This window comes from Corallococcus terminator (genome assembly GCF_049194865.1).
Taxonomy (GTDB): Bacteria; Myxococcota; Myxococcia; order Myxococcales; family Myxococcaceae; genus Myxococcus; species Myxococcus terminator_A.
The window spans coordinates 1-56,434 of sequence record NZ_JBLZWL010000137.1 but is presented as its reverse complement, the minus strand read 5'-3'; the positions used below and the strand labels follow the sequence as shown (position 1 = coordinate 56,434).

Below are 56,434 nucleotides of genomic sequence, written 5' to 3'. Positions count from 1 at the left end.
TCCACGTCGCGCGACTTCTCGGCGCCTCCGGGCAGCGCGAGCGAGACCTTGATGGGCTTGGGCGCGCCCTTCTCCTCGCGCGCGGACGACTTGTACTTGTCGAAGCGGTAGGCCCCCAGCTCCAGGCCCTCCACCACCGCGCGCACCGCGTCCACGGGCGACTGCGTGGTGGGCAGCGCGACGATGAGCGACGTCACCTTGAGCCGCTGGGCCGTCTTCGCCGCGCGCCCCGACGCCAGCCGCAGGACTTCCGGGTGGAAGCGCGCGCGGCTGCCCAGGCCCAGGAGCAGCACGCGGCCCGCCGTCGTGCGGCCCAGGGTGTTCATCACCAGGGTCTGGTCGGCCTTCGCCTTGAAGCCCTCCTGGGTGGCGGCGCCGCGCAGGTGGCCTTCCAGCGACTTGTCCGCCGAAGCCAGACTGGCCGGGGCGCCCTCACCCAGCTCGCCCTCGAAGAGCGGAATGACGAGCAGGTCGCCATTCGCGAGCGTGGCGTCGCCGGAGACGAAGGAGAAATTCATGGGCCGATGAGCTCCTGAACGGGAGTGGGGATGCAGGGGAGGGCGCGGACTGTAACGCCCACCTTGTTGCACGCAAAGCGCTCGATTTCATTCGAGCGTTGCATTGCGGCAGGGGCCTGGGTAGCAGTCAGGCAATGCCCACCTTGCTGATGCATCTGACCGCCATCGAACGGTTGGCCGCCAACCCCGGAGAGCTGCCGGCGGAGTGGGTGCGCGCGCTCTCCGAGGACCTTCCCTATGCGCGCTTCGGGGTGGCGCTGCCGGACCTGCCGCTGTGCGAGGGAGTCCGTGGAGGCCTCGCCGCGTTCCTGCCCGAGCGGGAGCTTCCCCTGTTCTCGCGGCTGTATCACGAGCGCGCACCGGTGGGCTTCGGGCTGAAGATGGCGGAGCTGGTGGCCACCGGCGCGCTGGTGGGCACCGAGCCCGGACTGGCCCTGCTGGCCGGCTACTTCACGCACCTGTGCCTGGACCGACGGCTCCATCCCGTGGTGGACGACCTGGTGGTGCGTCACCGCCGTCGCGGCGAGCGGGCCCTGGCGGCCCACCGCGATATCGAATGGGCCCAGACGCTCTTCTACCTGCGCGAACTGCACGGCGTGGACCTGCTGGGCACGCCCCGGCTGCGTGAGAAGTGTCAGGTGGTGAAGAGTCCCGGCTTCCCGTGGCGCGGCATTGGCCGGGGCATCTACGAGCTGGTGCGGCTGTCCTCCCAGGAGCGCGTGGGGCAGTCGCCGACCAAGGCGGAGGTGGATGGCTGGGTGCGCGGCCTCTATGTCTCCGGGTTGTTCCTTTCCAGCCCCATGGGGCGCACGCGCGCGCTGCCCGCTTTCGCGCATCTGTCCTTCCAGGAGCTGTATCGCAACGACACGTTCGACTTCGCGCGGGAGGTCGAAGGTGCGCTGGAGTCGGCACGTGGAGTCCTTCGGAGGTTGCACGGCTACATGGCGAGGGGCACCTTCACACCTCGTACGCGCGCCCGCTTCCTGGAGGCCTTCCCCGAGGGAAACCTGGGCGTACGCGCCGCATAGCGCGCCGCGCATCGCCCCCGGGTGCCGGGTGGTTTCGCATGCCGAGCAACCGTCCTGGCGAGCTTGTTCCCTACAGGGGAATGGCTCTGGGCGTGGCGTTGGCACGCTCCTATCCTCGGGACTGAATGACGGTACTACTCCTCATGGTGGTGGGCGGGCTCGCGGGGGCGCTGGGCGCGATGCTGGGCATCGGAGGTGGCATCGTGCTGGTGCCCGCGCTGGTGCTCGGCTTCGGGCTGCCGCTCGAGGAGGCGGTGCCGGCCAGCTTGATGTGCGTGGTCGCCAACTCGTGCGCCGCCGCGGCCGGGTATGTGGACAACCACCTGAGTGACATCCGGCTGGGGCTGACGCTGGAGCTGGCCACGGTGCTCGGCGCCATCGCTGGAGGACTGGTGGCGGCGCTCATTGCACCGGCGATGGTGGCGGTGGTGTTCGGCCTGTTCACCCTCTATGTCGCGCTGCAGATGATTCTCTTGCGCTCGCCCCAGAGGGAGCCGGCCACGCTGGATGACTACCAGCCGACGAACTACCCGCTGGGCATCTCCGGCTCGTTCGTGGCGGGCGGGCTCTCCGCGCTGCTGGGCGTGGGGGGCGGGCCGCTGAAGGTGCCGCTGATGAGCTTCGGCATGCGGGTGCCCTTCAAGGTGGCCAGCGCCACCAGCAACCTGATGATTGGCGTGACGGGCGCGGCGAGCGTGGCGGCCTACGCGCTGCGCGGACACCTGAAGCTGGCCCTGGTGTCTCCGCTGGTGGTGGGCGTGCTGGCTGGCGCGTATGTGGGCAGCCGGCTGATGCCGAAGGTGCCCACGTCCGTGCTCAAGAAGCTCTTCGCGGTGGTGCTGCTGTCGGTGGCGGGGCAGATGTTGTGGAAGGGAGGGGCGGGACTGTGGCCGAGCGTGTGGGAGTGAGTGAAGGGGACCCGGACGGTGCTGAACCGCCGCGAGGCTCCGCGGCGATGATGATGACGGACCCGGCGGTGATGGGTCAGAACGCGGCGGTGGCGACCCCGGCACAAGCCGAGGCGCCGGAGCTGGAGGCGGAGCCCGTCACCGATGGCTTCGTCGAGGCACCGTCCCAACGCGTCACGCGCGTCCGGGACAGGACGCTCGCGGGAGACCGGTGGATTGCCCGGGTGTTGCGCGTGGGCGCGGTGATGAGCGGCGGCATGTTCTTGCTGTCGCTGGGCCTGGAGGCGCTGCCAGGCACCGAGACGACGCACGTGGCCATCGACCAGCTGCGCAAGGCGGCGGCGTCCCTGCTGCTGGTGACGCCGGTGGCGCGGCTGGGCGTGGCGGGCACGCTGCTGGGTCTGCGCGGTGAGTGGCGCTACGCCTTCATCGCCGCGGGAGTGCTGGGGCTCCTGGCCCTGGCGGTGGGCGCCGGCATCCAAGCGTGATGCGGCGCCCAGGGCAGGGCGGTGGGCGGGCGCCTCAGGCGCCGCGCGCGGCGAAGTGGGCGAGGATGTTGCGCACCTTGGCGACCTCGTCCGCGCGGCCCTGCTCCTCGTAGAGCGGAATCACCGCCTCCAGATGGCCGCGAGCCGCCGGGAGGTCCTGCGAGTAGTAGCAGGACAGGCCCAAATCCCACCGGGCGCGGGCCTCGTACACGTGGTCGTGCAGCTCCTGGTACAGCTCCACCGCGCGCAAGAGGTGGGTGCGCGCGCCCTCGTGATTGCCGAGCAGTCCCTCGGACTCACCCAGCAGCAGGTGGCCCAGCGCGAGCGCCTCCGCGTCTTCGCCCTGCTCCAGCATGGGAATGGCTTCGAGGAAGCGCTTGCGAGCCGGCTCGTACTCGGCCTTCTCCATGCGGATGTCGCCGATGTCGAGCAGCAGCCGCGCGGTGCGCTCGGTGTTGCGCGTCTGGCGGTAGAGGATGAGGGCCTCCTGGTACTTCTCCTCGGCGGCCTCCGGCTGACCCAGCGCGCGCAGGGACTCGCCGATGCAGGCGCGGGACAGGGCCTCGCCCTCGCGGTCCTTCGTCTCGTTGAAGAGCTTCGCGGCCTGGGCGATGAGCTCCACCGCGCCCCGGTGGTCCTCGAAGTTCGCCTTCACCACGCCCAGTCCGAAGCAGGCCTGGGCCTGGCCCGGCTTGTAGCCGGCCTCCTTGAACATCGCGAAGGCCTCCTCGTAGCACTGGCGGCTGGCGGCATGGTCTTCCAGCATGCCGTGCAGCTCCGCCAGGCTCACCAGTCCCTGGCCCACCTGGGTGGGAGCGCCGGTGATGCGCAGGGTGGCCAGCTCGTTCTTCTGCTTCTGGAGCGCCTCGAGGAAGTGGGCGCGTTCGGTGTCGTCGGGCGGGTGGGGGCTCACGCGTCGCCACCCTTGCGGCGCCGGGCCGTCTTGTCCAACGAATCGTGCTTCTCGCTCCGGTCAGCGGCATTGACGTCCGGAGTGACAGTCGCTCCCGCGGGGGCCGGGGCGTGGTGCCGGTCCTTCTCCACCTTGTCGGCCTGCTCGTAGCCGAGCAGCGGGGAGAAGAAGCAGTCCTTCTTCGTGTACTCGTCGAAGGCGAAGGCGAAGCGATAGCTGGCCGCCGCGCGCTGGTTGCAGTCGGTGCGCTCGCAGAAGCGGCAGGAGATGCCGGAGGGGATGGCATCCTTGCGCAAGTCATTGGTGGGCAGGCCGTAGGCCAGGTACTTGGCGTTCTCCGCGTGGGTGCCCAGGCCAATGGAGTACGCGGTGCCCTTGACGATGGAGCCTTCCGTCGGCTGCAGCTGCACCTTGGCGAAGCAGAAGTACGTCGTGCCGTCCGGCATGATGGAGTACTGCCGGGTGAGCTGCGACGGGTTGAGGAAGGCCAGGTGCACGGCCCACTTGCCACAGCTGCCGCCGCCGCTGGCGAAGCGGATGCCGGTGCCGCTGTAGCGCTTGGAGATGTTGCCGGCGATGTCCGAGCGCAGGAAGTGGAAGGGGATGCCCGGGCGCTTCGGGTCCGACAGGTTGCACAGCCGGTGGGCCACCGTCTCGTAGGTGGAACCGAAGATGCTCGACAGGAGCTCCACGTCGTAGCGCGTGCGCTGCACTTCCTTGAAGAAGTCCCCGTACGGCAGCATCAGCGCGCCGGCGAAGTAGTTGGCCAGGTTCACCTTGATGAGCCGCGACGTCTCCCCGTGCCGGGTGCGCCCCGCGCCGAGGATGCGCTCCACCAGCTTCTCCTTGTCCAACATCAGGAGGCCGATGGACGCGGCGATCTGGAACTTCAGCGGCTGCTCGGTGAGGTCCGGGGACAGGGTGAGCGTCTGCTCCACCGGGTCCAACCGCCGCACCACGGACGAGCCGCTGGGCGAGGGGTCGATGTGCACGCGGTAGCCGAAGCGCTTCTCCAGGAGCTGCACCAACTGCCCGCTGGTGAGCTGGCGCTCCTGACTGATGTCCCGCCGCAGCTCCTCGGCCTGCTCTTCAATCTCCGGGAAATAGTTGCGGTGCGTCTCCAGGAAGTCGCTCACCTCGTCGAAGGGTGAGTAGTCGAAGCGCACGCCCGGCACGGTGCCGTTGCCCGCGCCGCCGCCCTGCGTCCGCGTGCGCTCCTCCACGTTGAGCTGCGCGAGCACGTTCTCCAGCTGCGTGCGCGTGTTCTTGTAGAGGTTGAAGAGCGCGGCCACGGTGCCGGCGAGCTTCGGCTCCGCGGACAGCGCCTGGAACGACTCCGGGTCGATGTCCAGGCTCTTGAGCAGCGGCTCGTCCAGCAGCTTCGCGAGCGCTTCGTCCACGCGCCCCTCGCCCAGCGTGGACATGAACTGCTCGGGGTCCTGATCGAAATACCGCAGCGCCTTCCAGAGCAGCGGGAAGGGCATCACCCGCTTGCCCTTCTCGATGAGGTTCAAATACGCGGGGGAGACCCCCAGGTCCTTCGCCGCGTCCGCCTGCTTGATGTTGCGGGAGAGTCGCAGGCCCCGGAGCTTCAAGCCCACGTTGGCGTTCAGTGCGTTGTCGTTCATGGCTGAGTCGGGTCCCGTCGGAGCGCGCCAGGCCTCTTGCGCCCTCGCCCCTCTGAACCACTCTGCAAATCGATTTACCGATTTGCAATCAACGTTTTTCTTGGGGCTGCTCCCTGTGTGGCGGGCGACGGAACGGTCGTCCTTCACCTGTCGACTGGCTCACGAGTACGTGCAACCACATGTAATCGCTGCACTTTGTCCGCGTGCGGATGTGCGTTTCATGCGGTCCTCGACGCACGTTGTCAAAAGTTTACCGCCGCAGCGCGCCAAGCCGGTTTCGCGTGTTGGTAAACCAGGATTCGCGGTTTACAGCCCGGATTCCGCACCGGGGCTCAGATGCTCAGCCGGTGGAAGATGAGGGAGACGTTGGTGCCGCCGAAGCCGAAGGAGTTGCTCATCACCGCGTCGACGCGGGCCTCGCGCGCGACGTTGGGGATGCAGTCCAGGGTGATGAGCGGGTCCTGCTGTTGGAGGTTGATGGTGGGCGGCAGCACGCCTCGGGTGAGGGCGAGCACGCTGATGACGGCCTCGGCGGCGCCAGCCGCGCCGTTCATGTGGCCCGTCATGGACTTGGTGGAGGAGACGGCCACGGTGCGGGCGGCGTCGCCGAACACGCGGGTGATGCCCTGCGTCTCCATCAGGTCTCCGACGTCCGTGGAGGTGCCGTGGGCGTTCACGTAGCCGATGTCCGACGGTGAGAGGCCCGCGTCCTTGAAGGCGGCGCGCATGCTGCGCTGGGCGCCCTCGCTCTCCGGGGCGGGCGTGGTGATGTGGTGCGCGTCGGAGCTGGCGCCGTAGCCGGTCAGCTCCGCGAGGATGCGCGCGCCTCGGGCCTTCGCGTGCTCCAGCTCCTCGAGGATGAGCATGCCCGCGCCCTCGGCGAGCACGAAGCCGTCCCGGTCCTTGTCGAAGGGGCGGCTGGCGGCCTGGGGTGCGTCGTTGCGCAGGGACAGGGCGCGCATGGCCGCGAAGCCGCCGACGCCGAGCAGGGAGATGGGCGCCTCGGAGCCTCCCGCCACCGCCACGTCGAACTCTCCGCGCTGGATGCCGCGCAGCGCCTCGCCGATGGCGTGCGCGCTGGTGGAGCACGCGGAGTTGGGGGCCCAGGACGGGCCCTTGAGGCCGTGGCGCAGGCTCACGTAGCCGGGCGCCATGTTGATGATCATCTGAAGGATGAAGAAGGGGCTGATGCGGTCCGGGCCCTTCTCCAGCGTGCGACGGTGCGTCTCCTCCAGGCTGGAGATGCCGCCGATGCCGGAGCCGATGATGGTGGCGATGCGCTCGGCGTTCTCCGGGGTGACCTTCAGGCCCGAGTCCTCCAACGCCATGTCCGCCGCCACCACGGCGAAGTGGGCGAAGCGGTCCATGCGCCGGGACTCACGCCGCTCGATGTAGTCGTCGACCTTGAAGTCCTTCACCTCGCCAGCGATTTGACAGTCGAGCGCGCTCGCGTCGAAGAGGGTGATGGGCCCCACGCCGCTCTGGCCTCGCACCAGCGCCTCCCAGCTCTTCTCCACGCCAGTGCCCACCGGGCTGATGAGCCCCATTCCCGTCACCACGACACGCCGCTTCTGCATCCGCCGCTCCCTTGGATGACACGCCAGGAAGACGAACAGCCCGGCCGCTCGTTCGCCTTCCTTTTCGTGGCGTGCGCTGCATGGCCCTTTGTATTATGACCATCATCCCATCTGGCAAGCCTGATTTGAGGGAGGAGAAGGGGCCCATGAGCGACGGGAAGGCCGAGACGCGTACGAGGACGGTGACGTGGGGAGACTTCCGGGAGGGCGTGGCGGCGGCGAAGTCGCTGTCGGGGCTGGAGTACCTGCGCGCCATCGTCCGGGGCGAGGTGCCTGGGGCGCCCATCGCGGCGCTGATGGGCTTCGCGCCGGTGGAGGTGTCGGAGGGGCGCGCGGTGTTCGAGGTGGAGCCAGCGGAGTACCACTACAACCCGATTGGCACGGTGCACGGGGGCCTGGCGGCCACGCTTCTGGACTCGGCGCTCGGGTGCGCGGTGCACAGCACGCTGCCGGTGGGCGCGGGCTACACCACGCTGGAGCTGCACGTGAACATGGTGCGCGCCATCTCCCAGGACACCGGACGGCTGAGGTGCACGGGCGAGGTCATCCACGTGGGAGGCCGCGTGGCGACGGCGCAGGCGCGCCTGACGGACGCGGACGGCAAGCTGTACGCGCACGGCACCACGACGTGCATGGTGTTCAGGCCTCCTGGCCCCGGTGGCAAGGAGTAGAGGGCGCGACGATGCGGTACGCACCCGAGCACAAGCAGGCCACCCGCGAGCGAATCCTCTCCGCGGCGCAGACGCTCTTCCGCAAGGAGGGCTTCGCGGGCGCGAGCGTGGAGCGCGTCATGCGGGCCGCGGGGCTGACGGTGGGCGGCTTCTATGCCCACTTCGCCTCCAAGGAGACGCTGCTCGCGGAGTCCGTGCGCTCGTTCTTCCAGCACCAGCAGGAGCGCTGGTTCGGCGGACTCGAGGCGCTGCGCGGCGCGGAGTTCCTCGACCCCTTCGTGCGGCGCTACCTCAACCACCACATCCGCGACAGCATGGAGACGGGCTGCGTCATGCCGTCGGTGTTGTCGGACCTGACGCGCGGGACACCCGAGGCCCGCGAGGCGCTCGCGAACGGACTGGAGACCCTGGCGGAGGAGCTGCGGGCCCATGTCCCGGGCGAAGGCGGTGTCACGGGACGACAGCGGGCGCTGGCCACGGTGGCGCTGCTCTTCGGCGCGATGACGCTCGCGCGGGTGACGAAGCACCTGCCACTCTCGGACGAAATCCTGGAGGCCGCGCGCGCCTTCCTGCTCGCGGGCGGCGCGCTGCCTCCGAAAAAGCGACACTGAGGCAACAGCGAGGTCGAGCGTGGTGCTCGCCTCCGCGACACCTGGGCTCCTGACCCGGTTGCTGGAGGTGGCGATGTCCTTCGCGCGCGGCCGTTGGGTGCTGGGGTTGCTCGCCCTGCTGGGCCTGTCCTGTCTGGGGGCGCCTCGCCCGCGTGCCGCGAAGGACCCGGCGGCGCTGCGCTACAACATCACCTATGTGCGCGAGCCCACGCACGCGCTCGACGTGGAGGTGGTGCTGGTGCGGGGCACTCCGCGCGCGTTCCGCTTCACCCAACCGGGCGGCGTGGACACCGTGAGCGCGTTTCGAGAGGACGGTGAGCGGCTCGAGCTGCGCGTGAGGGAGGGCCTGGTCCTGCTCCCCTCGAACATCCGCTTCCTGCGCTACCGCTATGAGCTGGATGCGCGCCACGGCTCGCGCGGCCCCAATCTGTTCGCGGGTGGGGGCGAAGGCGATGCGCGCCACGTCGCCGGCCGCGCGTACCTCATCCGTCCCAATCAAGCGCCGCCCGACCTGCGCGTGGAGTTGGTCGTCGAGGGAACGGACGCGCTGCTGCCGTGGCAACCCGATGACACCGGCCTGTATCGGATTCGTGCGGAGGACCTGGTGGACTCGGGCTTCCATGGCTTCGGTGGGCGCCGCTGCCAGGTGGTGTTGCCGGACGCGGTGCTGGACGTGGCGGTGCTCGGCGAGTTCACCACGGTCGACGACACCCAGGTCTGTGGCTGGATGAAACAGGCGGCGGAAGAGGTGCGCACCGTGCGCCGCGCGTTCCCCTATCCGCGAGCCACCGTGCGCGTCATCCCCGTGCCCGGCCACCAAGGCCCGAGCCTCTTCGGCATGGTGCTCTGGAGCTCACCGCCCAGCATCTCCGTGCTCGTGGGCCAGGAGGCGAGCGTGGAATCCTTCGAGCGGGACTGGGTGGTGCTGCACGAGCTGCTCCACCTGACGCATCCCGCGTTCCTGCCGCGCGTGCCGTGGTTGTCGGAGGGCCTCGCCACCTACTTCACGGAGCTGGCCCGCGCGCGCTCGGGCAGGCAGAGCGCTCAGCGTGCCTGGGAGGAGCTGGTGGATGGCTTCGCGCGTGGGCGTCGCGCGGCGGGAGCCCGCACGATGGAAGAGGTCACCACCGATGGAGACTTCGCGCTCGGGACATATTGGACGGGCGCGCTCTTCGCGCTGCATCTCGATGTGGAAATCCGCCGTGTCACTGGAAACAAGCGGCAGCTGGAAGATGTGTTGGAGTTGCTCGCGGAGCGCGGGAACACCTCCACGTTCGGTGCATTTGGCGCGGCGGTGGACGCTGTCGCGGGGCGGCCGCTGTTCGACGGCTTGCTTGCGCGGCACCTGGGGCGCACGGCTTTTGTGGAGCAGGAAGGTCTGCTAGAAGCGCTGGGTGTGTCGGCGGGAGCGGAGGGCATTGAGTTGGTGCCTGCCCAGGACAGCTCGTTGCGCGAGTCGATGGAGAGAGTGCGTCTCCACGAGGCCTCGCGATGAATGGCGAGGCGGTCTGTAACCAGCGGGCAGGCAATCACGTACTGGATGCATCCGCGAACTGTCGACATCCGTAAATGGAGTCCGCGGTTCCCCCTCAACGCAGCACCGAAAGGAAGCAACACCATGAACGCTAAGGCTCTTGCGGCGATCGTCGGCACCCTGTCCCTGGCCTCCCTCGCCACCGGCTGTGCCTCCACCAAGTCGGCGGAGGCCACGCCGGCCGCCGCGGAGAAGGGCGCCGAGGGTTCGTGTGGCGCCGCGAAGACCGACGCCAAGGGCGCCGAGGCCGGCTGCGGCGCGCAGAAGCAGGAAGGCACTCCCGCGGCGACGCCGGAGAAGGGCGCCGAGCACGGTTGTGGCGCTGGCGGTTGCAACGGCCAGAAGAAGTAGTCCTCGGCGCACCTGGAGCCGGTGACGACGCCGGCCCTCGCGCCGACCTCCGGGCGGTGGGAAGAGCACCTCCCGCCGCCCGGTTCATTTGTCTTCCGGGAGGTGGCTGGCCGTGGTGGCGACGTATGCGCGAAGACACGGACTGAAGCCCCTGGGCGTGGGCATCGGCCTGCGCAGGAGCTTCTACGAGGAGCTGCCCCGCACCCAGCGGACGCTCGACTGGGTGGAGATCATCCCGGAGAACTTCCTCTCGCTCGGAGGCCGTCCCCAGCGCGCGCTGGACGCGTGCACGGAGCGCTGGCCCGTGTTGCCGCACGGCGTGGGGCTCGACATCGGCGGGCCGGACGAGTTGGACACCGACTACGTCACCGGGCTCGCGGCGCTGGTGAAGCGCGTGGACGCGCCGTTCTTCTCGGACCACCTGTGCTACTCGCGGCTGGGCGGCGTGTACCTGCATGACCTGCTGCCGCTGCCCTTCACAGAGGCCGTCGTCGAGCACGTGGTGCCTCGCGTGCGCGAAGTCGTGGCGCGCGTGGGCCGGCCGTTCCTGCTGGAGAACCCGAGCTACTACGCGAACATGCCCGGCGGCACACTGTCCGAGGCCGACTTCCTGCGCCACGTGGTGGAGGAGGCCGACTGTGGGCTGCTGCTGGACGTGAACAACGTCTACGTCAACGCGCGCAACCACGGCTACGACGCCCGCGCCTTCGTGGACTCGCTGCCGCTGGAGCGCGTGGTTCAAATCCACCTCGCGGGCCACACCACCTACCCGGACGTCATCATCGACACGCATGGCGACCGCGTCTGTGACGACGTGTGGTCGCTGTACCGCTACGTGCTGGAGCGCACCGGGCCGGTGTCGACGCTCATCGAGTGGGACCAGGACATCCCATCGATGGAGGCCGTGCTGGACGAGGCGGACCTGGCGCGCGCGGCGCTGCGGGAAGGGGCGGGGCGATGAAGCCTTCGCTGAAGCACTTCTTCGACAGCATGGGCGCCTACCTCGCGCGGCCGGGCGGCGAGTCGCTGGAGCGGCTCTATACGGCGCATCCGGAGTGGCGCGCGCCTGGCTCGCGCATATCCATCTACGGCGACTTCGTGCGAGGCCACGTGCGCGCCGCGCTGGAGAAGCTCTTCCCGCTGCTGCGAGGCGCGGTGGGCGCGGAGGCGTGGCTCTCGTTGGTGGAGGGCTACACGCTGACTCGGCCCGCGCGGCACCACGAGGTGAACCACATGGGCGAGGGCTTCCCGGCCTTCGTCGCGGACACGCTGGCGTCGCTGGGGCTTCCCGCGTACGCGCCCGCGCTGGCGCGCTTCGAGTGGTCCGACTTCGCGGTGTTCGCCTCGCAAGCGCAGGCGCCCGAGCGCGTGGAGCACCTGACGCCGAATCCCACGCTGGTGGTGCTGGAGCAGCCGTTCCGCATCTGCGCCTACGTGCGAGCCCGTGGCGCGGCGACGGAGCCCGAGCCCGGGGACGAGCTGGCGCTGCTCTGGCGTCACCCGGGGCTCCTGGTGACGTACTACCAGGAGGCCACGCCGCACGCGCTGCTGGTGCTGAAGATGGCGGTGGAGGGGCTGTCCGCGTCGGACGTGGCGGCGGCCACGGGACTGCCCGAGGCCGACATCCTGGACGCGGTGACCCGGCTGTCTCGCGACGGCCTGGTGCTGTCACCTTCCGCGTGACTCAGGCGCGGGGCTCCCGACGCCTCAGTGGCGGACGGAGCACACCTGACCGACGGCGGAGTCCTCGCAGCGCGACACGCCCGGGCACTCCACGTCCTGGGTGCAGGACACCGTGCACTGGCCCTCCAGGCACAACCCGCCCGACAGGCCGAGCTTCTGGCAGCGCGTGTCGTCCGCGCACTCCGCGCCGAGCTGGAGCAGGGCGCGGCAGCCCTGGAAGCGCGCCGGGTCCGGCAGGCAGCTCCCGCGCTGGCAGGTGAAGCCCGCCTCGCACCGGTTCGCCGCCCTGTCCTCCTCGTCCTCGTTCATGGCCTCGGTGCACTGCTTCACGCAGGCGGCGCCGCCCTCGGCCAGGAGCTGGCACGCGGCGCCCTCCGCGCAGCCCCCGTTGACATCACACGCACCGCAGCGCGGGCCGGCGGCGCCACAACGGAAGCCCTTGCAGATCATCCCCGCGCCGCACTGCCCATCCAGCAGGCACTCGACGCAGCTGCCGCCCGGGCCGCACACCAGGCCGTCCGCGCAGCCCGTCAGGCCGCAGCGGTTGAGCATCTCCTCGTTGGGCTCCAACTCGAGGCGGAGTTCCTTCTTCTCCCCCGAGCCCACGCACGCCTCGGCCCGGACCTCCGGAAAGCCCACCCCGGCGATGCTCAGCGCGTAGCAGCCGTCCGGCAAGGGCCCCACGCGCAGCCTCCCCGCGCCATCCAGGTTCTGCCGCTCGAAGGGCGTGTCCAGCACCGACACCTGCACGCCGGCCACCCGCTCGCCATGCGCGGCCTTCACCCTCATCTCGAAGAAGCCCGCGTCCCGGGCCGTCACGCGCTGGACCTTCACCGACTGGCCGCCGGAGACCTTCACGGACACCCGCGTCGCCTTCTCCGACGTGGCGACCACGAACAGCTCCGCGGGCCCCGTGGGCACGCCCTCCAGCTTGAACCGCCCCTCCGAGTCCACCGCCGAGCGCACGTCATGCGCTCCGACGAGGGACACCAGGGCGACCTCCGGGTCGAACTCCGTGAGCTGCCCTTCGATGGTCCCCACTCGCAGCGGCGCGTTCTCCAGGTTTCCGCACGCCCCCGCTCCCAGCAGCAGGACGACGCCCAACGCGATGTGTTGTCTCGAACCCATCAGAATCGATACCCCACACCGGCCCAGCCGCCGGTGAATCCCACGGCCTGTCCCTCACCATCCACCACCACGTACGTCAGCATGAGCTGCGCCTGGGTCATCAATTCCAGACGTTCACCCACCCTCACCACCAGTCCTCCCACCACGCCAGGGCTGACGGTGAAGAAGCGCTGCCCACCCGCGAAGGTGTCCACCTCGAAGGACCGCCCCAGATAGAGGGCGGCCACACGGGGACCCGCGAACAGCGTCAATCGTTCCCAACGCCACAGGTAAGGCAGGGCCATGCCCGCCGAAAACGTGGTGTAGCGGAAGGGGACCTCGTCGTCGGGTTGGAGCTGGAGCGCGCGCCGGCCCGTGCTGAAGCTCAAATCGAACAGCAGCCCGAAGTCGCGCAGCGGCCTGTCCTCCAGCCGCAGCGACACGGCGACCTCCGGTGCCAGCGGCAGCAGCTCCGCGCGGCTGCGCGCGTCCGCGAAGGTGAACATCCCCCCGAGCAGCGACAGCGAGCGACGGGGGAAGGCCTCCGACAGGAGCTGCTCCAGCGGCAGTCGCTGCCCGGCGCTGACCTCCACGTCACGGCGCATCAGCACCGCGCCGCCCTTGGTCAGCTCCACCGTGCGCTTGCCGGGCACCACCGCCGCGCCTCCTGGCAGCTCCGTGCGCGCCTCTCCGTCCACCTTCAGCGTGAAGCCATCCAGCCGGGGGTTGTAGGAGAACAGCTCCGGCCGGCCCGTCCGGGTGATGTTGCCCGACAGCACCACCGGGTCGGCGCCCACTTCCAGGATTTCCGCCGACGGGCGCTGACGGCCCTCGGTGAAGGCGAACGTGCGCCTGCGCGCGTAGTCGTGGGCCTCCGTCGCGGTGACGGCGCCGTCCGTGTTGCGGTCCGCGCCGCCGCCCAGTCCCTCGACGAGGAAGTGCGTGTAGATGTCGTTGCGCAGCCCTTCGTCCTCGCGCGCCGTCTCGCCCCAATCGCAGGCGGCGAACACCATGGACGCTCGCGAGGACTCCTCCAGGGGCCGCGCGTAGAAGCCTGACTTGACGCCCGACAGCTCCTTCGCCAGCTCCGTGGGCAGGAGCGACTTGCCATTGCCGCTGTGGCAGGAGGCGAGCACCAGCAGCCGTCGGCGACTGGAGAGCGCGTCGAACTCCGCCTTCAGCATGTCCATGGACAGCGCCGTCTGGGCGATGGCGCGGTAGGACGCGTCCCGTGTCACCAGGAAGCGGCGCAGCTCACCCGTGGCGTCCCGGGCCAGCGTGCCGTGCGCGGAGAAGTAGACGACGACGACGTCATCCGGCCGGTGGGCCTGCTTTCGCAGCTCTCGCAGCGCCGCGAGGATGGCCGCGCGCGTCGTGTCCTCGGGGCGGGTGAGCACGCGCACCTGGTCGAATCGCCCGCGCGCCGGGTCCAACATCGCCGCCGCCAGGTCCGTGGCGTCCTTGGCGGGGTAGCGCAGGCCGCGCCAGTGCGGGTCGTCGAACTCGGAGATGCCCACCAGCAGCGCCATGCGCCGGGGCGTGTACGCGCTCGACAGCGCCTCCTCGTCGAGCCGCAGCGGTACCAGTCCGCCCTTCTCCGCCCCCAGGGACGAAGGAGTCGCGCAGGCCGTCAGCGCCACCAGCAGGATGGGAAGAAGGTGCCTCACAGTTACCCGATTAGCGGGGATTCTGGCCGTTTCGGACGCGGACGTCGAACCTCGTCACCGCCAACGTGCCTTGTTCCCAGCGCTCACCTTCACCCACCAGCACGCGCTTCACCTGGTCGACCGAGGGCTCCAGGCCCGTGGGTGAGGCGGCCAGCCACAGCGTCAGCGGGCCGGACTCGCCCTCCAGGCTGACGCCGGAGAGCCCCTGGGGCCCTCGCAGGTCATGCGTCCCCGCCTCCAGTTCGAACGAGCCGAGCAGCTGGGGCTCCTCGTCCGCGCGCTTCTGGAAGAGCAGGGCGGTGCCCGCCTCGGTGGCGTGGTAGCGCAGGAGCAGCACGTCGTCGGAGTCCACCAGGGTGTCCGGGTCCAACCGGCGCAGGGCGCCATCCGAGCCTCGCGCCACCACCGCCAGCTCCAGGGCGATGCGGCCCACCTGGCCCTTCACGCCCGGCTCCTGGGACGCGGTCCCCACCTCCACCCCGGTGCCGCCTTGCCGTAGCCGGGGCACCACCACCACCGCGAGCAGGCCCGCGGCCACCGCTCCGGCGATGAGGCCCCACCGTCGGGAGTCCTGGCGGGGCGCGCGCAGCTCCCGGCGCACCCGGGCGAAGCCCACCTCGTCCAGCGGGGCGTCGGTGCGGGGAGGGGCCAGGGCGAGGAGCAGGGCGTCCGTCCGCCCATCCAGGACGTCGGGGCCGGAGTGGGTGGCGAGGAAGCCTTCACACACCTCACACGCGGTGGCCAGGTGCTCGCGGAAGTACTTCACCGCCTCCGGCTCACGACGGGCAAGGGCGCGCAGCGCCTCGTCATCCAGGTGTCTCATGAACACTCACTCCCACCGACCGGCGAGCACTCGCCGCAGCAACTCTCTCTTGATACGGCCCCGGAAGCGCTCGAGTCTCATCGTCACCGCGCTTTTCCCCACACCCAGCTGCTCGGCAATCTCCCGCGCCGAAAGCTCTCCTTCGATATAGAAAAGCTGGACTGTCCGCTTCTCTTCTCCCTCGGGCAGCTCGGAGATGAGCTGGCGGACCACCTCGATGTCCCGCTCGAGCTGGAGGGCCTCCGGGAGGGCGGGCACCGACTCGGGCTCCGGGTCTGCGACGTCGTCTTCCAGGCGCCGCGCGCTCGCCTTGCGCTCCAGCCGCGTCCGGGCCCGGTTTCGAGCGATGGACAGGAGCCACGCCTCGAAGGCGCCGGCTTCCTTGAGCCGGGGCAGGGCACGGAATGCCCGGACGAAGGTCTCCTGGATGACGTCTTCCACCTCGTCGGAGTCGAGCGGGGCGAACCCCGCCATCAGCCTGGCCACGAGGGGACGTGTGCGCCGGTACAGCTCACTGAAGGCGGAAGTCTCCCCACTCGCCGCGCGACGCACCCACTCCGCCAGTCCCTCCGTGGAACCCACCTGTCCTCCCAGGACCCCCGGAAGTGTCCGGTGGCCACGCGCGCTCGGCTCGACTGGCCCCTGGCCACTCCAGGAAGCGGGCGGGGCGGGCCGCTTCCTACTGGCTCCCAGGGGGGGCTCGGGGGGAAGAATGCGTCCCGCCGTTTCAATTCCGCGAGGACCCCGCCATGCGCGTCATCAACTTCAATCCTGGCCCCGCCGGCCTTCCCCAGCCCGCCCTGGAGCGCGCCCGGGACGAGCTGCTCGACTTCCAGGGCTCCGGCATGTCCGTGATGGAGCACAGCCACCGGGGCAAGGAATACGAGGCCGTCCACGACGAAGCCATTGCCCTGCTGTCCGAGCTGACGGGATTGCCCACCACCCACCAGGTGCTCTTCCTCACCGGCGGCGCGTCGCAGCAGTTCGCGCAGGTGCCGATGAACTTCCTCACCCCCGACACGAGCGCGGACTACCTCATGACGGGCGTGTGGAGCGAGAAGGCGCTCGACGAGGCCAGGTACTACGGCAAGGCCCGCGTCGCGGTGACGACGGTGCAGCCCGACAAGCACTACACGCGGGTGCCGCGCCAGGACGAGCTGAAGCTGGATGCGAAGGCCTCGTACGTCCACCTGACGAGCAACAACACCATCTACGGCACCCAGTGGCACACGACGCCGGACGTGGGCACCGTGCCCCTGGTGGCGGACATGAGCTCCGACTTCCTGTGGAAGAAGATGGACCTGTCACGCTTCGGGCTCGTCTACGCCGGAGCGCAGAAGAACCTGGGGCCCTCCGGCGTGACGCTGGTGGTGGCGGCGAAGGACTTCATCGCGCGAGGGCGCAAGGACATCCCCAAAATCTTCCGCTACTCCATCCACGCGGAGAACAACTCGCTCTACAACACGCCCCCCACGCTGGCCATCTACCTGGTGCGCAACGTGCTCGCGTGGATGAAGAGCGTGGGTGGCCTGGAGCAGATTGAAGCGTGGAACCGCCAGAAGGCTGAGCTGCTGTATGGCGCGCTCGACAAGCTCTCCGGCTTCTACCGGGCGCCGGTGGAGCGCGAGTCCCGTTCAGTGATGAACGTCGTGTTCCACCTGCCCACGCCGGAGCTGGACGCGGCTTTCGTCGCTGACGCGAAGCAGCAAGGAATGGTGGGGTTGAAGGGGCACCGCACCGCCGGCGGAATCCGGGTTTCCACGTACAACGCCGTGACTGTGGAGAATGTGCGCACCCTTGTCACCTTCATGGAACATTTCGTGAAGACCCGCGGGTAGTCTCCGTCGAACTCGCGGAACAACTCATCTGGAGGGTTTCATGAAAGCCACGCTGCCCGCCGTCGCGCTCTGCCTGCTGTTCGCCGTGCCCGCCTTCGCCAAGGAAGTGGAAGTGGCCGGGGTGAAGTATCCGGAGACCGCCAAGGTGGGCGACAAGGAGCTGAAGCTCAACGGAGTGGGCCTGCGCAAGAAGGTCGTCTTCAAGGTCTACACGGTGGGGCTGTATCTGGAGACGCCGTCGAAGGACGCCGCGCAGATCCTCGCCGCGGACGAGACCAAGCGCGTCCGCATGTACATGCTGCGCGACCTGGACAAGAAGACCATCACCGAGGCCATCGTCGACGGCTTCAAGAAGAACGCGGGCGCGAAGATGCCGGCGCTCCAGGCGCGGCTGGACACCTTCACCGCGGAGATTCCCGACCTGAAGAAGGGTGACGAGCTCATCCTCACGTACATCCCGGGCACGGGCACTCAGATTCAGAGCAAGAAGGAAGGCGAGAAGATCTCCGTGGAGGGCAAGGACTTCTCGGACGCGCTCTTCTCGGTGTGGCTGGGCAAGGAGCCGGTGGATGGCGGCCTGAAGGACGGGATGCTCGGCAAGGACTGAGTCCGACGTCCGACGTCCGACGTCCGACGTCCGACGTCGCGTCACCTGGGGGCGCTCCGTGTCTCGGACAGAGGCACGGGGCGCCTTCCGCGTTTTCGGACGGGCCGGGGGACGCTTGAAATACGTGGGTGCGTGGCGCGTAGTAGGAACGTGCCCGGCTGCACGGCGACGCCGGGTCTGATAGCAACCGGCCGGTCAGGAGGACGACATGGGAATTTGCGCGTGGCTGGTGCTGGGCGGAATCGCGGGGTGGCTTGCGAGCATCATCAAGGGCACGAATGCGAAGATGGGGATGTTCGCCAACATCGCGACCGGCATTGTCGGGTCGATGCTGGGCGGCTGGCTGTTCAGCCTGCTGGGTGGCCGGGGCGTGACGGGGCTCAACCTCTACTCGCTGGCGGTGGCCACGGTGGGGGCGGTCATCCTCATCAGCATCGTCCAGGCGATACGAAAATAGCGCCCGGGGCCCCTGACGCCTTCAGAAGAGGCTGAGCTGGGGTGACGGTGGCGGCTTGCGCGGCGGGCGCCGGAAGGTGTCCGGCGCGTCCTCGGTGATGAAGGAGGTGCGCAAGCCGACCTTGCGCGCCGTCGTCTCGAAGAGGCGGTGGATGGTCTCCGCGTAGAGGCCCTCGCCGCGCATGCGGTGCTTGAAGCGGGAGTCGTTGAGCTCCCCGCCGCGAATCTCCCGGATGCGGTGCAGGACGCGCTCGGCGCGCAGCGGAAGCTTGGCGCGCAGCCGCTCCTCGAAGACGTCCTTCACGGGCCCGGGCAGGCGCACCAGGGTGAAGTGCGCGCGGGTGGCGCCGGCTTCGCGCACGGCGGTGAGCACGCGGTGGATGTCCTCGTCGTTGAGCCCCGGGATGATGGGGGCCACGGAGACGGCCACGTTGAGGCCGGCGTCGGCGAGGCGGCGAATCGCGAGCAGCCGCCGCTGGGGTGACGCCGCGTAGGGCTCCATGGCGCGGGCAATCTCCGCGTTGTGGAAGGGCAGGCTGACGCTGACCCACAGGCGGGCCTCGCGGGAGATGCGCTGGAGCACGTCGAGGTCCCGCTCGATGAGCACGCCCTTGGTGATGATGCCCACGGGGTTGCGGTACTCGGCGCAGACCTCCAGGCAGGCGCGGGTGAGGCGCATGGACGCCTCGAGCGGCTGGTAGCAGTCGGTGACGCCGCTGAAGACGACCGTCTCCCCCTTCCAGGACGGGCGCTCGAAGTGCTCGCGCAGCAGCTCCGCGGCGCGGGGCTTCACGACGAGCTTCGTCTCGAAGTCGGTGCCCGCGCCGAAGTCCAGGTACTGGTGCGTGGGCCGCGCATAGCAGTACGCGCAGGCGTGGAGGCAGCCGCGATAGGGATTGACGCTCCAGCTGAAGCCCACGTCGGGGCTGTCGTTGTGCGAGACGACCTGTTTGCTGTGGTCTTCAAAGACTTCCAGCCGTGACGGAGGAATCTCGTCGAGGTACTCCACCTCGGTGCTCGCCCACGGGTTGGGCGGATTGTCGATGGGGCGCGCCTTCACGCGCCCAGGGTGGGGCTGAAAGCGCGTTCAGTCAAGGGCTGGTACGTCGATCGATTTTCTTCGGTCCGGGGCTGAGGTGAAATGCGGGCTCGGTTCGTTTCCTGTCGGCGGTACCAACGTCACGCAGGAGTTCTCGAGCATGAAGTCTTTTGGAATGAAGTCGCTTCTGACAGTCCTGTCAGTGCTGGTCGTCTCCCTGGTGGGATGCGGGGCTCCGGAGGAAGCGTCCCACGCCTCTTCTGGTTCCACAGCCCAGGCACTGGCCGGTCCCTATGATGCCTGGGTTGCCCGCCACGCGCTCACCGCCGCCCAATATCAGACGGAGTTCAGTACCTGGACCGGTCAAGGCTATCGGCTCTCCTATGTCAGCGGTTACGAGGAGGGGGGCAGTGCCCGTTACGCGGCCATCTGGGAGCAGACGAGCGGCCCGGCCTGGCGGGCCTTCCACGGGCTGACCTCCGCGCAGTATCAGACCACCGCCGTCAATCAACATGCGCAGGGCTACCGCCCGGTGGTGGTCAACGGGTACAGCGTCGGAGGCGTCGCCTACTTCGCGGTCATCTTCCACTCGGACGGTGTCGCCGCGTGGGTGGCCCGTCATGACCTGAGCGCGTCCCAGTACCAGACGGAGTTCAATACCTGGACCGGGCAGGGCTACCGGCTCGTGCACGTCAGTGGCTACACGTCCGGGGGCGCGGAGCGCTATGCGGCCGTCTGGGAGCAGACCAGCGGGCCGGCCGCGCGGGCCTACCACGGGCTGACCGCGGCCCAGTACCAGTCCACGTTCAATACCAACGCGTCCCAGGGGTACCAGCTCGCGAAGGTCAGCAGCTACAACGTGGGCGGTACGGACCGGTATGCGGCCATCTTCCACGTGTCCTCGGGGATTCCGACCGCCGCGCGCCATGGGCTCACCTCCGCCGGGTATCAACAGGCCGCGACGGACCTCAAGAACCAGGGATACCGCCCTGTCGTGGTGGCGGCGCACCACAATGGGAGCCAGCCCGAGTTCGCGCTGGTCTGGCAGAACCTGACGTTCAGCGCGGCCGACCTGCAGCACATCGACACCACCGTCCAGCAGGCGATGGCCAACACGAACACCGTCGGCCTGTCGCTGGCCATCACCCGCCGTGGGCGCCTCGTGTTCGCCAAGGGGTATGGCCTGGCCGACCAGGCCAACAACACCCCGGTCAACTCCTCCCACCGCTTCCGCGTCGCCAGTGTGTCCAAGCCGCTGACGTCCATTGGCATCATGCGGCTGATTGAGAGCGGCCAGATTCAGCTGACGGACCGAGTCTTCGGCCGGGGTGGCTTGCTCGGTGAGACGTTCGGCGCGCAGAGCACCTACGTGGACAGCCGTGTCCTGAACATCACGGTCCAGCACCTGCTGGAGCACACCGCGGGAGCCTGGGACAACGACGGCGCCGATGGGACGGGCGACCCCATGTTCATGAACACGGGCATGACGCACGCGCAGCTCATCCAGTGGGTGTTGCAGAACGTGCCGCTCGAGTTCGCGCCTGGGACGCGGTACCAGTATTCGAACTTCGGCTACAGCGTCCTCGGTCGCATCATCGAACGCGTCACGGGGATGACCTATGACGCCTATATGCAAAGCCAGGTGTTCACGCCCAGCGGCGCCACCAGCTTCGCGGTGGGCGGGGATACCCTGGCCGCGCGTCTGCCGAACGAGGCCGTCTACTACCAGCTTGGCGCGGGGGCCTTCAATCCGTACGGCATGCCGGTGCGTCGCATGGATGCGCACGGCGGCTGGGTCGTCACGCCCATCGACCTGCTGCGCGTCTCCGTGAAGGCGGATGGGTTCAACACCGTTCCGGACCTGCTGAGCGCGGGCACACTCACCACGATGACCACGCGCACCACGGCGCTCGACACCTTGGGCAACCCCGTCAACTACGCCAAGGGCTGGTCGGTGAACAGCCTCCCCAACTGGTGGCACGGCGGCTACGTCCCGGGCACCCTGGCCCTGATGGTGCGGACCGATGACCGCTATGGGCCCAGCCGCTCCGAGGCATTCACCTGGTCGGCCATGACCAACTCCAACAACAGGTCCGGCTCGGGCACGCCCGACATCAATCTCGACGGCCTCATGTGGAGCGTCGTGAACGGCGTCAGCGCCTGGCCCGCGCACGACCTGTTCTAGGCAAGGCCTTGGCCGGATGACTCGTAGGACCGGCGGGATTCGTAAGGGGCCGTGCGCGCGAGACACGCGCACGGCCCTCGTAGCTGCTCGTCAGCTCAGTCCGTGAACTCGCGGAATACGCCCACGCCGGTGCCCGCGTTGGTGCTCAACCGCGCCACGCAGCAGGTCGGCTCAGTCCTGGTTGCTGGAAGCGCCTCGAGCGGATTCCCAGGCGGACAGGCTCTGCCGCTGTCGGGGGACGGGCCAGTCATGCTCGAAGTCGAAGGGCCTTCGAGCCTGCAGCGTGAGCTCGAGCGCGGCGCGACTTCGAATCTCCGGTGGCGTCAGGGCTCCCTTCAGCTCATCGAGGCAGGCACCCAGGTTGAATGGACGGCCATGGCGCCACCTCGCCCCATGATGAAACCGGTGCTGGTGGGTTGCCCACCATCGATGCCATGGCTCGGGGTCTTGGCTCCACTGCTCGACTTCAAAGTCCCCGTCTTCGGACTCCACCTCATCCGAGGCCACACGTGCTCGCTGTTTCAGGTCCGCGCCACTGAGGAGTCCAAGTGCCCTGGCGGCAGCCTGCGCGCCGGGTGCCGATTCTTGTGTCAGGTGGGATAGCAACTCGGTCACCGCCGCGCCCAGTCCGAGCATTCCCATGGCGTCGAGCCCCGCGGCAGTGAGTTCTGGATGTTTGCATGCCTGTCGCAAGACAGGCAGTGCCTGTGCGTCACCCGCCAACCCCAGCAATCTCAAGAGCGGTGGAGTCCCCTGTCCCTCGGCGCATCGCTGTCGACAGAGGGGCAGCGCGAGCTTCGAGCCCAGCATCAGCGCGGCGCGGGCCAAGGGTTCGGTTGCACGAGGGGCTTCATGGGAGAGCTGGGATTCAATGCGGGCGAGGGCAGGTTGATGGCGAAGCCGGGCGAGAGCGAGGGCCGCCTCGTCCCTCACGGAAGCGTCTCCGTCGTCGAGCAGCGCGAGAAGCCTGGAGGGCGCGCCTTCTCTCCGGTGTCCCAGCAGCGCCGCGCTCGCTGCCCGCACCTCGGGACGTCTGTCACTCAGTGCAAGGATACAGAAGTCGGCGAACCCTGGGTTCGATACAAGGACCAGCGCCTCGGTCCACGCTGTCAGAACGGCTGTGAGGTCTTTTTCGCGGGACTGAAGGAGGCCGTCGAGGTCGCATGGATCGAGCGCAAGGGAGGCCAGGACATGGAGCCCCGCCCGGAGTTGCCCCTCGTCTCCCGTAACCAGGAGTTCGCGAGCACACGCCACCGCCACGTCCCTGGACGCGCGCAGGGCTCCGACGTGGCGCGCGAGCCGCGACTCGAGCTCCTCCGCATCCATCCAGGAGCAGCCAGGGGTGACGAACGAGCGCCTCCGCTGTTGGAGAAGGAATTCCACCTCGGAAAGGTGCCGCTCCTGAAACTCCATCAGGAATGCCGCCGCCTCGGGATGCTCCCTCAGGTTCTGGCTCCCGCGGCGGGGACTCAGGGCGTCAGACGAGGAGGGTGTTGTCACGCAGCACCTCCGTGACTTTCGACAATCCTGCTTCGCTCGTCGAGGCAACCTCGACGATGAGCCCGCCTCGGGGTGGGTGGTGCGCGTAGATGGCGGCGTCCTCGCGATCGAGCAGCAGGCAGGAGGGCCCTGTGTGTGCAAGGCGCTCGAACCCCAGCTTCAGGGCGACCTGCTTCAGGGCCTCGAACTGCTCTGTTTGAGGAGCGTTGCTTCCCTGTTGCCTCGTGAGGGAGATCATCAGCGTCGTCCGGACGGGCATGGGCTTCAGGCGCTTGTACAAGAACCCGAGGGAGAACAGCATGGCCCTGAGCGAGTGGTAGCTCGGGTGGACACGCCCCTCGAACACGGCGTTGCCACCGGTCTCGAACCGGACCACCCAGAAGTCATCGTCACTGGGGGAGTCGAGGTCGAGGTAGTAGTCGAAATAGGGGTCCTTCAATTCCATGGCCACCAGGACGTAGCGAGGGGGCGGACGCCATTCTTCCGACTCGAGGCTTTCGATGAGCGCGTCGAGGTCGAAGCTCACGGAGGGAAGCTCCAGGTTTCCCATGCTGCTTCCCATCTTCCGCAAGAACTCCATGTAACGAGGTGGCGGTTCACGGCCGACGAGGTCCGCGAAATGCGCGATGCGTTCCATGGACGCCCCCCGGATGGTGGCTGGGTAACCCGGATCGTACCGGCCCAGGAGCGCGATGAGGTCATTCACCATGAAGCAGTCTCCTCATGACTCAGGGCAGGGCTTGTGGGGAGGGCAGAGCATGGGCGTCAGATGAATCTGGCAGGTATCGCAGGATGGCACGACATCACCATGCCGGAACTCCTCGGTGACCTGTCGAGTCTCTTTCCCGAGGGTTTTGAAATAGGTGACGCCGACGGTGGTTCGAATCTCCAGTTTGCTCTTCTTGTTGGCGCGCGCCACGGCGGGCTCCGGAAAGTAGAACATCTCGGTCATGGCTCCCGGCTTGTGTCCATCCCGGTGCGCCTGCTGGATGAGCTTGGGCGCCGCACATGCCCCCGGGGGATTTCCGGGAGCGGGCAGGGTCTCCGTGAAGAGCTTTTGCCCGTTGGGGATGAGGTCCATGCCATCCCGGAGCTGGGAGAAGTCGACCGGAGCGCACACCACCCAGCGCTTCAGCGCATCCTTCTCATTGATCAAGTCGACGGCCTTCTTGAAGCCGTCCAGCGCCTGGTCGTCTCCGGACATGGCGGCGTAGACCTTCCTCCGGCACTCGCACACCAGCACCCCGACCATGTAGCCCCCTTTCTTCTTGAACACGGCCAGGAAGCTCAGCTTGGGATTCATGCTGATGAGGTCGAGTGTCCCTATCAGCTGAATGGTCAGCGCGGTGCTCTCGGGCCGTTCCAGGATCCGGTGCTCCGCCTTCTCGTACCCACAGGCCCTGGGGCAATCCTCGCCGACCGGATCATCCCCATAGGCAAAGCCACATTCCCCATCCTGCATGAAGGCTGTGTTGAAGGTATTTCCATTGTGCTGGGTGACGTCCATGAAGCGCACGACACCTTTGCCCTCGAACTTCACGTCCAGGCTGTAGGTGCCCCAGGTCATCTTCCCCTTCGTCTTGGACGAGACGAGCCCACCCCCCGCCGTGCCTGCTTCGTCTCCCGTGCTCGTACCCAGCTTGGAGCTCTTGAGCGCCACCGGGTTCCCGTCGATGGTGACCGATGTGCTTCCGTCGGTCAGGTCGCTGTTCTTGGCCACGTTCACGTACGGTACCGGCACGGGCCCTCCCGGCGAGGGAGTCTTGCAGACGTCGGGAGCCGCGCTGGTATTGGTCCCTCCATCACCCGCATGGACGATGGTCCTCCCATTGGCGAAGACGTCGGTCATGGTGCCCTCCCGATGATGCAGGCTCCGACCTTCCCTTCGTCGGAGCAGCCATAGACGAGCATCCTGGCTTCGGACGCTGGAACCGAAGCCTGCTCTCCCAACAACTGAAGCGCCAGACCGAGCTGGACCACACCGGCGCCGGCGCCTACGTCTCCCTGGGTTTCCGCCAGGAGCGCGACGCGTAGCGGCTCGGGCATGAGCGCGGCATTTCGCAGATAGGCCCGATTGAACTCATGTCCCCAGAAGGTCTCGCCCGTCTGACAGGACAGCACCTGCGCGACTCTTTTCATCTCGGTTGTCGGATGAGTGCGCAGGTGGCGGAACGCCGTCGAGAGGCCTTCCGCCAGGCTGGGCTTGCCACACGTCATGGGGCGGGGTTCCTTCGCTACCGTGGCGGCGAGGATGTGACCTTGTGGGCGCAATCCCCGGTATCTGGCTGTCGAGGCCCGCGTGAGCAACACGAAGCCTGCTCCTTCCCCGGGAATGATTCCGTCGCGGACCGTCGAACAGCGCAGTCGATGCATGCCGAGCAACTGCTTCAGTGAGACCGGGTCGCAAAGTGAGTCGGCGGCACCTACCAGCACCTGTCGTGCTCGACCCGCTTGCAGCGCTTCCATGGCCAGCGCCAGGGCCGAGAAGAAACCTGCTCGTCCCTCGTGACAGAGCCCTTCCTCCGCCAGATGGATTCGGTAGGGCGAGGCCACCTTGGCGAGCGCGTCCAACACGCGTGCCTGCTCGACTTCCGCGCCACTGCCGTTCGTCGGGAGGGCAATGAACAAGGGAAGGGCCTCTCTCCCATCCAAATGGACGCCATCGAGGCATTCCTGAAGCGCCGTTGCCGCGAGTGCGACGACGCGCTCGGTGCGAGAACACCGTGCCTCCAGCAGTGTCAGCAGCGAGGCCCGGACAGGCTCCCCGGTCGAGTCCAGGACTCCCGTCAGGAAGAATCGAACCGTACCGGCCGCCATTTCCACCAGCGTGGTGTGCGCAGTCAGCCCCAGCGGCGTGCAGAGCCCCAGTCCAAGCACTGCCACTGCTTCGGTTCTCGGAGTCACGAGAGGGGTTCCTCCCAAGGTTCCAGCTCCCGGACCACCGTGTACTCGTGCGTGGGCAGCAAGCCATGGACGGGCACTGATGCACGCCAGATGAGGGTCAGCGCGCGCTCGTCGGGTTCGAGATGGATGGCGTCGAGCGCCATGGGTCGTCGCTCGACCTGGTTTCGGAAGATGGCCTTGATGACCAGGCGATGTCGGGGCAGTGGGAAGGACAGCGGCCCATCCGGCGAGAGCCCCGAGAGCACTACGGGCTCGCCTCCCTTCAACCAGGGAGCAGCGGACAGCCCAGGTGCCGCGGCCAGGAAGAACCGGGGATCGAAGTCAGCTGGCCAGAGGGGAACTCCCTGCTCGACCCAGGCCGCGTCATAGGTTCCGGCCCAGGCGAGTCGCGGCTGCCAGTGTCGCGCGAGCGGACCGAGCCCCATGGGTGGCACCTGCTGGCTGAAATGCGTCAGGCGATGCGCTGGGTCTTCGACGTTCGGTAGGGGCTGTTCCAACGCCGCCTTGGAAGAGCCATGGAACCCTCGCCCCACGGGATTTCGAGCCTCCGTGGGTCCACCGAAGCTTCGCTCATAGACGAGTGGCAGGAACTCAAATGGCAGGGGCGCTGATGGTTGCAAGGTCAGCACTCCGCGTGCCCAGACGCGTTCGCCTATGACCTGAAGCATTTTCTGACAGGGTCCAATCCGGACGGCCACCTGCATTTCCTTCACGGGTCGCCCGCGCGGGGCCCATGCTCGGCCTGAAATGTAGATGTCGGTCGCCGGGCGGTACCAGGTGCTCTGCCCCTCCATGCGCAAGCTGGACGTCGCTGGGTCGCTCCAGTAGCTGTCCGCCAGTGGAGGGTGCTCCTGCCGATCACTCCGCGCAGGTGGCGTGTCTGAAGCACGTCCGGCACGGGGCAACTCGAAGCGTCCGGATACGCAGACGACCAACTGCTCGCATCCTGCCGCGTCCAAGGACGGAAACGAGATCGCTCCGAACGGCGTGAGGTTCTCGAGCTTGGGCATGAATGGGTACGTTGGCTTGCGCGAGTCCTGGCTATACTGCGCCGAATCTAAACGCCAGACAAGGAGGCCTTGGATACCTTCTGTCTGGTCGATGCGATCCACGCATGTAGCGCCTCGGTGGTGAGAGTCATTGTTGCCCCAGTCGCGGAAAGACTGGCGTTCAGTCCAAGCCGAGACAAGTATGGCGGCGCCGTGCGCTGCTCCCTGACTGGCCCCAAGTCCTGGGCCCCGGAGTCATCATGACGCCTCGTTCGCTGTTCCCCCGCATCGCTTGTCTTCTTTCCCTCGTCGCCCTCGGTTGTGGCGCTCCTGATTCCAAGGAGCCCGTAGCCCAGGAGGACCAGACCGCGGCGGTGCGCGACTACCGCTGCATCCCGCTCTCCACCGAAGCGCTGCGCGTGAAGGCACCGCCCACGGCCCTCGTCGACGGAGACTCACGGCAAGAAGCCCGGGTCTCCACGGCCCGGCTCTGCCCCAGCGGACAGGTTCCCCAGGCGGTGCACAACCCCGCGCCGCCGCGCCCGCTCGCGTCCTGGCTGCCCTCGACGCCCGGCGCTTCCGAAGACAATCGTCCCGTCCACGCGAGCGCCGACTCCATCTACTACGTGGGCGTGTACAAGCCGACGTCGGAGACGGGCTACTCGGCGGGCGTGGGCGCGCGCATCCAGATCAACAACCCGCAGGTCGCCCATACCTTGGACCAGGCCAGCACGGTGGTGTCGATGGTCCGGGGCGCCAGCACCTCCATCGTCGCGACGGGCTACCGCAAGTTCCAGACGACCTATCCCACGCTGCTCGTCGGCCACACGGTGGGCGGCGTGTTCCAGCACGTCACGGGCTGGGTGCAGACCCACGCGAGCTACTACCCGGGCATGGACCTGAGCGGCTACATCGGCGCGAAGCCCCGCTTCTTCGTCCTCTATTCGGGAACCGACTGGTGGGTGTACTTCAACGATGCGTGGGTGGGTTACTTCCCCGGCTCGCGGTGGGGCGGTGCCTTCACCTCGGGCGACATGGCCCACTGGTACGGTGAGGTGTTCGACTCGGGCGCGCGCCTGCCACCTGTGACGGACATGGGCAACGGCCTGTTCCCCCCGAACGCGGCCTCCGGCGCCATCGACGAGATGTGCACCCACAACGGCGCCAACTGCTACCTCATGGGCGCCGCGCAGTCGTACGTCTCCAACGCCGCGTATTACGGCCTGTACTACCCGGGCCTCGCCAACCTCCGCTACGGCGGCAACGGCGGCGGGTAGCCTCCGCTCGAAGTGGCCTGTAGATTCAAGGAGTTGACGCGCCGCTCGGGCCCCGGGCGGCGCGGGTCCGGAGAAAATCGTCCAGGCCGCGAATCCGTTCGGCGGGTGCCCGCCTCTTAGTGGGCAAGGCAGGGCATTTTCCCCGCCACCGCCTTCCAGGGACTCGCATGGCCGCCGCCCACCCGTTGCCCGCTGCTCCCGACGCGATGCTGCTCGCGGCCCACGCGGGTGATCGCGACGCGATGCTCCGTCTGCTCCAGGCGCTCCAGCCCAACCTCCGGCGGTACGCGCAGCAGCGCTGCTTCATCAACGACATCGACGACGCGGTCCAGGAGTCGCTGCTCTTGCTGGCCCGTCACCTGGGCTCGGTCCGGAAGCTGGCGTCCCTGTCGGGCTGGCTGTTCCGCATCGTCCAGCGCGAGTGCCGCCGCCTGGGGCGCGTGACGCTCAAGCAGGACCCCTACGAGGAGGCGCTGGCGGACCAGTGGGTGGTCTCGCACAGCCCAGAGTCCGCGCGGCTCGACGTGGCCTCCGCGCTGGAGTCCTTGCCTCCGCACTACCTCGAGGTCGTCCTGCTGCGCGACTTCGAGGAGCTGTCCATCCGCGAAATCTCCGAGCGCCTGGGCGAAGACGTGCCCGCCGTGAAGAGCCGCCTGCATCGGGCCCGCGCCATGGTGCGCGAATACCTGCTGGCCTGACCTTTCATCCCCGCCTCATCGACATCCGAAGAAGGAGACTTGTCATGGCCAATCCCATGTCCACCCTCGGCATCATCCACACCGTGGTCAGCCTGCCCCCCCTCATCTTCGGTGGCTGGGCCTTCCTTCGCGACGGCCGCATCGACCCTGGCAACCGCGTGGGACGGCTGTACCTGCTGAGCATGGTGGCGTCGATTCTCACGTCGTTCGGCCTCTCCAGCACGGGCGGCTTCAACCCGGGCCACGGCCTGGGCCTGCTCGCGCTCGTGCTCATGGCGGTGGGCGTCGTCGCCTCGCGCGTGGGTGCGTTCGGCCGCTCCACGCCTTACGTGGAGACGCTGACGCTGTCCGCCAGCTTCATGGTGCTGCTGGTGCCCGGAATCAACGAGACGCTGACGCGCCTGCCCGCGGGCCAGCCCATCGCCAGCAGTCCGGAGTCGCCGCCCGTGCAAGCCGCCTTGCTCGCGCTGGTGGTCTTCTTCCTCCTCGGTGCCACGTACCAGGTGCTGAAGCTGCGGGCGCTCGCGCGAAGGAGCCCGGTGGTCGGCTCGGTGGCGTGACGCGCGCAATCCATTCCTGCTTGCGCCATTTCAACCGGCGCCGGAGCGCCTGACAGGAATCGCGCAGACGCCGTCAAGCCGCCCTGTCACGCGTTGAAGTCCGTGCGCGTGACGGGGCCTCGCTTGCTCAGGCCTGGGACGTCACGGCTGCTTCCGCCAGCGGACGTCAATTCCTCTCACCCAGGCCTCGAAAAGGCCGTCGCCCCGGTCCTCGGCGCGGAACACAATCTCACCAGCCTCGGCCTCGAAGACGCACAGTTTCGACTGCGTCTGTTCTTCATGCACGTCGAACGTGGCGAGGACTTTGTCTCCCTGCTGGACGATGAGCCGCCCGCACCACTTGTGGGCGTGCGCATCCAGCGTGAGCGTCGCCGGGCGGGCGAGCGTGGCCTTCGCCGACTCGTGGGCGCCCGCGAGCACGAAGAGCATCTCGTCGCGCCGCGTGTGGTTTCCGCCGAGGCGGGTGATAGGGTTTGGCTTGCGCAGGAGCGAGAGACAGTCCAGCTCTGGAGCCCCGCCCCAGTCAATCACCTGCTGAGATGCGACCGTCAGGCCCTCCTTGTGCGCGTAGTGCGCGAAGAGGTCCTTGCTCATGAAGTTGCGGATCTTGGGGTTGTCCATCCACCTCCCGCACGGGTTCGCGGTGTAGTTCGAGTGGTGGATGAACGCGTGCGCACCCGGCTCCAGGATGCGGAAGAACTCGCGCAGATAGGCCCGCACCACGTCACTGTCGAAGTGGACCATGGCGTCGAAACAGTAGGTGAGCGTCACCGAGTTGCTGCGCACCGCGGAGAGCGACGAGCCGTCGTTGACGACGTAGGTGATTTTCGAATCCCGTCCCGCGAAGCGGCGACGACAGAAGTCGATGTTCTCCTTGTTGATGTCCACCACGTGGAGCCGCTGCGCGAGCGGCAGCAGGTACTCCGTGTTCCGACCGTGACCGGCCGCGAGGTCCAGGGACGAGGAGAAGTCACACTCGCCGATGACGGGCAAGATGAGGTTCCGCCAGGTGTCAGGCATGAAGCGCTCGACTTCTTCGTAGTACGCGTGCTCCTTCCAGTCGTCTCCAACCTCCTTGGCCAGGACGCTGACTCCCTCTTTCGACATTGGCGTGGTTCTCCCGACGGTTGGATGGCTCGGAGCAGACACAATCCATCCCGTCACGGCAAGCGAACTCGACGGATGCACACGGTAAGGCCTATGCTTCCAGTCGCTTGCGCAGCGCTCCCAGTCGGCTGCGGCCCACTGGCAATCGCGTGCCGTCCCTCAGCTCCACCGCGGTGCGCGAGCCCTCCGAGGCGACGAGCTCGCGAATATCCGTCACGCGGATGAGATAGGAGCGGTGGACGCGGAGGAAGTCGGTGGGGAGCAGTTGCTCGAGCCGCTCCAGGCTCTTCTCGCTCAGCTCGGTGCCGCCTCCGCGCAGGACCAGCTCGGCGTAGTCGCCAGCGCCCTGGATGTACGCGACGGAGTCCAGGGGCACGAGGACCACGCCTCCGCCCTTCCTCACCGCGAGGGTGCGCAAGGGAGTGGCCGAGCGGCTCCCCACTCGGCCGAGCGCGAGGGCGAGCCGCTCCGGCGTGTAAGGCTTTGGCACGAAGTCCAGGACCCCCAGCTCGAAGGCGCGCAGCGCCTGATCGGTGTTCGCGGAGACCACCACCGTCTGGAATGCGCCCGCGGCCGCCTCCGTGAGCAGCGCGAAGCCGTCCTCGCCCGAGAGGTTCAAGTCCAGCAGCAGCACGTCCACGGTGCGCTCCGCCAGCAGCTCGCGCGCCTCGTCCAGACTCGCGCACACGCGCGGGGGTGGGCTGTCCGGCCCCAGGTGTTGTTCGCACAGCCGGGCGAGACGGCGCGCCGCCAGCGGCTCGTCCTCCACGATGAGCAGCCTCACGCCGGCACCTCCACCCGCGTCATCCACCCCACGGCGGTAGGCCCATCCTCGAGCCGCCACGCACCGGGGAAGGCCTCCTCCAGGCGCGCACGCAGGTAGCGCGCGCCGGTGCCGTCACCGCCACCCTGGCGCGTGCCCGTGCCCACCGGCGCGAGGAAGACGTAGCGCCGACGCGGCCCCGCGCCCTCGGCGACGAGGCTGCTTTCGAGTCGGAAGGTGTGGGGCGAGACGTAGCGGTTGTGACTGAAGGCGTTTTCCAGCAGCGTGTGCAGCAGGGCAGGGGGGACGGGGGCTTCCAGATCGACGCCCTCGGTCTCCAGGTGGAAGGCCGTGCCCTGTCGGCAGCCCATGACCTCCAGATGGGCGCGGCACAGCTCCAACTCGCGAGCGAGCGGAATGGTGCGCTCACCTGAGACGGCGAGCAGGTGCCGGTACACCGTGCCCAGGGCCTCGATGAAGCGCACGGCCTGCGCGGGCTCCGTCTCCACCCACTCACTCAGCGCGCCCAGCGTGTTCATCAGGAAGTGCGGCTGCAGGCTGCGCTTGAGCAACTCCAGTTGCAGGCGCTCCGCGGCGCGCGTCGCATTCTCGAACCGCTCCTGCTGCCGGCGCTGCTGCCGGGCATGTGCCGCCGTGAGGCAGAGCAACAGCCCTCCGAAGGCGAGGAAGAAGCCGCGCTCGGAGAAGCCCCAGGGCTCCAACAGGTAGAGCGTTCCGGCGAAACCGAGCCCCGCCAGCGCCCCCAGGGGCCCCCCCGGTTCTCCTCTGCGCCACGCGCGCACGGAGAGCGCCGTGGAGACGACGAGCGACGCCCCGAGCGCGATGCTGTTCTTGCCATCGAAGCCCGGAACGAAGGCGAGCGAGAGCAGCCCCAGTCCGAGTCCCGTCCACCGCAGCCAGCGGCGTGGCTCGCCGAAGGCCGCGTGCACCGTCGCCGGCAGCAGCGCCGCCACCGCCAGCACGGCCGCCGCCTGCAGTCGCAGCCGCACCGCGTGCTGTGGGTAGGGATAGTTGGCGAGCCCGCGCCACGCCTCCAGCAGGACGAGCGCGGCGGCGGCGAGGCACAGCAGGCCGAGCAGGAGCGTGGCGAGCCCGCCGTGAGCGAGCCGCACGCGCGCGAGGTGGTAGATCCCCATCAGCACCAGTGCGCCCAGCATGCAGAGGGCTGGCACCAGGCCGAGCATCCGCGCCCGAGCGAGGGACGAAGCCTCGCCCACCTGCAGGTAGTGGAGGGTGCTCACGGGCTGGAAGCCGAGCCGGTGCGCGGAGATGCGCATCGTCAGCACGTGAGGACCCGGCGCGCTGAGCTCGGGCGGAAGCGGGAACAGCGCATCGACGCGCCCTGGTACCTCTTCCGAAGGTGTCCGCCCCACCTGTCCGTTGCGGCCCAGGGGCCCGCCATCCCACCAGGCCTCCCATGACCCGAGCACCGACAGGGCGAGGGCTGGCGTCGGGGCTCCGGCTTCACGCGGGGGCACGTCCACCTGTGTGCGCAGCCAATAGGGGCCCGTCCCCTCGTTCACCTGGTCGGCCGCCACCGTGCGCCAGCCCCGTGTGTCTCCAGAGAGCGCGACCTCCGAGGAGAGCTCCTCCGTGTTCACCTGCACCAGTCCCTGCCGCGCGGAGGGCAGCGCGGCCGAGGCGGCGAGCGAGAGCGCGAGGCATCCCGCGAAGAGGGCGGAGGACATCATGGGCCGCAGCATACGCAGCCCGACGACGTACCACGCGCGCTCCGGCGACGCCGCGAGACGTTGGGCGACCGGCACCCCACGGGCCGTGCTGGCCACCGCATCCTCCGCGCTGAAGACCTTCTCGGAGGAACGCCATGCGCGCCGTGCTCCTGCTTGCCCTCATCCTTCCGTTGTCCCTGGCCCAGGCTCAGGGCCTGGAACTGCGACCCCACACCTTTCAGGCCCGCGACGGTCGAAGCGTTCAGGCCGAGCAGGGCACCCTCACCGTGCCCCTGCGTCACGCTCGCCCCGAGGGTCCGGGCCTGCCGCTGCGCTTCGTGCGCTTCAAGAGCACGAACCCGTCGCCCGCGGCACCCATCGTGTACCTCGCTGGTGGCCCGGGCGGCTCCGGCATCGATGCCGCGCGCCATGGCCGCTTCGACCTGTTCCTCGCCCTGCGCGAGGTGGCCGATGTCATCGCACTGGACCAGCGCGGCACCGGTGAGTCGAACCCTCATCTCGAGCTGGCGCATCGCTGGGCTGTCCCGCTCGAGCAGCGCATCGACGAGGCGCTGCTCGACACCACGATGAAGAAGGCCGCGGCCGAGGCGAGCCGGACCTGGGCGGCGGCGGGCGTGGACCTGGGCGCGTACACCACGGAGGAGAGCGCCGACGACCTGGAGGTGCTGCGCAAGGCGCTGGGCGCGCCGAAGCTCAACCTCTGGGGCATCAGCTACGGCACCCACCTGGGCCTCGCCTACCTGCGGCGCCACCCCCAGCGGGTGGACCACATCATCCTCGCCGGCATCGAGGGGCCGGACGACACCTGGAAGCGGCCTGCCCACGCGGAGGTGCTGCTCGACCGCTGGGAGGCCGTGCTGCGCGCCGAGGGCGAGCGCGGACCGGGCCTGAAAGCGCGGCTGGCGAAGCTGTTGAAGGCGCTGCGGCGCGAGCCCCGCACCGTGGAGTTCACGGACCCGGAGAAGGGGGAGCGTCACACCTGGAAGGTCAGCCCCTTCGACCTTCAGCGCGCCACCTTCGAGTCCCTGAGAGACCCCGCCACCTTCCGGCGCTTCCTCACCCTGCTCCCCGCGCTGGAGGCCGGGAGCTACGAGGCGATGGCGCCCTTCGCGGGCATGCTGCGCGAAGGGATGCTGAGGCCGATGTCGCTCGCCATGGATGCGGCCTCCGGCGTGAGCCCGGCGCGACGCGCCCTCATCGAACGTGAGGCGGCGAAGGCTTTGCTCGGTGGCAGCGCCAACCCAGGCGCACTGCTGGCGGGGGATGTGCCCGGCGTGAGCGACCTCGGCGATTCCTTCCGAGGCCCGCTGAAGGCCACGGCGCCCGTGCTCCTCATCAGCGGCACCCTGGATGGGCGCACGAGCCCGGACAACGCGGAGGCCCTGCGCCCCGGGCTCGCCCAGGCCGTGCACCTGGTGCTGGAGGGCGCGGGACATGACGGCCTCTTCCAGTCGGACCCGCGCATCCTCGAGCGGATGAAGACCTTCCTGAAGGGCGAGAAGCTTCGCGACGAGCGACTGAAGATCGAGACGAAGCGCTGAGGTCGACTGCTCGCTCCGCACACGGGCGGGAGAAGGGCCGCGACCTCGCGGTTGTCGAGGAGGCAGCCCGTCTTCCGTCCGTCACCAGGTCGGTGCACCCCTCTTGCCCCAGCCACACCTTCAGCGCGCGACAGGACTCGCACGCGGAGGCATGACCATGAAGCAGCGCAAGCTGGGACGGCAGGGACTGGTGGTGTCGGAGCTGGGACTTGGGTGCATGGGGATGAGCGAGTTCTACGGCGCGGGGGACGAGGCCGAGTCCCTGCGCACCATCCACCGGGCCTTGGAGCTGGGCATCACCTTCCTCGACACCGCGGACATGTATGGGCCCTTCACCAACGAGGAGCTCGTGGGCCGCGCCATCCGTGGCCACCGCGAGCAGGTGGTGCTGGCCACGAAGTTCGCCAACGTGCGCGGTCCCAAGGGTGAGTTCCTGGGCGTCCGAGGCGACCCGGCCTACGTGCGGCAATCGTGCGATGACTCGCTGAAGCGCCTGGGGGTCGACCACATCGACCTCTACTACCAGCACCGCGTGGACCCGAAGGTGCCCATCGAGGAGACGGTGGGCGCGATGGCGGAGCTCGTGCGCGCGGGCAAGGTGCGCTACCTCGGCCTCTCCGAGGCCGCGCCCGAGACGATTCGCAAGGCGCACGCCACCCATCCCATCTCGGCGCTGCAGACCGAGTACTCCCTGTGGACGCGCGACGTGGAGGAGGACGGCGTGCTCGCCATGGTGCGCGAGCTGGGCATCGGCTTCGTCGCCTACAGCCCGCTGGGGCGCGGCTTCCTCACCGGCCAGTTCAAGCGCTTCGAGGACCTGCCCCAGGACGACTTCCGCCGCCAGAACCCGCGCTTCCAGGGAGAGAACTTCCAGAAGAACCTGGACCTGGTGCAGCGCGTGGAGCAGCTCGCGAAGCAGAAGGGCGTGCCGCCCGCGCAGCTCGCGCTCGCGTGGGTGATGTCCAGAGGCCCTGACGTGGTGCCCATCCCCGGCACCAAGCGCGTGAAGTACCTGGAGCAGAACGCGGGCGCCGCGCGGGTGGAGCTCACGGGCGCGGACCTCGCCCAGCTCGACTCGGTGTTCCCGGTGGGCGCGGCGACGGGGCAGCGCTACCCGGACATGAGCGCGGTGAATCGCTGACGCGAGGTGACTCGCTTGCCGTCGCGGGCGGCGGGGCCTCTTGCCTGGAGCCCGCCTCGTCGCCCCCGCCGGCTCGTGCTCCAGGCGCAAGGGGCACGACGGCGCGGATGTTCGCGACGGAGACGGCGCGTGGCCAGTAAGGTGGCAGCATGGCTCTCACCTCCCACCTGCGTGTCGTGCTGCACCAGACGCAGGGTCCGGACAATCTCGGCGCCGTGGCGCGCCTGGCTGCGAACTTCGGCGTGGCGGAGCTGGTGCTCTCCGATCCCCAGCTTCAGGAGATGGACGGCGCGAGGCGCATGGCGGTGCACGCCGGCCACATCCTCGAGGCCGCGCGAATCGTCCCCACCTTGCCCGAGGCGCTGGAGGACGTGGTGCTCGCGGTGGGAACCACCTCGCGGCAGAACCTGCGCGGCATGCCCACCCTCTCGCCCGAGGATGCGGTGGCCCTGATGGCGCTGCACTCCCAGCGCGGCAAGGTGGCCCTGGTGCTCGGCGGCGAGAAGCGGGGCATGTCCGACGAGGACCTCACCCACTGCCAGCAGGCGCTGGTCATCCCCACGCGGCCCGAGCAGCCCTCCATGAACCTGGCGCAGGCGGCGGCGGTCCTCCTGTACCTCTGCGCGCGCGAGCAGGTGGAGGTGGCGACGCCGGGCGCGGTGGAGGGGGCGCCGCTGCGGCTGGTGCAGGCGCTGCAGTCCTGGATGCGAATGGTCCTCCTGGAGGTGGGCTTCCTCAATACGCAGGGACCGGATGCGCTGCTCGCGGAGATGACCCACTCGCTGACCCGCTCGGCGCTGACGAGGCGGGAGGTGGAGCTGTGGCTCTCCGCCTTCAAGCAGCTCTCGCGTCGCCTGGTGGGCCCGACGGCGCGTCCAGAGTCCGAAAAGAAGGGCTGAGGCGTCACGCGAGTCAGGCCAGGAAGTCTGGCCCTGGTGACACAGGCTCGCTCCTTCCTGCACTCCCATCTCGTCAACACGCGCGACCTCCCTCGCGAGGAGAGCGGCAGGCGAGAGGCCGTGCGGGACGCGACGTGGAGCACGCTCTACTCGCTCGGCGCGGCGATGTTCATCAACTCCGCCATCCTGATTCTGGCCGCCTCCGCGTTCCATCGATTCGGACACACCGAGGTGGTCGAGCTGTCGGACGCGCACGCCTTGCTGTCCTCGTTGCTCGGCCCGCTGGCGGCGACCGTCTTCGCGCTGGCGCTCCTGTTGGCGGGACAGAGCGCGGCCATCACCGGCACGCTGGCGGGTGACGTGGTGATGATGGGCTTCCTGCGTCTGAGGGTCCGGCGGTGGGTGCGCAGGCTCATCACCCGGGGCGTCGCGCTCTGCCCGGCGCTCGCGGTCATCCTCTTGGCGGGGGACCAGGGCGCGGGTCAGCTGCTCATCGTGTCCCAGGTGGTGCTGAGCCTCCAGCTGGGCTTCACCGTGGTGCCGCTGGTGCTGCTCACCAGTGATCGCCGTCGGCTCGGAGCCCTCGCGCTGTCACCGGGCTGGAGCGCGCTGGCGTGGCTGGCCACCTCGGCGGTGCTGGGCGTCAACGTGTACCTGCTCGCGTCGCTCGTCATGTAGCCGGGTGGGCTCTCCGTGGTGGGGCGTCGTTGGCTCGGTCTAGGGTGAAGCGCTCATCAAGTGCCGCGTCCAGCGGGACCCCGGGCCGGGCTTCCAGACGACCCCGGCGCCCTGAGCGAGGACGAGACGCCGGGTCACACCGGAGGCCGTCACGCGCGCAGCCAGGCGAGGATGACGGCCTTGTCGCCCGTCGCCAGCACATAGGGCGTGCCCGGTGCGATGACACCCTTGCGCGCCGCGACGCCCTCCACCGCGTCTTGGGCGTGGGTGAGCTGCACACCGGCCCCACCTCCGCCGAGAACGAGGGGCGCACCCATCTTGAGGTCGAGCACCACCACCTGGCGCCGCGCCGGCCTTGGCTCCGCCATGTCCACGACGACGAAGTCGCCCGCGAAGCGGCGCTGGTCGCAGCGGAAGACCCACAGGTTCCGTTTGCGGCCGAGGAGCTCCTTCACGAAGGGCTTCTCATCGCTCTTCAGTGCGTAGCGCTCGGAGAGGAGGCTGGCGGTGGAGAGCGGATAGCCCGCCTCCTTCGCCAGGAGCAGCGCCCACGGGTTCGCATGCCGGAGCAGCGGCAGCAGGACGGGCAGGACGATGGGTGGCTCACGAGGCATGCGTGGGCGTGCTCGACGAGCGAGGTCGCTCGTGTCGGACCGGCATTCAATCACGTCGCCGTTTCCCCGGGTTCCAGCGCACCCCCTGGCTCTGGTAGAGGGACGCGGTTGTCAAACCACACCCTGGAGTCTTCGCATGTCCCGAATTTCCCGCCACGCGCTCGTGCTCGCCCTGATGCTCAGCTCCACCTCGGCCCTCGCGGGCTCGCAGTGGGTGCAGGCGCGGACGGTGCTCAACACGTGCGGCTACTTCAGCACCTCGCAGGCGGAGCTCACCCTCACGTACCGCAACGATGACCTGCCCTGGGGGACCAGCGTGTTCCTCATCTACGGCTGGGGCGGAAGCTCCGGCCCCTCCAGCACGTTCGACTGGGCTCCGGCGCCGCAGACCGTCGAGGTGCCGGCCGTGGCGCCGTACCACTGGGGCACCACGGTGACAGGTGTCATCCGGGCGCGGTCGTCCACGCAGTACACGAGCCTCAACTACGTCTGGAAGGTGGTCCTGCCGGACGGCCAGGAGTTCTACGAGAAGGGCAATGGCTCCACCTACGGCTACTACGCCGCGGACTTCTCGCAGGTGCCCATGCCTTGCACCAACACTGCTGGAACGTTCATCGGCACCCCGACGCCGCTGATCATCACCACCGTCGTCAAGAACTGAGGCGCATCCTCCGACGGGCGCCCGGCGCAGGACGGGCGCTCCGTGGAACGCACCACGGGCTTCACCGGCCTCCTAAATCTTCCGCTCCCTCCGCCACGTCGCGGGCGTGGTGCCATGGATGCGCCTGAACGTCTTGCCGAAGTGCACCCCGTCGGCGAATCCCGTGGCTTCGGCGACCTGCTCCAACGAGGCCGGGGTTGTCAGCAACATCGCCTGCGCGCGCTTGAGGCGGGTCTGGAGCTGCCATTGATACGGTGCCAGCCCGGTGGAGGCCTTGAAGGCGCGGCTGAAGTGCGCCTGCGACAGGTCCACCAGGGCGGCCAGCTTCGACAGCTCGACCCGCTCCGGCAGGCTCGACTCCAGGAAGTCAATCACCCGCCGCAGCTGCCACGGCGCCAGCCCCTTGGTCGTCGGAGGGCCTTCTCCCCGGCGCGAGCCCAGCGCCGCGAAGATGGCGGCGGTCAATCCGTCACCATAGAGCTGACTGGAGGGGTCGTCGTCATCCACCGCCTTGGCGAGCAGGCTCATCAGCGTCCAGAGGCGGTCATCCGCGAAGCGCAACCGAGGCGCTTCCAGGTCGACGTGGCTCAGTGATTGGCCCAGGCGCTCGTCCAGCTTCGACGGGTCGAAGTTGAGCACGGCATCACGCACCATGCACGAGCCGGCGCTGTAACCCCACAGCAGCATGCCCGCGGGCACGATGTTCAGCTGCCGGGGAACGTAGCCGATGGGGCAGGGCTGGCCTTCGCGCAGGCGGGGCTCGCAGGGCGTTCCCACCTCCTCCAGCAGCGCGCTCAGTCGCGTGCGGCCTTCCAGACACAGGGAATACCCGGTCGGGCCAGAACCCTGGCTCTCATTCACATCCACACAGATTCCGTTCCATTCCCTCCGGACGGAGGAAAGGGCCACCACATTCTCTGGCAGCGGGCTCAGCCGTTCAACGCGTGTCTCCACGGCACCGTCCTCCCGTTCTCCCTGGGGCGAGGGAGAATCGGGAGGACGATGTCAGCAGGCCTGAAAGGCGTCTTCCCCCGAACAGGGGAGGAAGTGCGCTCAGGCTCCCGTGCCGGCCCGACCTGCCAGCAGTTGCATCTCCCAGGCGAAGGCCACGGCGCTGGCGCCGCCGTGCTCGCCAATGACGCCGGCGAGCGCGGCGGCGCTGGCCTCGCGGGCCCAATCGCGCTGCCATTCGCCGATGACCGCCATCCAGGTGATGGGCGTCACGCCCGCCAGCAGCATGCGCCTCACCGCCATCTCATGCGCCTCGCGGGTGACGCCGCCCGAGGCGTCGGTGACGGCATAGACGTCATAGCCCTCACCCGCCGCCTGAATCGCGGGCATGGCCAGGCAGATCTCGGTCCACAGCGCGGCGATCACGAGCTTCTTCCGGTCGGTCTTCTTCACCGCGTCCACCACACGGCGGTCTTCCCAGGTGTTGATGAAGGTGCGGTCGATGGGCTTCTGCTCGGGGAACACGTCCTGCAGGCCCTTGACCAGGTAGCCACCGCGCTCCTCGAGCACGGTGCTGAGGATGGTCGGCACGTTGAAGACCTTGGCCGCCTTGGCCAGGCCGATGACGTTGTTCAACACCATCGTCGGCTCATGGCTGTGCAGGTTGGCGAACTGGTAGGGCTGATGGTCGATCAGCAGCACCACGCTGTTCTGGGGCGTCAGCAGGGCGTCGAGCCCTCGGTGGGAGGAGGAATGGGTCGTGCTCATGGTCTGGAGGCTCCGGAGTCGCGGGACAAGGATGTCGCCGGAGTCCCCGTGAGGGGAGCGGGCCGGCGAGGTCATTGGGCCCGAGACCGGGGGTGGACACACGGTCTGGGCCTGCGACTTCTGGTCTGTTCCTGCGCTGGAATCAGCCCCGGTGCCTGGACGCGGCGGCGTCACTCAGAGCTCGTTGAGGATGAGCAACCCGCGCGACGAGTCCACGACGTAGACGTAGCCGTCCCCGGGGATGCGCACCCCGAAGACACCGTCGAAGATGCCGTCCGTGCGATAGGGGTCTGTCTCCTGGAAGGTGTTGAAGTGCGCGACCTGTCGGGGCTGTGTGGGATTGCTCACGTCGAGCACGCGCAGGCCCTCGTGGTACCAGGCGACGTACAGCAGGTTGCCGCGCAGCAGCAGGTTGTGCATGGAGGTGATGGCGCGCATGCGGAACTCCCCCAGCTTCGGAATACGGGAGGGGTCGCTGGTATCGAGTACACGGAGGTGGGAGCCCGCGAACTCGCCGCCCACGAAGGCGATGGCGCGACCGCCGAACGTCCCCACCGCGCTGTGGTGCGAGAAGGCGAAACCCTCGTGGGAGTACTGGCCCAGGTGGCGCACGTCCTCCAGGTTCGTGACGTCGACGACGGAGTAGCCGCCGTACGCGTTGCTGATGTGGAGGCGGCCCTGGTACGCGAAGGCGTCATGGGGCCCGCCGGAGGCGAATTCGTCGGGCAGGTTGATGAGGGTGACCAGCCGGGGCTCCAGGGGATTGGACACGTCGTAGACGAAGGTGCCGGTGGAGGGGGACATGGCATACAGCCGCTCCCCGTCCACCAGCACCGTGTGGACGCCGAAATCCGCGGTCAGCACGCGGACGAAGGTGGGCGCGTCAGGTTGTGAGATGTCGTAGATGACGACGCCCGAGACGTTGCTGGCGATGTAGAGCGCATTGCCGTGGGCCCAGACTCCGTTCCAGGACGTGTCGCTGGGCAGTCGGAGCGTCGTCTTGAGGACGGGGTTCTTCCGGTCCCGGATGTCGAAGACGCTCAGCCCTCCCACCCGCGGTGACCGGTTGTCGGAGACGACGTAGGCGTGCTCCTGGGTGACGAAGACATCCACGGGCAGGCCCACCGGGGTGGCCAGCTCCGAGACGAGCTTCAGCCCGCCGGAGGACTCCGCCTCACGTCCAGACCACGCCAGGCGTTGGACCTCGAAGGTCCCCATGTTCCGGCTGTAGAAGCCCTTGGTGGAGCAGCCCACGAAGCACCCGGTGATGACTCCTGGCCTGGGGACATGACAGCCCGCGAGCGCGAGGGTGTCCGTGCCGGCGACAGGATGGGTTACCTTCCCGACCAGGTAGAACTTGCCGTCCTTCGTCTGGCGCTGGATGACGGTGAGGCGGCCTTGTGTGTCCGGGGTACCGTCGTCGAAGAGCCGGAAGCCAAGGGATTGACGGCCTGTGCCATCGCTCGCGGGCTCGCCGGGGCGGACGACCCGGTCGATGAGAGCCCATCCCCCGTAGATGCCCCGCTGCTCCAAGCCCGCGAGTGCGTCCGTGTCACAGCTCGACAGGTCGAAGCCCTCCAGGGCCTCGCAGGCGGTGGGACTGGGGTCGTCCTCGGCCAGGAAGCGGCAGGTGTCGCGGGGGCCGGGGTCCCTCCAGTCACCGTTGTCCTCCTGTTCCACATACGTGCCATCCCAGACATAGGGCCCGGCATCGGGAGTGCCCGCGTCCTCGGCGCCTGCGTCCGGAGTGCCCGCGTCCGGGGTGCCCGCGTCCTCGGGACCCGAGTCGGCCGTGCTTGCGTCAGGAGTTCCCGAGTCCTCGATTCCCGCGTCCTGGTTTCCAGGGGACGGGGAGTCATCGCAGCCCGAGAGGGTGAGGAGCCACAGGGCACACGTGGAGAGCAGCGTCCAGAGCGGGCGCGGGGAACGCATCATCATGAGGACCTCATGGAAGGGAGTGCGGGCTGACGAGTATAGATTGTCGGCCCGCGAGGTCCCCCGGGTGCTTGTCTGTCGATGGCCTTCGGGTGTTGAGACCTGGACTGATGTGTGAAGCCGCTTCCCTCACCAGTCGATGCGCTTGCCCCGGAAGTCGAAGAAGCCGCCGCTGTCCTGTGCGCTCAATCCGTCGAGCACCGAGCGCAGCCCCGCGGCCGACTCGGACACCTGCGTCGGTGCGCTCGCGCCTCCCATGTCTGTCTGAACCCAGCCGGGACTGAGCGTCACCGCGATGAGCCCCTCGCCGCGCAGGTCCGCCGCGAGCGTGCGCGTGGCCATGTTCAGCGCCGCTTTCGACATCCGGTAGCCGTAGCCTCCGCCCGACGTGTTGTCCGAGATGGAGCCCAGCCCCGAGCCGAGGCTCGCGATCTTCGCCCCCTTCGCCTCGCGCAGGCGCGGCAGCAGCGCGCGTGTCACTCGCAGCGCGCCGAGCGCGTTCACCTGCAGCATCTGGAGCGCGTCCTCGAGCGAGAGGTCTTCGAGGTCGTCGCTCCGGGTGCGCCGGCCCGCGTTGTTGATGAGCAGGTCCACCGGCCCCGTCAGCGCGGCGGCGAACGCACCCACGCTCTCGTCGCGAGTCACCTCGAGCGCATGCACGTGCAGCCGACCGTTGGAGGCTCCCGCGAGGGCGGTGAGCTCGCGGGCCTGCGCCGGCTCGCGGACGCCTGCGTGCACGGTGTCGCCACGCGTGACGTACTGCCGGGTGAGTTCGAGGCCGATGCCACGGTTGGCGCCTGTGATGACGAGATTCATGGGGGCGGACCATAGACCTGGGCCTCGCCTGATGGGGACTGTGGGGCACGTGGGCCACACGCTGTGGGGTGGGCCCCTCTGTCCGCGGCCCGGCGGCCCGTGTCGCCGAGCGCGTCCTCGGGTGCGCTCATGCGAACACCCCATGGCATGTCACTTGCCTGGGGCGAGTGCGTGGCCGTTCAGCAACCTTGTCGCGGAGCCGCGCATGACCACGGGCCGTCTGAGCAGACGTTTCTCTCCTTGGATTCTCTTCGTGTCGCTCTCGGTCGTCGGCGTCGTCGCGGGATGCGACTCATCGGACCCTTCTCCTGGGGAACAGCCCCCTCCTGACGGAGGGGTGAACTCACCCGATGGAGGCCCCTCGCCTGACGGCGGGGCGACTTCACCGGATGGTGGGCAGAAGCCTCCTCCCGAGTTCACCTGGGGGCATGGCACGGAGCCCGGCACGCTGGTGGGCAACGTGTGGACGCCGGGGCGAGATGCGACGGGGCTCGTGAACGAGGTGTCGTGGGCGCTCGTCCCGAAGGACCGGTGGATTGAAGTCGCGGGGACGCCGCTCACCACGCTCGACGCGGAGGTCAAGGCGGCGCTCCCTGGCTTCCGAGACCTGGGCTCCCAGGGAATCTCCGGGGTCATCAACGCGTACTCGGGAGTGGCGCTGGATGCGCCGCGCGCGCGTTGGTGGGCCTTCGGCGGTGGCCACGCCGACAGCTCCAACAACGGCATCTATCGCTTCGACATGGCGAAGATGCGCTGGAGCATCGAGCAGCTCCCGGACGACTCGGTGAACTGGGCGGGTGTCCCCTGGGGAAATACCTACAGCAGCTATCCACCCGCCTCGGAGTACGCCAGGTCGCATCCGGACAGCGACGTCTCGGGGGACGAGTTCTTCGACCCGGTCCGGCCCGCTGCCTCGACAGGCAACCCCACGGCCCGTCATACCTACAACGGGCTCGTCTACAACCCGGACCTCGATGAGGTTGCCTTTGGCGTCCGGCGCATGTGGCGCTACAGCCTGACGACGCGCAAGTGGACGCGCCACAACCCGTTCAACACCCCGGGTGCCACGTACAATGGAGAGACGGGTTACGGTGGCGCGGCCGGGTGGACGTTCTGGGACGAGGTGGCTGGCCGCTACGTGTTCGGCCCCACGGAGAACGGCAACTATTCGCGGTGGTGGTCGTTCGGGACCGCGGACAAGTCCTGGAAGTGGGAGGTCATCACGCCTCCCGCCTGGTACTTCGCGCAGATGGCCAGGGTGGGGCGAACGCTGGTGAGCTTCCCGGCTCCGGGGCACGAGGAGTCGCACGTGCACTTTCCCCGACTGATTACCTACGACCTGGACACGACGAAGTGGGGCGAGCTGAAGCTCAATAGCGACCTGGTGCGTGCGCGCTGCTTCAGCGAATACTTCGAGGGACAGGTGTTTGCCTACGTGCCTCCGCTCAATCGCTACATCGCCGCGTTCCGGTATGACCGTGACGGCGACGGGAGCTTCGAGTACCGGACCTACGAGGTGGACCCGGTGGCCCTCACGCTGCGCGAGGCCCCCCAGTACGAGGTGGGCGCCTTCGGCGGGTGGCATGAGCTGGTCAAGAACCGCTTCTTCTACCTGGCGACGCACCACGCCCTCGTCTACGTGCGAAAGGGCGAAGAGAACCTGCGGGTCTTCAGGCTGCCCTGAGGGGCGAGGTCCGTAGCGCGGGTGTCTGACGGCTCCGGGAGCTACAAGGTCGCCTTCGCCGCGGTCCCCGGCCTGCCGACGTCGGTGCTGCGGGACGTGGCCCGAGATGCGGGGGTCCACGTCTTCTCCTGCACCAGCGAAGGGAGCTGCGTGGATGCCTCCGACAACACCCTGGTGCTGCACACGGTGGGGCCCCTGCCCACGCTGAACATGCCGCTGGCCCGGAATGGCGGTGGCTTCAATGTCTCGGAGTGGGTCGGCATGACGACGTCCACCACCCCCTCCCTGGCCCCCGTTTCCTGCCCGGGCACCCAGTGCCAGGTCAACGTAGGCGAGAGCCTGGGCGTGCGCGTCTATCAACTGACGCCGTCGTGCTGACGCAGCCCAATGGCTGACTTCACGCTGACACCCGAGGGGCGCGGCACCCGCGTATCGTGCCACGCCCCTCGCCCAGGCGCCTCGCGGCGAGGTCGGAGTTCAGAGTCGCTGGAGGAACCGGAGCAGGTCCTGCTTCTGTGTGGGATTGAGGGACTCGGGAGGTCCGCCCGGATTCTCCGGTGGATGAACGGGCGGCAGGTTCAGGGGCGGGGTGAAGGGCAGGATGAACTGGCTGTAGATGTCGACGACGTCCTCGAGATTCTCGATGCTGTTGTCGTGGTAGTACGGTGCCGTCCGTGCGACGCCGCGCAGCGTGGGGATGTCGAAGGCCTCGAAGTCCAGGGGATTGCCGGTGATGAGCGCCCGGCCGGGGTCCGTGGAGAACCACTGAGGAAAGAGATTGGGGCCGACGATGGGCGCTCCGTTCTCGTCCACCGCGGGATTTGGATCATACGGCGCTCCGCTCGCCGTCACGGGGTTGGGCGGAAGGTCGGTCACCTGCTGCTGGCGCGTTCCATCCGTGTAGAAGCGGAACCGGTAGCGCGGCAGCTCGATGTCGGCGTTGAACAGCGTGGGGAGCTGACCAATCTGTCCCAGGTAGGAGAAGCCCGAGAACGCGATGTTCAGGATGTCCGGCGTCGAGCGCTGCCCCTGCACGGGCACCGGACCCACGCCGGGGACCTGGGTGAACAGGACGTTGCCATCAGCCTTCGTCACCGGGAACCGGGCGGCGAGCTCTCGCATGGACGGGGTTGAAATCCGGCTCAGCGTCGGGCCGCCATGGCAGGGCTCGCAGCCGACCTTGAAGACCTCGCGCCCCCGCCGCTCCTGGGGTGTGAGCCACATGAAGTCCTCGGGGAGGGGGATCCGCTCGAGCGGCACTCCCGCGTTGTTCAAGTCCGCGACGAACCGCGCGCGCGCCGACGTGAACTCCCCTCGCTGGAAGTCCGCCACCTGTCGAAGTTGGGCGCGAGGCACGGTGCCTCCCTCGCTGTGACTGGTGATGGCGGCCTGGGCCTGGTCCTCCAGGTTCGACTCGCGGCCGTCGAGCTGGAAGAACGGCCCGGTGAGGGCCGTGTCCTGGATGCTCGGCACGCCTCGCCAGACGGCAATCTTCCGGTCGGTGGGAGTGACGACGTGGCCCTGGGCGTCGATGACGTCCATGTTGGCGGGGAGGGGGATGACGACGCGGACGAGCCCCTTCTTGAGGTGCTCGTACGTGGGCACCGCCGCGCTCGGGTCATCCGCGTCGATGCGGTTGAACAGCGGGTCCGCCGGATGCGAGGCGAGCAGGGCCAGGACGTGCGCGGGCCGGAGGGCCGTGCTGTCCTCGTGCACATGGCACGTGGCGCAGGAGCGCCCGTTGGTGTTCGGGAAGGCCTGACTGAACAGCTTCTTCCCCGTGCCGCCGTGAAGTGGGAGCGAATGGAGCGAGGCCGTCTCAGGGACGGCGCTCGCCATGACGTCGACTTCGTCCTGCTCCGGTGTCGCTGGGGTGCACTGCGTCAGTCCGCCCAGTGCGAAGGCACCAGCCAGACACGCGACAAGGCGCGTGGGAACCATGGGAATGTCTCCGGGGTGTGGAACTTCCCACGAAACACCCGGGACCTTCGCAAGTGTCACCCGGTGGTGGTCGTTCGGGTCTCCGTCAGCGGAGGATCAAGCTGTAGTTCCCGCTCAGGCTGCCGTCGTGGCTGCCGCCCGTGGGGCAGACGGAGCCGGCGTTCCCGCCAAAGAACAACCCCTGACACTTCTGACACCAGCGCCAGTTCGACTGCAGGTCGGGGGCTGCTCCCGCGCTGTGATGCAAGTGGTAGTCCCCGCTCGCGCTCCCGTCGTGCCCGCCACCCGTGGGGCAGACGGAGCCGGCGTTCCCGCCAAAGAACAACCCCTGACACTTGTTGCACCAGCGCCAGCCACCCTGCCACCCCGCCGTCGGGGCGATGGTGTGTGCGAGATGGTAGTTGCCGCTGACAGAGGTGATGTGTGCTCCTCCGGCCGGGCATTGGGGGTTGGGGTTTCCGCCAAAGAACAACCCCTGACACTTGCTGCACCAGGTCCAGCTTGCCTGTACTGGCGTGTACAGCGTCCTCAGCGCGGAGAGGTCGCCAGGCGCGAACTCGCCCGTCTCGACCGAGCGGAAGCAGGAGTTCATGAGCGAGGCGCCAACGGTCGTCGTGGTCGGCGTGCCCGGGATGTGGATGGCCCCGACGCCGGCGGGGCCCTCATCGCCACCCGTACCGCAGCTGATGGCGCGGTTGTAGTAGTCCGAGTGGCGGAACCCGAGGGTGTGGCCAATCTCGTGCGTGATGACATGCTCGATGACATCGACGCTGTACGAGGAGAGTCCGCCGCCGATGTTGATGGTCGGGTACGGCAAACCGCCGGACGGGAAGCCAGCCGATCCTCCTACCACCCCAGGCTGGATGACCGCGTTGATGGTGAAGCCGCAGCCGGTGCTCGGCGTGCGCGCCATGGAGAAGGTGAGCGGCAGCTCGTCGTAGTTCTGGATGGCGAGGTCGAGCGCCGTGCTGAAGGCCCCGGTAAACGTCGAGCCGTTGATGCAGATCTTCGTCAGCGACGTGCTGATGAGGTTGGTGGTGCGGTATTGCTCGTCGGAAGCCTCACCGAGCTCCAGCATCTCTCTCGAGGAGGCGAGGGACACCTCGGCGTCCCTCCCGACGTAGACCTTTCCCTCGACGACCATGATGTCGTCGGCTGGGAACCCGGCCTCGACCAGGTTGTCGACGATCTCCTGTGTCGCCTCGGGTGGCTCGGCACATCCGAACATCAGTGCAACACATCCAGCGGCAAGTACGAGACTTCGCGCAAGCATGACGACCTCTCTCTGTAAGGACTGTGTCAGCGGAGGAGGTGTCCTTCGTCCCCATTTCGCGGGCCCCAAAGACACCCAAAATGAAACCGGGAGCCTCTCGTGAGAAAGGCCCCCGGCTACTGTGTGGCGATGTGTCAGGAATTACAGGTCAAGCGCCGCCGGGCAGGTGGTGGGCAGGGCGAAGCCGTTGGTCGGCGTGGTGCTGGCCGAGCCGCCGGAGACCGCGTTGGTGCCCAGGCCGTAGGCGGCGAACGCCTTCCACAGACGGCACACGTCCTCGCCGTTGTGCAGGGTGGTGGCCGCGCTGATGATGCCGTCACGCACCTGGGTGAACGTCGGGCTGCAAGCGGTGCGCTTCAGGCCCTCGGTGAAGTACAGCATCATGCGCTGGTTACCGGCGCTGCCATTGGCGTTGTACAGGTTGGAGTCGAAGCCCCACTGCGTCACCAGGGCCCAGTAGGCCTCCCACATCGCCTGGGCGAACACGGAGCCCACGCCGTGCGGAACGGCCATGCCGTTGATGCTCGCGTACGTCCAGGTGTTGCGCGTCGCGTCCAGCGTGTACGGCTGCGTACGGATGCCGTTGCCGGTGGTGGCCTGGTTCAGGGCGTAGGTGCCCACGCCGCGAATCTTGTTGGCCGTGTCGCCGGTGCGCGCCGTGTAGAACAGCGAGAGGAAGTCGCTGATGCCCTCGCCCGGCTGCTGCCGGTTGGAGAGGCACGACACGTTGCTGGGGCCACCGACCAGGCGGTTGGAGATGCCATGGCCGAACTCGTGGACGATGATGCCGCTGTCGAGGTCGCCGTCCTTGTCCGGGGTCGGCGCCGTCCAGACGTACATCTGCATGCGCGGGCGGCTGCCGTCGGCGGGCGTGGAGAAGTTGGCGTTGTTGGTGCCGCCGCCGTCCTGCGCCTCGGCCTGCACGTAGTCGTTGCCCGTGCCGCCACGGCCGTAGTTGTTCTGCTGGAAGTTACCGGCCACTTCGTTGAAGCCGTACTGGTACTGCACGTCGTGGATGATGTTGTTCCAGTAGAACAGGTTGGTGACGGCCGCGGAGATGTACGTCGACGGCGCGCCGGCCAGGTTGAGCGTGAAGACGCAGTTGAGCGCGGAGGTGCAGTCCGGCTGCGTCGCGGGAGGGGCGTTGTTGGCGTCGCGGTCCTCGTACGCGTGGACGTTGTTGCCGCGCGTCGTCGTGTACTCCGCGCCAGCGACCCCGTTGGTGTCGTGCCAGCCGTAGGGCGACGCCGTGGTGTTGGCGGGGTTGGTCACCGTCACACGGCCATCCGCCAGGGGCAGCGGCGTGGTGTGATTGGGGCTCTCTACGGGCACGGGATAGACCTTGTAGGAATCCGCGGCCACCCAGTCAAAGCGCGTCAACACCTCGCCCGTGCCGGCGTCCACCGTCACGTCGTAGTCGTGCTGAGAGTCCAGGGTGTAGACCTGGAAGTGCCACACCAGGCGGGCCTCGCCCCGGCGCATGGGCAGCACGGCCAGCTCCGCGACGATGGGCTCGCGCGACAGGCCGTCCACTTCCACGCCCGTGCGGCGCTTCACGCCGGACTCCGCCTTCAGGGCGCGGGGGGCGCTCGCGAGGCTCACACCCAGGTGGCGGGCCAGGCCGGCGACGGCCTCGCCAGCGTTCAGGCGCGGCTCCACGCCGGAGATGGCGTTCTCGATGGAGGGCAGGAAGTCGCTGTGGACACCCAGGACGCTGCCATCCTTGCCCACGTTGATCTGCAGCTGCGCGTTGTAGACGGGCAGGCCCTTGAACGTCTGCCGCAGGTACAGGTGCGTGGCGCCGCTCACCTCCGAGAACACGCGGTCGGTGACTTCGAGGTTCGCCAGGTCATTGAGTCCCAGGCCGAGCGCCTCGTGGTGCTTCTGGACGAAGTCCAGGGCAATGGCCATCGGGTCACCGCTGCTCGGACCAGAGAGCGCGCCCACGGGGTTGGTGAGCGAGCGCACGGTGCCGCTCGACTCGTCCACTTCCACCAGCAGCTCCGGAATGGCCTGGCGCAGCGCCGCGACGTGCGCCTTCTGCACCGTCGAGAAGCCGAAGCGTGCCTGCGCGTTGTAGGAGGCGCGGGCATCGAAGTGCCGCTCGCCACCGTGGGACTCCGGCGCCACTGCGAGCGCCGCGGACCCAGAGAGGGTCGCCGTGAAAACCACCGCCTGGAACAGTCGCCTTCGGTATGCACCTACGGACATGTCTTGCTCCTGCGCTGCGGGTCAGCCGCCCCGGTGCGGGGCGGTACTGCGCGTGCGAGGAAACACGTATTCTCCGTTTAATGCAAATGATCCGAAATATACGAAAAATACGATTGAATTGAAGTGATGTCAGAGCCCTGCCGTATACGCGCGCGGGTGCGGGATGACCCCGTCTGGGTATGAACAGCAGGAACCGAACTTCTCAGTTTGTCTGTACGACGAGCAGGGCCCTGGTTTGGGCAGCAAGTACCGGGCTGGGGCCGAGGCCTGTCTCCCGACTTTTTGAAATCGAGATGCCCTGGTGACTTGGAGACAAGGGTTGCCGAGTGGTGTTTCTGAATTCCTCCGGAAATTTCGGGCAACGGTTCGACTCGCTCCATGTCGCGGTGAAGGGCCTCTGAATCTGCTTTCGTCATGATTCATTGCGTTTTGATGGGGTGTTTCAGGTGGGTTTGACAGTATTTGCGTGTTTCAAGCACCGTCCCTCCGCGTTCGAGATGAGTCTTTGAGCGCCCGGGGCTGGCGTAAGCCCTGGTCCCCCGAACCCTGATGGGAGAACAGCGATGCTTCGCAAGTGGATTGCCTTGGCGGTTCCAGTGGTGGCTGCATGCATGGTGGGTTGTCTCGGTGGAGACGAGTTGTCTGACGAGTCGTTCGCTGACCTCCGGCGGTCGCCCGTGGTCGAGGGCATCAATGTCCATGGGGAGCGGGTGAGCATCGATTCCAGCAAGATCTGCTGGGACACGGCGACGCGCATCCCGGAGGGATTCGTCGCGGTGGCGGACCCGGCCCGGAATGCCTTCCGCTTCGTCCGCGAAGGCGCACCGGTCGGCGCCTTCCATGATGCCTACGACTACGGTGGTGAGGGAGGGGGAGGGGTGACGTGCACCTGCACCAGTGGCAAGGGCGGCTGCTCTCCCTCGAAGGTGGGAGACGACGTCGCCTGCGTCATGACCACCTGCACCAGCTGCACCAAGAGCTAGCCGTCCGACTTCGAGTGGAGAACCTCCATGAATCCGCTGATGAATCAACTCATGAAGAAGGCCGTGCTGTGCTCGCTCATGGCAGTGGGAGCTGGCGCGCTCACCGTCACCGGCTGTGATGACGGCGCGCGGTCGGAACGCGCGCCGTCGGGTGAAGATGTTCTCGTCATACCCGTGGGAGCCCGGCTCGTGCCGGATGCCGAGAATCAGCGAGTCCTCGTCATGTCCTCCAGCGGCGAGCGCGAGTATGCCTTGGGGAAGGAGATCTCCTGTGAGAACGCGCAGCCCGTCCTCTCCCATGGACGCATCACTTGCGATGCGTCGCGAATGTCGCAGACCCACGTCTACTTCAAGCTCGACGGGAAGGCCTCGGAGGTGAGTGACGCAGACCTCTTGCGTGCGCCCATGGTCACGGTCAGCCGCATCGAGGGCCCCTCCTCCGTGAGCTGCGGTGTGCCTCCGTCCGGGTTCGACTCGCTGCTGGAGCGCTTCACCTCCGATATGGCCCAGGAGGTTTCGAACGCTGGAAGCACGGAGCGGGTGCTGGTCCGGCATGTGGGGGCATGGGCCCTGGTCCCCGTTCCCGTGGGCCTGCTGCCCAGGACGGGCCCTGACGCCCGCATCGCCGCGCAGGTCTCGGCGTATGAGTATGGAGGGGAGAGCGTCACCTGCTCCTGCACGCAGGGCAGCTCCTGCCCCAAGAAGTCACAATGGGTCCCCATCAAGGGGACCATTTATTGGTGTGACGCCTCGAACTGCCAGAGCTGCTCGATGTCGTTCTAATCCTCGGATGACAGGCTGAAGGAGCGTTGTCTGGAGCCGTATCGGAAGTGTGTCCGGTACGGCTCCAGGTGTTCCGAACCGCAGGGGGCCTTCTGGCAATGAGTCTTCCATCCGCCCGGCTGTTTCAGCCCCTGTTGGCCTCGCCAACGACCGCCCGGTGGGTCGTGCTGGGGTGTTTCACGTGGGCCTTCGTGGTCCGGCTTCGCTTCCTGAGCGCGACGCCCCAGCCCGTGGGGGTCGATGGGTACTACTACGCCATCCAGGTGCGCTCGTTGCTCGAGAGCGGCGAGTTGTTCTATCCCGCCTCACCGCTGGTCTTCTGGTGGCTGGTGCCCTTCGCGGCCCTGACGGACCCCATCGTGGGGGTGAAGCTCGGCGCGGCTGCTGGGACGGCGGCCAGCGTCTTCCCCGTGTATCTGCTCATCCAGCGTCTATCGGGTGACCGCGCGGCGGGTGTGGTGGGCGCGGCTGCTGCTGCCACCAGTGCCCAGTCGATCTATCTCTCGACGGAGTTCGTCAAGCAGGGCGTCGGGCTCACGCTCACCCTGGCGTTTCTCGCGGCGCTCGTGGAGGCCCTGGCGCGACCCACCCGCCCGAGAATGGTGCTGGCAATCAGTCTGCTCGGGCTGACGCTGCTCGCGCACAAGTTGGCCTTCGCGGTGGCGCTGCTCGTGGCGCTGCCAGCGTTCGCGCGGGTCGTCTGGGGTTGGCGTCCGCGGGCGCGCCTGGGTGCGCTCATCGCCGCGGGACTGTTCGGAGTGGCGCTCGTGTGCGCGAACGGAAACGGCCTGGCCCACACCTTCCATGCGCGGACCGACTTCTCCTTCGCCACGCTCGTGCGCGGCAACGGTGCCCGTCTCTTCTTCCAACACGAGGTGCGACTGGCCGCGCTCGCGGCCTGCCTGGTCATGGCCCTCTGGCTCCGGGACCGATGGCTCCCTCCGGCTCGGCTGATGGAAGGAGAGAGGCGGTCCCCGGTGGTCCTCGGGTTCGTCCTGCTCTGTCTCGTGTTCTCGATGCCATGGCTGAACGTCGAGGACAGGCAGGGGCTCGCGATGCGCCTGAGGCTGACGGCGTTCCTTCCGCTCTCGGTCTTCGCGGGGCTCCTGTTCTCGAGGATGTTCGTGTTCGCTTCGGGTGTGCCGCGCGCCACGGTCTGTGCCGCGAGCGTCGCCGCCTTGTTCCTGTTGCGTCCCTCGCGGCCGGGAGAGGGGACCGTCACCGTCATGCAGGACCGCGCGGAGGCAGTACACGAGTTGGAAGGCCTCATTCCTCCAGGGGCACTGGTCATCACCACGGACCGCCACCTGGCCTTCATGACGACGTGGCACACGCGGGCCTCCGCGCGGAAGTCGGTGCCACCCCGAATCGAATCGGCGCGCACGTATCGCCTGATGGCGACGGCGGCCCTGGATGGCCCGTTCTGGGACTCCTTGGATGCCTGTCGCCCTGGTGCGGCGCCCGCCGAATGGGGGCTCGGTGATGCGCCTCGGATTCTCTCGGGGGCCATGGTGCTGCTCACCGAGCGCTGTTTCCAGGAGGTGAGCAACCACCTGCCCGCCGCGTCCCAGCTCCCTGGGCGCGAGTGGTGAAGCCCATGGCTCCGTCACCGTTGCTTCCCGAAGGAAGCCGCCGAGTCCGGCGGCTTCGATGGGGGAGGTGGGGGGTGCTCCTGACAGGCGCCGCGCTGCTCCTGCACCTGCTGTGGCCCCTGGTGCTGGTGTCCCGTGTCGAGTCGACCCTGCCGCGGCTCTCGGCCCGGCTCGGGAAGGAGGTCACGGTGGTCCAGGTGGAGCCGGTCGCGTGGGGTGGCGTCCGGTTGCTCGGCCTTCGCATCGACAGTGGAGTGGAGGGGGCCCCGCCGTTGCTGGAGGTGCCCGTCGCCGAGCTGACGATTGCGCCGTGGGAGGTGCTTCTCGGGTGGGTGCGGCCCCTCTCGATAGAGGTCGACATCCCCCGGTTCCAGGTCCGAGGGCGCTCCCTGGAGCATGAGCCCCCCGTGGAGCTCGCGGGCCGACTGCAGGGGAGCCTTCGCCTCCAGGCGAGGGGCGCGCGCCGTCCCTTCGATGCGACGTTCTCCCTGGCGGAGCTGTCCGTGTCCCATCCGAAGCTCGCCGCCGAGGCCGTCCAGGTGCGCGCGCTTGGGCTGTCGGCGCGAGGCGCAATCTCGTGGCCGCTCAAGTCCCTGGAGCTGGAGGCCTTGGAGCTGGAGTTGGGCCACCTGCGCGCTCGGCTCTCCGGTCGTGTCGATGGGCTGGAGCGCGCGGAAGCGCTGTGGCTGGAGGCGCGGCTCGAGCTGCTTCGTGCTCCATGCCAGCTCCTCCTCGAGTCGCTCCCCCGGGAAGCGCTTCCGGCGTTGCAGGGCTTCAAGCTCGCAGGGGAGCTCGCGGGTTGGATGGAACTGACGGTCCGCCCGTATTCACCCGAGACGCTCACCCTGAACATGGATGTTCCAGGGGAGGGCTGCACGGTGCTCGAGGCGCCTCCTCGGGCCTCCGCCGAACGCCTGCGTCAGCCCTTCGAGCAGGTCATCGCGGAGGTGCCCTCGCGGACGCTCGTGCTGGGGCCCGCGAGTGGGAGCTTCGTTCCCCTCGATGACGTCTCCCCCTGGGCCGTCAATGCCGTGCTCGTGGCGGAGGACCGTTGGTTCTTCCGGCACCGGGGGATGGTGCTCTTCTCGGTCCAGCAGGCGCTCGTGCGCAACCTCGTCGCGGGCGAGTTCAAGCTGGGCGCCTCCACCATCAGCATGCAGCTCGCTCGCAATCTCCTGCTCGACCGGAAGAAGAACCTGCTGCGGAAGTTCCAGGAGCTGGTGCTCGCGTGGCATCTGGAGAAGAGCCTGAGCAAGGAGCGGATCCTCGAGTTGTACCTGAACGTCGTGGAGCTCGGCCCGGGCCTGTATGGCATTGGGCCCGCCGCCGGGTATTACTTTGGGAAACCCGCGAGTTCGCTGGAGCCGCTGGAAGGGGCCTTCCTCGCGCACCTGCTGCCCGCTCCCAAGCCGAGGCATGCAAGGGCTTGCGAGCCCTGGGATGAACAGCGCCTCGCCCCGCTGGAGCGGATTGTGGCTGACGTCCTGTCGACGGACCGGGGCTTCACGCACAAGTACAAGCAGGAGCGACTCCTGGTGGAGTCCTGGGGCGGGGCCACGCGGCAGCCGCCGCGGTTCGGCCAGGGCAGGGCGTGCCGGTCCGGTGCTGGCCCTTCGCCTGGCGCCGCCTCTGGGCCTCCTTGATGCGAGGCGAGGGCATGTTCGTCGAGGGCCTGGGTGTCGGACACCGGCATACCGACGATGTGCCCGGAGGATTGCGCCGCTCGTGCTTCCTGCCGCCTCGATGCGTGGGAGTGGAGACAGGGCGGGCCCCCTGGACGTGGGGCCCGGACTCCCTTGCCATCTGGGCCGGCGAGCGACTTCGTCAGGGAGGCATGTCCGAGTGCCCTGGGAGGCGGAAGCTGTTGCCCGCGACACGTCGTGGGGCAGGGCGCTGGCAACGTCCTTGACGCTCGCTAGGGCCTGCGGTACATCCGGCTCAGTTCGGTTCGCGGTGGTAGCTCAGTTGGTAGAGCACGAGCTTCCCAAGCTCGGGGTCGAGGGTTCGAATCCCTTCCGCCGCTCAAGCATAAAGGCCGGTAGTTCTTGAGGAAACTCAAGGCTACCGGCCTTCGTGTTTCCGGGCCTCGGGTCGTCTTCCCGCAAGGATGCGGCACGCGGAGCGAAGCTGGTTCCGCCGCTCCCCCACCTTGCAGGGTGTGCGCGCGGATGATGTTCGAGCCGCGCCCATCTTCCGTAATCTGAATTGCCATTGCAATCCGATGCGCGTTCGGGCGGCGGGGCTTGCCGCTCCTGAGGCAAGGTCGGCCGGCAAGGCTTGCTGAAGAGGTGGGCGCGTCCGGGCACGGCCGTGTTGGCACCCGCGTTGCTTTGGTACCCAATCCGCTCCGTCTCGCTGGGCCGCATGGAGTGGCGCCATGCAGGGGGCGTTTCCGAAGTATCAGTGGAGAGGATTGGGACGATGGACCTGTTCGAGAACCGGATGTCTGTGATGATGCGACTGTGTCTGGCGGTGCCCCTGGCCGCCTTCGCGGTGGGCTGCGGCGCGGAGCAGGAGGACCTGGGGGGCGCGGCTGGAATGGAGCCCGAGATGGAAGCGGCGCTGGGCGAGACGTCCCAGGCGGTGGGTGTGGAGAACCCGGCCTGGTGGGGGACGGCGGCCAATGGCTATTCGGCCACCACCCTCGGCTCGACGACGGGCCGGACCTGCTTCCTCTCGGGCCTCCAGGGCAACCTGAAGCCGGCCGCGGCGGGGAGATGGTCTACCGCGGGTGTGCTCACCTCTGCCGGCAACTACCGCCTCTTCGTGAGCCACAACAACAGCAAGGCGCTGGGTGTGGGCGTGCAGTGCATCTCCACCC

General features: G+C 68.2%; 51 protein-coding genes, 1 tRNA gene and 1 pseudogene (1 of these 53 cut by a window edge). 29 read left to right on the top strand and 24 right to left on the bottom strand.

Annotation, left to right across the window (positions count from 1 at the left end; translation table 11 throughout):
* A protein-coding gene (locus tag ACN469_RS41035) for a leucyl aminopeptidase (protein ID WP_498777431.1) crosses the window boundary here: on the bottom strand, positions 1-518 show its beginning. The gene continues 1,075 nt to the left of window position 1, outside the view; 518 of the gene's 1,593 nt are visible here — the first part of the coding sequence; its start codon is at positions 516-518; its stop codon lies beyond the left edge, outside the window.
* A 134-nt stretch (positions 519-652) separates the two neighbouring features.
* Here ACN469_RS41035 and ACN469_RS41030 point away from each other — a divergent pair, with 134 nt between their 5' ends.
* The 3 genes from ACN469_RS41030 (at position 653) to ACN469_RS41020 (ending at position 2,942) form a co-directional block, all read left to right on the top strand.
* Positions 653-1,546 (top strand): hypothetical protein, encoded by an 894-nt coding sequence (locus tag ACN469_RS41030; protein ID WP_498777429.1) that lies wholly within the window; start codon positions 653-655, stop codon positions 1,544-1,546.
* Between the two features lie 125 nt (positions 1,547-1,671).
* Complete coding sequence (locus ACN469_RS41025) at positions 1,672-2,454, top strand: sulfite exporter TauE/SafE family protein (protein WP_498777427.1); 783 nt, start codon at positions 1,672-1,674, stop codon at positions 2,452-2,454.
* The gene (locus ACN469_RS41020) at positions 2,433-2,942 is read left to right on the top strand and encodes a hypothetical protein (protein WP_498777426.1); all 510 of its coding nucleotides are present in this window, start codon (positions 2,433-2,435) and stop codon (positions 2,940-2,942) included. Before ACN469_RS41025 ends, ACN469_RS41020 begins: the two co-directional genes overlap by 22 nt.
* Positions 2,943-2,976: 34 nt before the next feature.
* On the opposite strand, the gene ACN469_RS41015 is transcribed toward ACN469_RS41020, so the two are convergent.
* The 3 genes from ACN469_RS41015 to fabF form a co-directional block, all read right to left on the bottom strand.
* Positions 2,977-3,855: a tetratricopeptide repeat protein gene (locus ACN469_RS41015; protein WP_498777424.1), complete on the bottom strand. Its 879-nt coding sequence runs from the start codon at positions 3,853-3,855 to the stop codon at positions 2,977-2,979.
* Complete coding sequence (locus ACN469_RS41010) at positions 3,852-5,483, bottom strand: helix-turn-helix domain-containing protein (protein WP_498777422.1); 1,632 nt, start codon at positions 5,481-5,483, stop codon at positions 3,852-3,854. The genes ACN469_RS41015 and ACN469_RS41010 overlap by 4 nt, the downstream gene beginning before the upstream one ends.
* 332 nt (positions 5,484-5,815) lie before the next feature.
* The gene (fabF, locus tag ACN469_RS41005; protein WP_498777420.1) at positions 5,816-7,060 is read right to left on the bottom strand and encodes a beta-ketoacyl-ACP synthase II; all 1,245 of its coding nucleotides are present in this window, start codon (positions 7,058-7,060) and stop codon (positions 5,816-5,818) included.
* A gap of 146 nt (positions 7,061-7,206) precedes the next feature.
* Between fabF and ACN469_RS41000 the strand changes: the two genes are divergently transcribed.
* From ACN469_RS41000 to ACN469_RS40975, 6 genes are all read left to right on the top strand, one after another.
* Positions 7,207-7,731, top strand: a complete 525-nt coding sequence (locus ACN469_RS41000) for a PaaI family thioesterase (protein ID WP_498777418.1) — start codon at positions 7,207-7,209, stop codon at positions 7,729-7,731.
* An 11-nt stretch (positions 7,732-7,742) separates the two neighbouring features.
* The gene (locus ACN469_RS40995; protein ID WP_498777416.1) at positions 7,743-8,342 is read left to right on the top strand and encodes a TetR/AcrR family transcriptional regulator; all 600 of its coding nucleotides are present in this window, start codon (positions 7,743-7,745) and stop codon (positions 8,340-8,342) included.
* Between the two features lie 19 nt (positions 8,343-8,361).
* On the top strand, positions 8,362-9,837 hold the full coding sequence (locus tag ACN469_RS40990; protein WP_498777415.1) for a M61 metallopeptidase family protein: 1,476 nt from the start codon (positions 8,362-8,364) through the stop codon (positions 9,835-9,837).
* Positions 9,838-9,960: 123 nt separating this feature from the next.
* On the top strand, positions 9,961-10,227 hold the full coding sequence (locus tag ACN469_RS40985) for a hypothetical protein (RefSeq protein WP_498777413.1): 267 nt from the start codon (positions 9,961-9,963) through the stop codon (positions 10,225-10,227).
* Between the two features lie 115 nt (positions 10,228-10,342).
* Positions 10,343-11,188: an MNIO family bufferin maturase gene (gene bufB / locus ACN469_RS40980; RefSeq protein WP_498777470.1), complete on the top strand. Its 846-nt coding sequence runs from the start codon at positions 10,343-10,345 to the stop codon at positions 11,186-11,188.
* On the top strand, positions 11,185-11,910 hold the full coding sequence (locus tag ACN469_RS40975; RefSeq protein WP_498777411.1) for an HvfC/BufC N-terminal domain-containing protein: 726 nt from the start codon (positions 11,185-11,187) through the stop codon (positions 11,908-11,910). Before bufB ends, ACN469_RS40975 begins: the two co-directional genes overlap by 4 nt.
* A gap of 24 nt (positions 11,911-11,934) precedes the next feature.
* Here ACN469_RS40975 and ACN469_RS40970 read toward each other — a convergent pair whose 3' ends face one another.
* From ACN469_RS40970 to ACN469_RS40955, 4 genes are read right to left on the bottom strand one after another with little or no spacing between them, the layout of a single operon-like run.
* On the bottom strand, positions 11,935-13,038 hold the full coding sequence (locus tag ACN469_RS40970; protein WP_498777409.1) for a carboxypeptidase-like regulatory domain-containing protein: 1,104 nt from the start codon (positions 13,036-13,038) through the stop codon (positions 11,935-11,937).
* The gene (locus ACN469_RS40965; RefSeq protein ID WP_498777407.1) at positions 13,038-14,684 is read right to left on the bottom strand and encodes a caspase family protein; all 1,647 of its coding nucleotides are present in this window, start codon (positions 14,682-14,684) and stop codon (positions 13,038-13,040) included. Before ACN469_RS40965 ends, ACN469_RS40970 begins: the two co-directional genes overlap by 1 nt.
* A gap of 10 nt (positions 14,685-14,694) precedes the next feature.
* Positions 14,695-15,507 carry a hypothetical protein gene (locus tag ACN469_RS40960; RefSeq protein WP_498777405.1) on the bottom strand — a complete coding sequence of 271 codons (813 nt, stop codon included), beginning with the start codon at positions 15,505-15,507 and terminating at the stop codon, positions 14,695-14,697.
* A 6-nt stretch (positions 15,508-15,513) separates the two neighbouring features.
* Complete coding sequence (locus tag ACN469_RS40955) at positions 15,514-16,089, bottom strand: RNA polymerase sigma factor (RefSeq protein WP_498777403.1); 576 nt, start codon at positions 16,087-16,089, stop codon at positions 15,514-15,516.
* Between the two features lie 167 nt (positions 16,090-16,256).
* Here ACN469_RS40955 and serC point away from each other — a divergent pair, with 167 nt between their 5' ends.
* The 3 genes from serC to ACN469_RS40940 all read left to right on the top strand — a co-directional run bounded on the left by serC (position 16,257) and on the right by ACN469_RS40940 (position 18,409).
* On the top strand, positions 16,257-17,345 hold the full coding sequence (serC, locus tag ACN469_RS40950) for a 3-phosphoserine/phosphohydroxythreonine transaminase (protein ID WP_498777401.1): 1,089 nt from the start codon (positions 16,257-16,259) through the stop codon (positions 17,343-17,345).
* A gap of 40 nt (positions 17,346-17,385) precedes the next feature.
* On the top strand, positions 17,386-17,952 hold the full coding sequence (locus tag ACN469_RS40945) for a chalcone isomerase family protein (RefSeq protein ID WP_498777399.1): 567 nt from the start codon (positions 17,386-17,388) through the stop codon (positions 17,950-17,952).
* Between the two features lie 208 nt (positions 17,953-18,160).
* Positions 18,161-18,409, top strand: a complete 249-nt coding sequence (locus tag ACN469_RS40940; RefSeq protein ID WP_498777397.1) for a GlsB/YeaQ/YmgE family stress response membrane protein — start codon at positions 18,161-18,163, stop codon at positions 18,407-18,409.
* Between the two features lie 21 nt (positions 18,410-18,430).
* Here ACN469_RS40940 and ACN469_RS40935 read toward each other — a convergent pair whose 3' ends face one another.
* Positions 18,431-19,468, bottom strand: coding sequence for a PA0069 family radical SAM protein (locus tag ACN469_RS40935; RefSeq protein WP_498777395.1), 1,038 nt, complete (start codon positions 19,466-19,468; stop codon positions 18,431-18,433).
* A gap of 139 nt (positions 19,469-19,607) precedes the next feature.
* Here ACN469_RS40935 and ACN469_RS40930 point away from each other — a divergent pair, with 139 nt between their 5' ends.
* A complete protein-coding gene (locus tag ACN469_RS40930) occupies positions 19,608-21,632 on the top strand; it encodes a serine hydrolase (RefSeq protein WP_498777393.1) in 2,025 nt (674 codons plus the stop codon).
* A 1,477-nt stretch (positions 21,633-23,109) separates the two neighbouring features.
* On the opposite strand, the gene ACN469_RS40925 is transcribed toward ACN469_RS40930, so the two are convergent.
* The 4 genes from ACN469_RS40925 to ACN469_RS40910 are packed head-to-tail and all read right to left on the bottom strand — an operon-like array spanning position 23,110 to position 27,046.
* Positions 23,110-23,841 (bottom strand): hypothetical protein, encoded by a 732-nt coding sequence (locus ACN469_RS40925; protein WP_498777391.1) that lies wholly within the window; start codon positions 23,839-23,841, stop codon positions 23,110-23,112.
* Positions 23,842-23,853: 12 nt separating this feature from the next.
* Positions 23,854-24,981, bottom strand: coding sequence for a DUF4150 domain-containing protein (locus tag ACN469_RS40920; protein ID WP_498777389.1), 1,128 nt, complete (start codon positions 24,979-24,981; stop codon positions 23,854-23,856).
* Positions 24,978-26,036, bottom strand: a complete 1,059-nt coding sequence (locus tag ACN469_RS40915) for a beta-ketoacyl synthase N-terminal-like domain-containing protein (protein WP_498777387.1) — start codon at positions 26,034-26,036, stop codon at positions 24,978-24,980. The genes ACN469_RS40920 and ACN469_RS40915 overlap by 4 nt, the downstream gene beginning before the upstream one ends.
* Positions 26,033-27,046, bottom strand: a complete 1,014-nt coding sequence (locus tag ACN469_RS40910) for a DUF2169 family type VI secretion system accessory protein (protein ID WP_498777385.1) — start codon at positions 27,044-27,046, stop codon at positions 26,033-26,035. The genes ACN469_RS40915 and ACN469_RS40910 overlap by 4 nt, the downstream gene beginning before the upstream one ends.
* Positions 27,047-27,285: 239 nt before the next feature.
* On the opposite strand from ACN469_RS40910, the gene ACN469_RS40905 reads away from it, so the two are divergent.
* From ACN469_RS40905 to ACN469_RS40895, 3 genes are all read left to right on the top strand, one after another.
* Positions 27,286-28,302 (top strand): neprosin family prolyl endopeptidase, encoded by a 1,017-nt coding sequence (locus ACN469_RS40905; RefSeq protein ID WP_498777383.1) that lies wholly within the window; start codon positions 27,286-27,288, stop codon positions 28,300-28,302.
* A 167-nt stretch (positions 28,303-28,469) separates the two neighbouring features.
* On the top strand, positions 28,470-29,000 hold the full coding sequence (locus ACN469_RS40900) for an RNA polymerase sigma factor (protein WP_498777381.1): 531 nt from the start codon (positions 28,470-28,472) through the stop codon (positions 28,998-29,000).
* Positions 29,001-29,044: 44 nt separating this feature from the next.
* On the top strand, positions 29,045-29,560 hold the full coding sequence (locus ACN469_RS40895; RefSeq protein ID WP_498777379.1) for a DUF2306 domain-containing protein: 516 nt from the start codon (positions 29,045-29,047) through the stop codon (positions 29,558-29,560).
* Positions 29,561-29,701: 141 nt separating this feature from the next.
* On the opposite strand, the gene ACN469_RS40890 is transcribed toward ACN469_RS40895, so the two are convergent.
* From ACN469_RS40890 to ACN469_RS40880, 3 genes are all read right to left on the bottom strand, one after another.
* Positions 29,702-30,667 carry a class I SAM-dependent methyltransferase gene (locus tag ACN469_RS40890; RefSeq protein ID WP_498777377.1) on the bottom strand — a complete coding sequence of 322 codons (966 nt, stop codon included), beginning with the start codon at positions 30,665-30,667 and terminating at the stop codon, positions 29,702-29,704.
* 91 nt (positions 30,668-30,758) lie between these two features.
* Entirely contained in the window at positions 30,759-31,451 is a 693-nt protein-coding gene (locus ACN469_RS40885) for a LytR/AlgR family response regulator transcription factor (RefSeq protein WP_498777375.1), read from the bottom strand.
* On the bottom strand, positions 31,448-33,142 hold the full coding sequence (locus tag ACN469_RS40880; RefSeq protein WP_498777373.1) for a histidine kinase: 1,695 nt from the start codon (positions 33,140-33,142) through the stop codon (positions 31,448-31,450). The genes ACN469_RS40885 and ACN469_RS40880 overlap by 4 nt, the downstream gene beginning before the upstream one ends.
* Before the next feature lie 134 nt (positions 33,143-33,276).
* On the opposite strand from ACN469_RS40880, the gene ACN469_RS40875 reads away from it, so the two are divergent.
* From ACN469_RS40875 to ACN469_RS40860, 4 genes are all read left to right on the top strand, one after another.
* On the top strand, positions 33,277-34,683 hold the full coding sequence (locus tag ACN469_RS40875; protein ID WP_498777371.1) for an alpha/beta fold hydrolase: 1,407 nt from the start codon (positions 33,277-33,279) through the stop codon (positions 34,681-34,683).
* 157 nt (positions 34,684-34,840) lie between these two features.
* Positions 34,841-35,824, top strand: a complete 984-nt coding sequence (locus ACN469_RS40870) for an aldo/keto reductase (protein ID WP_498777369.1) — start codon at positions 34,841-34,843, stop codon at positions 35,822-35,824.
* 149 nt (positions 35,825-35,973) lie between these two features.
* Positions 35,974-36,723: an RNA methyltransferase gene (locus tag ACN469_RS40865; RefSeq protein WP_498777367.1), complete on the top strand. Its 750-nt coding sequence runs from the start codon at positions 35,974-35,976 to the stop codon at positions 36,721-36,723.
* A 36-nt stretch (positions 36,724-36,759) separates the two neighbouring features.
* A complete protein-coding gene (locus ACN469_RS40860; RefSeq protein ID WP_498777365.1) occupies positions 36,760-37,401 on the top strand; it encodes an Nramp family divalent metal transporter in 642 nt (213 codons plus the stop codon).
* 149 nt (positions 37,402-37,550) lie between these two features.
* Here the strand turns inward: ACN469_RS40860 and ACN469_RS40855 are convergent, their stop codons facing one another.
* Complete coding sequence (locus ACN469_RS40855) at positions 37,551-38,015, bottom strand: hypothetical protein (protein WP_498777363.1); 465 nt, start codon at positions 38,013-38,015, stop codon at positions 37,551-37,553.
* A gap of 136 nt (positions 38,016-38,151) precedes the next feature.
* Here ACN469_RS40855 and ACN469_RS40850 point away from each other — a divergent pair, with 136 nt between their 5' ends.
* Entirely contained in the window at positions 38,152-38,676 is a 525-nt protein-coding gene (locus ACN469_RS40850; protein ID WP_498777361.1) for a hypothetical protein, read from the top strand.
* Positions 38,677-38,748: 72 nt separating this feature from the next.
* On the opposite strand, the gene ACN469_RS40845 is transcribed toward ACN469_RS40850, so the two are convergent.
* The 4 genes from ACN469_RS40845 to ACN469_RS40830 all read right to left on the bottom strand — a co-directional run bounded on the left by ACN469_RS40845 (position 38,749) and on the right by ACN469_RS40830 (position 43,146).
* Positions 38,749-39,543, bottom strand: a complete 795-nt coding sequence (locus ACN469_RS40845; protein ID WP_498777359.1) for a helix-turn-helix domain-containing protein — start codon at positions 39,541-39,543, stop codon at positions 38,749-38,751.
* Positions 39,544-39,729: 186 nt separating this feature from the next.
* Positions 39,730-40,395 (bottom strand): hydrolase, encoded by a 666-nt coding sequence (locus ACN469_RS40840; protein WP_498777357.1) that lies wholly within the window; start codon positions 40,393-40,395, stop codon positions 39,730-39,732.
* A gap of 174 nt (positions 40,396-40,569) precedes the next feature.
* The gene (locus ACN469_RS40835; RefSeq protein ID WP_498777355.1) at positions 40,570-42,333 is read right to left on the bottom strand and encodes an LVIVD repeat-containing protein; all 1,764 of its coding nucleotides are present in this window, start codon (positions 42,331-42,333) and stop codon (positions 40,570-40,572) included.
* A 126-nt stretch (positions 42,334-42,459) separates the two neighbouring features.
* Positions 42,460-43,146, bottom strand: a complete 687-nt coding sequence (locus ACN469_RS40830) for an SDR family oxidoreductase (RefSeq protein ID WP_498777353.1) — start codon at positions 43,144-43,146, stop codon at positions 42,460-42,462.
* 337 nt (positions 43,147-43,483) lie between these two features.
* Here ACN469_RS40830 and ACN469_RS40825 point away from each other — a divergent pair, with 337 nt between their 5' ends.
* Both ACN469_RS40825 and ACN469_RS40820 read left to right on the top strand, forming a co-directional pair.
* Entirely contained in the window at positions 43,484-44,830 is a 1,347-nt protein-coding gene (locus ACN469_RS40825; protein WP_498777351.1) for a hypothetical protein, read from the top strand.
* Between the two features lie 21 nt (positions 44,831-44,851).
* Positions 44,852-45,208: a hypothetical protein gene (locus tag ACN469_RS40820; RefSeq protein ID WP_498777350.1), complete on the top strand. Its 357-nt coding sequence runs from the start codon at positions 44,852-44,854 to the stop codon at positions 45,206-45,208.
* A 99-nt stretch (positions 45,209-45,307) separates the two neighbouring features.
* Here ACN469_RS40820 and ACN469_RS40815 read toward each other — a convergent pair whose 3' ends face one another.
* The 3 genes from ACN469_RS40815 to ACN469_RS40805 form a co-directional block, all read right to left on the bottom strand.
* Positions 45,308-46,771, bottom strand: coding sequence for a cytochrome-c peroxidase (locus ACN469_RS40815; RefSeq protein ID WP_498777349.1), 1,464 nt, complete (start codon positions 46,769-46,771; stop codon positions 45,308-45,310).
* Between the two features lie 85 nt (positions 46,772-46,856).
* Complete coding sequence (locus tag ACN469_RS40810; protein ID WP_498777347.1) at positions 46,857-47,999, bottom strand: M57 family metalloprotease; 1,143 nt, start codon at positions 47,997-47,999, stop codon at positions 46,857-46,859.
* Between the two features lie 186 nt (positions 48,000-48,185).
* Complete coding sequence (locus tag ACN469_RS40805; RefSeq protein WP_498777345.1) at positions 48,186-50,255, bottom strand: M36 family metallopeptidase; 2,070 nt, start codon at positions 50,253-50,255, stop codon at positions 48,186-48,188.
* Between the two features lie 638 nt (positions 50,256-50,893).
* Between ACN469_RS40805 and ACN469_RS40800 the strand changes: the two genes are divergently transcribed.
* From ACN469_RS40800 to ACN469_RS40775, 6 genes and pseudogenes are all read left to right on the top strand, one after another.
* A complete protein-coding gene (locus ACN469_RS40800; protein ID WP_498777343.1) occupies positions 50,894-51,238 on the top strand; it encodes a hypothetical protein in 345 nt (114 codons plus the stop codon).
* Positions 51,239-51,265: 27 nt separating this feature from the next.
* Entirely contained in the window at positions 51,266-52,021 is a 756-nt protein-coding gene (locus tag ACN469_RS40795; RefSeq protein WP_498777341.1) for a hypothetical protein, read from the top strand.
* 98 nt (positions 52,022-52,119) lie between these two features.
* Positions 52,120-53,613, top strand: coding sequence for an ArnT family glycosyltransferase (locus tag ACN469_RS40790; RefSeq protein WP_498777339.1), 1,494 nt, complete (start codon positions 52,120-52,122; stop codon positions 53,611-53,613).
* 74 nt (positions 53,614-53,687) lie between these two features.
* Positions 53,688-55,256 (top strand): biosynthetic peptidoglycan transglycosylase, encoded by a 1,569-nt coding sequence (locus ACN469_RS40785; RefSeq protein WP_498777337.1) that lies wholly within the window; start codon positions 53,688-53,690, stop codon positions 55,254-55,256.
* A gap of 307 nt (positions 55,257-55,563) precedes the next feature.
* Positions 55,564-55,636, top strand: a tRNA-Gly gene (locus ACN469_RS40780).
* 398 nt (positions 55,637-56,034) lie between these two features.
* Positions 56,035-56,434 (top strand): annotated as a pseudogene (locus ACN469_RS40775) (hypothetical protein); the annotation flags it as partial.

Coding starts and splice junctions, on each gene's coding strand:
- ACN469_RS41030 (WP_498777429.1), top strand. CDS start 653: ATGCCCACCTTGCTGATGCATCTGACCGCCATCGAACGGTTGGCCGCC.
- ACN469_RS41025 (WP_498777427.1), top strand. CDS start 1,672: ATGACGGTACTACTCCTCATGGTGGTGGGCGGGCTCGCGGGGGCGCTG.
- ACN469_RS41010 (WP_498777422.1), bottom strand. CDS start 5,483: ATGAACGACAACGCACTGAACGCCAACGTGGGCTTGAAGCTCCGGGGC.
- fabF (WP_498777420.1), bottom strand. CDS start 7,060: ATGCAGAAGCGGCGTGTCGTGGTGACGGGAATGGGGCTCATCAGCCCG.
- ACN469_RS41000 (WP_498777418.1), top strand. CDS start 7,207: ATGAGCGACGGGAAGGCCGAGACGCGTACGAGGACGGTGACGTGGGGA.
- ACN469_RS40995 (WP_498777416.1), top strand. CDS start 7,743: ATGCGGTACGCACCCGAGCACAAGCAGGCCACCCGCGAGCGAATCCTC.
- ACN469_RS40985 (WP_498777413.1), top strand. CDS start 9,961: ATGAACGCTAAGGCTCTTGCGGCGATCGTCGGCACCCTGTCCCTGGCC.
- ACN469_RS40975 (WP_498777411.1), top strand. CDS start 11,185: ATGAAGCCTTCGCTGAAGCACTTCTTCGACAGCATGGGCGCCTACCTC.
- ACN469_RS40970 (WP_498777409.1), bottom strand. CDS start 13,038: ATGGGTTCGAGACAACACATCGCGTTGGGCGTCGTCCTGCTGCTGGGA.
- ACN469_RS40960 (WP_498777405.1), bottom strand. CDS start 15,507: ATGAGACACCTGGATGACGAGGCGCTGCGCGCCCTTGCCCGTCGTGAG.
- serC (WP_498777401.1), top strand. CDS start 16,257: ATGCGCGTCATCAACTTCAATCCTGGCCCCGCCGGCCTTCCCCAGCCC.
- ACN469_RS40945 (WP_498777399.1), top strand. CDS start 17,386: ATGAAAGCCACGCTGCCCGCCGTCGCGCTCTGCCTGCTGTTCGCCGTG.
- ACN469_RS40940 (WP_498777397.1), top strand. CDS start 18,161: ATGGGAATTTGCGCGTGGCTGGTGCTGGGCGGAATCGCGGGGTGGCTT.
- ACN469_RS40930 (WP_498777393.1), top strand. CDS start 19,608: ATGAAGTCTTTTGGAATGAAGTCGCTTCTGACAGTCCTGTCAGTGCTG.
- ACN469_RS40925 (WP_498777391.1), bottom strand. CDS start 23,841: ATGGTGAATGACCTCATCGCGCTCCTGGGCCGGTACGATCCGGGTTAC.
- ACN469_RS40920 (WP_498777389.1), bottom strand. CDS start 24,981: ATGACCGACGTCTTCGCCAATGGGAGGACCATCGTCCATGCGGGTGAT.
- ACN469_RS40910 (WP_498777385.1), bottom strand. CDS start 27,046: ATGCCCAAGCTCGAGAACCTCACGCCGTTCGGAGCGATCTCGTTTCCG.
- ACN469_RS40905 (WP_498777383.1), top strand. CDS start 27,286: ATGACGCCTCGTTCGCTGTTCCCCCGCATCGCTTGTCTTCTTTCCCTC.
- ACN469_RS40900 (WP_498777381.1), top strand. CDS start 28,470: ATGGCCGCCGCCCACCCGTTGCCCGCTGCTCCCGACGCGATGCTGCTC.
- ACN469_RS40895 (WP_498777379.1), top strand. CDS start 29,045: ATGGCCAATCCCATGTCCACCCTCGGCATCATCCACACCGTGGTCAGC.
- ACN469_RS40890 (WP_498777377.1), bottom strand. CDS start 30,667: ATGTCGAAAGAGGGAGTCAGCGTCCTGGCCAAGGAGGTTGGAGACGAC.
- ACN469_RS40880 (WP_498777373.1), bottom strand. CDS start 33,142: ATGATGTCCTCCGCCCTCTTCGCGGGATGCCTCGCGCTCTCGCTCGCC.
- ACN469_RS40875 (WP_498777371.1), top strand. CDS start 33,277: ATGCGCGCCGTGCTCCTGCTTGCCCTCATCCTTCCGTTGTCCCTGGCC.
- ACN469_RS40870 (WP_498777369.1), top strand. CDS start 34,841: ATGAAGCAGCGCAAGCTGGGACGGCAGGGACTGGTGGTGTCGGAGCTG.
- ACN469_RS40865 (WP_498777367.1), top strand. CDS start 35,974: ATGGCTCTCACCTCCCACCTGCGTGTCGTGCTGCACCAGACGCAGGGT.
- ACN469_RS40855 (WP_498777363.1), bottom strand. CDS start 38,015: ATGCCTCGTGAGCCACCCATCGTCCTGCCCGTCCTGCTGCCGCTGCTC.
- ACN469_RS40850 (WP_498777361.1), top strand. CDS start 38,152: ATGTCCCGAATTTCCCGCCACGCGCTCGTGCTCGCCCTGATGCTCAGC.
- ACN469_RS40840 (WP_498777357.1), bottom strand. CDS start 40,395: ATGAGCACGACCCATTCCTCCTCCCACCGAGGGCTCGACGCCCTGCTG.
- ACN469_RS40835 (WP_498777355.1), bottom strand. CDS start 42,333: ATGATGATGCGTTCCCCGCGCCCGCTCTGGACGCTGCTCTCCACGTGT.
- ACN469_RS40830 (WP_498777353.1), bottom strand. CDS start 43,146: ATGAATCTCGTCATCACAGGCGCCAACCGTGGCATCGGCCTCGAACTC.
- ACN469_RS40815 (WP_498777349.1), bottom strand. CDS start 46,771: ATGGTTCCCACGCGCCTTGTCGCGTGTCTGGCTGGTGCCTTCGCACTG.
- ACN469_RS40810 (WP_498777347.1), bottom strand. CDS start 47,999: ATGTTCGGATGTGCCGAGCCACCCGAGGCGACACAGGAGATCGTCGAC.
- ACN469_RS40805 (WP_498777345.1), bottom strand. CDS start 50,255: ATGTCCGTAGGTGCATACCGAAGGCGACTGTTCCAGGCGGTGGTTTTC.
- ACN469_RS40795 (WP_498777341.1), top strand. CDS start 51,266: ATGAATCCGCTGATGAATCAACTCATGAAGAAGGCCGTGCTGTGCTCG.
- ACN469_RS40790 (WP_498777339.1), top strand. CDS start 52,120: ATGAGTCTTCCATCCGCCCGGCTGTTTCAGCCCCTGTTGGCCTCGCCA.